Origin of the sequence: Sphingomonas tabacisoli (genome assembly GCF_042678385.1) — a bacterium.
GTDB lineage: Bacteria > Pseudomonadota > Alphaproteobacteria > Sphingomonadales > Sphingomonadaceae > Sphingomonas_B > Sphingomonas_B tabacisoli.
The window spans coordinates 1,709,995-1,765,350 of the sequence record NZ_JBHUDY010000001.1; the positions used below are offsets into that span (position 1 = coordinate 1,709,995).

The 55,356-nt window shown below is 65.5% G+C and carries 58 protein-coding genes and 1 tRNA gene (2 of these 59 cut by a window edge); 18 read left to right on the forward strand and 41 right to left on the reverse strand.

Going from position 1 to position 55,356, the window contains the following annotated elements; translation table 11 throughout:
- The 7 genes in view from tmk to mazG are tightly spaced (at most 36 nt apart) and all read left to right on the forward strand, a layout consistent with a single transcriptional unit that may run on beyond the window.
- Positions 1-78: the end of a dTMP kinase gene (gene tmk, locus ACFSCW_RS08860; protein ID WP_380888482.1), read on the forward strand. 564 nt of this gene lie to the left of the window's left edge; only the last 78 of its 642 coding nucleotides appear in the window; its start codon lies beyond the left edge, outside the window; the stop codon is at positions 76-78.
- Positions 75-1,085 carry a DNA polymerase III subunit delta' gene (locus ACFSCW_RS08865; protein ID WP_380888483.1) on the forward strand — a complete coding sequence of 337 codons (1,011 nt, stop codon included), beginning with the start codon at positions 75-77 and terminating at the stop codon, positions 1,083-1,085. Before tmk ends, ACFSCW_RS08865 begins: the two co-directional genes overlap by 4 nt.
- 17 nt (positions 1,086-1,102) lie before the next feature.
- Positions 1,103-2,632 carry a methionine--tRNA ligase gene (metG, locus tag ACFSCW_RS08870; protein WP_380888484.1) on the forward strand — a complete coding sequence of 510 codons (1,530 nt, stop codon included), beginning with the start codon at positions 1,103-1,105 and terminating at the stop codon, positions 2,630-2,632.
- A gap of 5 nt (positions 2,633-2,637) precedes the next feature.
- Positions 2,638-3,414 carry a TatD family hydrolase gene (locus tag ACFSCW_RS08875; RefSeq protein WP_380888485.1) on the forward strand — a complete coding sequence of 259 codons (777 nt, stop codon included), beginning with the start codon at positions 2,638-2,640 and terminating at the stop codon, positions 3,412-3,414.
- The gene (locus ACFSCW_RS08880) at positions 3,411-4,175 is read left to right on the forward strand and encodes an MBL fold metallo-hydrolase (protein WP_380888486.1); all 765 of its coding nucleotides are present in this window, start codon (positions 3,411-3,413) and stop codon (positions 4,173-4,175) included. Before ACFSCW_RS08875 ends, ACFSCW_RS08880 begins: the two co-directional genes overlap by 4 nt.
- Entirely contained in the window at positions 4,172-4,795 is a 624-nt protein-coding gene (locus ACFSCW_RS08885) for a retropepsin-like aspartic protease family protein (RefSeq protein ID WP_380888487.1), read from the forward strand. Before ACFSCW_RS08880 ends, ACFSCW_RS08885 begins: the two co-directional genes overlap by 4 nt.
- Positions 4,796-4,831: 36 nt before the next feature.
- Positions 4,832-5,584 carry a nucleoside triphosphate pyrophosphohydrolase gene (mazG, locus tag ACFSCW_RS08890; protein WP_380888488.1) on the forward strand — a complete coding sequence of 251 codons (753 nt, stop codon included), beginning with the start codon at positions 4,832-4,834 and terminating at the stop codon, positions 5,582-5,584.
- On the opposite strand, the gene hflX is transcribed toward mazG, so the two are convergent.
- From hflX to dusB, 5 genes are all read right to left on the reverse strand, one after another.
- The gene (gene hflX, locus ACFSCW_RS08895) at positions 5,563-6,852 is read right to left on the reverse strand and encodes a GTPase HflX (RefSeq protein WP_380888489.1); all 1,290 of its coding nucleotides are present in this window, start codon (positions 6,850-6,852) and stop codon (positions 5,563-5,565) included. The two genes, mazG and hflX, sit on opposite strands and share 22 nt — an antisense overlap.
- Positions 6,853-6,892: 40 nt before the next feature.
- A complete protein-coding gene (gene hfq, locus ACFSCW_RS08900; RefSeq protein ID WP_380890069.1) occupies positions 6,893-7,435 on the reverse strand; it encodes an RNA chaperone Hfq in 543 nt (180 codons plus the stop codon).
- Positions 7,436-7,471: 36 nt separating this feature from the next.
- Entirely contained in the window at positions 7,472-8,854 is a 1,383-nt protein-coding gene (gene ntrX, locus ACFSCW_RS08905; RefSeq protein ID WP_380888490.1) for a nitrogen assimilation response regulator NtrX, read from the reverse strand.
- Positions 8,855-8,858: 4 nt separating this feature from the next.
- Positions 8,859-11,111 carry a sensor histidine kinase gene (locus tag ACFSCW_RS08910; RefSeq protein WP_380888491.1) on the reverse strand — a complete coding sequence of 751 codons (2,253 nt, stop codon included), beginning with the start codon at positions 11,109-11,111 and terminating at the stop codon, positions 8,859-8,861.
- Between the two features lie 79 nt (positions 11,112-11,190).
- Positions 11,191-12,189 carry a tRNA dihydrouridine synthase DusB gene (gene dusB / locus ACFSCW_RS08915; protein WP_380888492.1) on the reverse strand — a complete coding sequence of 333 codons (999 nt, stop codon included), beginning with the start codon at positions 12,187-12,189 and terminating at the stop codon, positions 11,191-11,193.
- Between the two features lie 65 nt (positions 12,190-12,254).
- On the opposite strand from dusB, the gene ACFSCW_RS08920 reads away from it, so the two are divergent.
- Genes ACFSCW_RS08920 through ACFSCW_RS08930 form a run of 3 tightly spaced genes read left to right on the forward strand, consistent with a single transcriptional unit; the run spans position 12,255 to position 14,484 of the window.
- A complete protein-coding gene (locus tag ACFSCW_RS08920) occupies positions 12,255-13,403 on the forward strand; it encodes a bifunctional 2-C-methyl-D-erythritol 4-phosphate cytidylyltransferase/2-C-methyl-D-erythritol 2,4-cyclodiphosphate synthase (RefSeq protein ID WP_380888493.1) in 1,149 nt (382 codons plus the stop codon).
- Positions 13,400-13,939, forward strand: coding sequence for a hypothetical protein (locus ACFSCW_RS08925; RefSeq protein ID WP_380888494.1), 540 nt, complete (start codon positions 13,400-13,402; stop codon positions 13,937-13,939). Before ACFSCW_RS08920 ends, ACFSCW_RS08925 begins: the two co-directional genes overlap by 4 nt.
- Positions 13,936-14,484: a CinA family protein gene (locus ACFSCW_RS08930; protein WP_380888495.1), complete on the forward strand. Its 549-nt coding sequence runs from the start codon at positions 13,936-13,938 to the stop codon at positions 14,482-14,484. The genes ACFSCW_RS08925 and ACFSCW_RS08930 overlap by 4 nt, the downstream gene beginning before the upstream one ends.
- Here the strand turns inward: ACFSCW_RS08930 and ACFSCW_RS08935 are convergent.
- Positions 14,421-14,906 (reverse strand): type II toxin-antitoxin system RatA family toxin, encoded by a 486-nt coding sequence (locus ACFSCW_RS08935; RefSeq protein WP_380888496.1) that lies wholly within the window; start codon positions 14,904-14,906, stop codon positions 14,421-14,423. The two genes, ACFSCW_RS08930 and ACFSCW_RS08935, sit on opposite strands and share 64 nt — an antisense overlap.
- Positions 14,906-15,823 carry a lipoyl synthase gene (lipA, locus tag ACFSCW_RS08940; protein ID WP_380888497.1) on the reverse strand — a complete coding sequence of 306 codons (918 nt, stop codon included), beginning with the start codon at positions 15,821-15,823 and terminating at the stop codon, positions 14,906-14,908. The genes ACFSCW_RS08935 and lipA overlap by 1 nt, the downstream gene beginning before the upstream one ends.
- A gap of 65 nt (positions 15,824-15,888) precedes the next feature.
- Here lipA and ACFSCW_RS08945 point away from each other — a divergent pair, with 65 nt between their 5' ends.
- Together ACFSCW_RS08945 and ACFSCW_RS08950 are read left to right on the forward strand one after the other, a co-directional pair.
- Positions 15,889-16,524, forward strand: coding sequence for a carbonic anhydrase (locus tag ACFSCW_RS08945; RefSeq protein WP_380888498.1), 636 nt, complete (start codon positions 15,889-15,891; stop codon positions 16,522-16,524).
- 62 nt (positions 16,525-16,586) lie between these two features.
- Entirely contained in the window at positions 16,587-17,072 is a 486-nt protein-coding gene (locus ACFSCW_RS08950; protein ID WP_380888499.1) for a hypothetical protein, read from the forward strand.
- Positions 17,073-17,110: 38 nt separating this feature from the next.
- On the opposite strand, the gene rpmE is transcribed toward ACFSCW_RS08950, so the two are convergent.
- From rpmE to rpsB, 12 genes are all read right to left on the reverse strand, one after another.
- Positions 17,111-17,344, reverse strand: coding sequence for a 50S ribosomal protein L31 (rpmE, locus tag ACFSCW_RS08955; RefSeq protein ID WP_380888500.1), 234 nt, complete (start codon positions 17,342-17,344; stop codon positions 17,111-17,113).
- A gap of 85 nt (positions 17,345-17,429) precedes the next feature.
- Entirely contained in the window at positions 17,430-17,918 is a 489-nt protein-coding gene (gene fabZ, locus ACFSCW_RS08960) for a 3-hydroxyacyl-ACP dehydratase FabZ (RefSeq protein WP_380888501.1), read from the reverse strand.
- A complete protein-coding gene (locus ACFSCW_RS08965; RefSeq protein WP_380888502.1) occupies positions 17,918-18,568 on the reverse strand; it encodes an OmpH family outer membrane protein in 651 nt (216 codons plus the stop codon). Before ACFSCW_RS08965 ends, fabZ begins: the two co-directional genes overlap by 1 nt.
- Positions 18,568-21,255: an outer membrane protein assembly factor BamA gene (bamA, locus tag ACFSCW_RS08970; RefSeq protein WP_380890070.1), complete on the reverse strand. Its 2,688-nt coding sequence runs from the start codon at positions 21,253-21,255 to the stop codon at positions 18,568-18,570. The genes ACFSCW_RS08965 and bamA overlap by 1 nt, the downstream gene beginning before the upstream one ends.
- 85 nt (positions 21,256-21,340) lie before the next feature.
- Complete coding sequence (rseP, locus tag ACFSCW_RS08975; protein WP_380888503.1) at positions 21,341-22,465, reverse strand: RIP metalloprotease RseP; 1,125 nt, start codon at positions 22,463-22,465, stop codon at positions 21,341-21,343.
- The gene (locus ACFSCW_RS08980) at positions 22,462-23,622 is read right to left on the reverse strand and encodes a 1-deoxy-D-xylulose-5-phosphate reductoisomerase (RefSeq protein WP_380888504.1); all 1,161 of its coding nucleotides are present in this window, start codon (positions 23,620-23,622) and stop codon (positions 22,462-22,464) included. The genes rseP and ACFSCW_RS08980 overlap by 4 nt, the downstream gene beginning before the upstream one ends.
- The gene (locus tag ACFSCW_RS08985) at positions 23,619-24,404 is read right to left on the reverse strand and encodes a phosphatidate cytidylyltransferase (RefSeq protein WP_380888505.1); all 786 of its coding nucleotides are present in this window, start codon (positions 24,402-24,404) and stop codon (positions 23,619-23,621) included. Before ACFSCW_RS08985 ends, ACFSCW_RS08980 begins: the two co-directional genes overlap by 4 nt.
- The gene (locus ACFSCW_RS08990; protein ID WP_380888506.1) at positions 24,401-25,147 is read right to left on the reverse strand and encodes an isoprenyl transferase; all 747 of its coding nucleotides are present in this window, start codon (positions 25,145-25,147) and stop codon (positions 24,401-24,403) included. The genes ACFSCW_RS08985 and ACFSCW_RS08990 overlap by 4 nt, the downstream gene beginning before the upstream one ends.
- Positions 25,144-25,701, reverse strand: coding sequence for a ribosome recycling factor (gene frr, locus ACFSCW_RS08995; RefSeq protein WP_380888507.1), 558 nt, complete (start codon positions 25,699-25,701; stop codon positions 25,144-25,146). The genes ACFSCW_RS08990 and frr overlap by 4 nt, the downstream gene beginning before the upstream one ends.
- Before the next feature lies 1 nt (position 25,702).
- Positions 25,703-26,425, reverse strand: a complete 723-nt coding sequence (gene pyrH / locus ACFSCW_RS09000) for a UMP kinase (protein ID WP_380888508.1) — start codon at positions 26,423-26,425, stop codon at positions 25,703-25,705.
- Between the two features lie 198 nt (positions 26,426-26,623).
- Positions 26,624-27,574 carry a translation elongation factor Ts gene (gene tsf / locus ACFSCW_RS09005; RefSeq protein WP_380888509.1) on the reverse strand — a complete coding sequence of 317 codons (951 nt, stop codon included), beginning with the start codon at positions 27,572-27,574 and terminating at the stop codon, positions 26,624-26,626.
- A 121-nt stretch (positions 27,575-27,695) separates the two neighbouring features.
- On the reverse strand, positions 27,696-28,472 hold the full coding sequence (rpsB, locus tag ACFSCW_RS09010) for a 30S ribosomal protein S2 (protein WP_380888510.1): 777 nt from the start codon (positions 28,470-28,472) through the stop codon (positions 27,696-27,698).
- A gap of 208 nt (positions 28,473-28,680) precedes the next feature.
- Between rpsB and ACFSCW_RS09015 the strand changes: the two genes are divergently transcribed.
- Positions 28,681-28,908, forward strand: coding sequence for a hypothetical protein (locus tag ACFSCW_RS09015; protein WP_380888511.1), 228 nt, complete (start codon positions 28,681-28,683; stop codon positions 28,906-28,908).
- Here ACFSCW_RS09015 and ACFSCW_RS09020 read toward each other — a convergent pair.
- Together ACFSCW_RS09020 and ACFSCW_RS09025 are read right to left on the reverse strand one after the other, a co-directional pair.
- Positions 28,841-29,638, reverse strand: coding sequence for a CDP-alcohol phosphatidyltransferase family protein (locus ACFSCW_RS09020; RefSeq protein ID WP_380888512.1), 798 nt, complete (start codon positions 29,636-29,638; stop codon positions 28,841-28,843). The genes ACFSCW_RS09015 and ACFSCW_RS09020 overlap by 68 nt on opposite strands.
- Positions 29,635-30,363 carry a phosphatidylserine decarboxylase gene (locus ACFSCW_RS09025; protein WP_380888513.1) on the reverse strand — a complete coding sequence of 243 codons (729 nt, stop codon included), beginning with the start codon at positions 30,361-30,363 and terminating at the stop codon, positions 29,635-29,637. Before ACFSCW_RS09025 ends, ACFSCW_RS09020 begins: the two co-directional genes overlap by 4 nt.
- Before the next feature lie 132 nt (positions 30,364-30,495).
- On the opposite strand from ACFSCW_RS09025, the gene ACFSCW_RS09030 reads away from it, so the two are divergent.
- Entirely contained in the window at positions 30,496-31,716 is a 1,221-nt protein-coding gene (locus ACFSCW_RS09030) for an NADP-dependent isocitrate dehydrogenase (RefSeq protein ID WP_380888514.1), read from the forward strand.
- An 86-nt stretch (positions 31,717-31,802) separates the two neighbouring features.
- Complete coding sequence (locus tag ACFSCW_RS09035; RefSeq protein WP_380888515.1) at positions 31,803-32,075, forward strand: hypothetical protein; 273 nt, start codon at positions 31,803-31,805, stop codon at positions 32,073-32,075.
- A gap of 162 nt (positions 32,076-32,237) precedes the next feature.
- Here ACFSCW_RS09035 and glk read toward each other — a convergent pair whose 3' ends face one another.
- Genes glk through ACFSCW_RS09050 form a run of 3 tightly spaced genes read right to left on the reverse strand, consistent with a single transcriptional unit; the run spans position 32,238 to position 37,672 of the window.
- Entirely contained in the window at positions 32,238-33,191 is a 954-nt protein-coding gene (gene glk / locus ACFSCW_RS09040) for a glucokinase (RefSeq protein WP_380888516.1), read from the reverse strand.
- A 4-nt stretch (positions 33,192-33,195) separates the two neighbouring features.
- Positions 33,196-35,901: an adenylate/guanylate cyclase domain-containing protein gene (locus tag ACFSCW_RS09045; protein ID WP_380888517.1), complete on the reverse strand. Its 2,706-nt coding sequence runs from the start codon at positions 35,899-35,901 to the stop codon at positions 33,196-33,198.
- 4 nt (positions 35,902-35,905) lie between these two features.
- Positions 35,906-37,672: an MBL fold metallo-hydrolase gene (locus ACFSCW_RS09050; protein ID WP_380888518.1), complete on the reverse strand. Its 1,767-nt coding sequence runs from the start codon at positions 37,670-37,672 to the stop codon at positions 35,906-35,908.
- Positions 37,673-37,819: 147 nt separating this feature from the next.
- Between ACFSCW_RS09050 and ACFSCW_RS09055 the strand changes: the two genes are divergently transcribed.
- Positions 37,820-38,824 carry an endonuclease/exonuclease/phosphatase family protein gene (locus tag ACFSCW_RS09055; protein ID WP_380888519.1) on the forward strand — a complete coding sequence of 335 codons (1,005 nt, stop codon included), beginning with the start codon at positions 37,820-37,822 and terminating at the stop codon, positions 38,822-38,824.
- Positions 38,825-38,829: 5 nt separating this feature from the next.
- Here the strand turns inward: ACFSCW_RS09055 and ACFSCW_RS09060 are convergent, their stop codons facing one another.
- The 10 genes from ACFSCW_RS09060 to ACFSCW_RS09105 form a co-directional block, all read right to left on the reverse strand.
- Positions 38,830-38,985 carry a hypothetical protein gene (locus ACFSCW_RS09060; protein ID WP_380888520.1) on the reverse strand — a complete coding sequence of 52 codons (156 nt, stop codon included), beginning with the start codon at positions 38,983-38,985 and terminating at the stop codon, positions 38,830-38,832.
- Positions 38,982-40,130: a glycosyltransferase gene (locus ACFSCW_RS09065; RefSeq protein WP_380888521.1), complete on the reverse strand. Its 1,149-nt coding sequence runs from the start codon at positions 40,128-40,130 to the stop codon at positions 38,982-38,984. Before ACFSCW_RS09065 ends, ACFSCW_RS09060 begins: the two co-directional genes overlap by 4 nt.
- Positions 40,127-40,639, reverse strand: a complete 513-nt coding sequence (locus ACFSCW_RS09070; RefSeq protein WP_380888522.1) for a DUF2141 domain-containing protein — start codon at positions 40,637-40,639, stop codon at positions 40,127-40,129. The genes ACFSCW_RS09065 and ACFSCW_RS09070 overlap by 4 nt, the downstream gene beginning before the upstream one ends.
- Complete coding sequence (locus ACFSCW_RS09075) at positions 40,636-41,595, reverse strand: hypothetical protein (RefSeq protein ID WP_380888523.1); 960 nt, start codon at positions 41,593-41,595, stop codon at positions 40,636-40,638. Before ACFSCW_RS09075 ends, ACFSCW_RS09070 begins: the two co-directional genes overlap by 4 nt.
- A gap of 1 nt (position 41,596) precedes the next feature.
- Complete coding sequence (locus ACFSCW_RS09080) at positions 41,597-42,760, reverse strand: glycosyltransferase (RefSeq protein ID WP_380888524.1); 1,164 nt, start codon at positions 42,758-42,760, stop codon at positions 41,597-41,599.
- Between the two features lie 52 nt (positions 42,761-42,812).
- Positions 42,813-43,541 carry a DUF2334 domain-containing protein gene (locus ACFSCW_RS09085; protein WP_380888525.1) on the reverse strand — a complete coding sequence of 243 codons (729 nt, stop codon included), beginning with the start codon at positions 43,539-43,541 and terminating at the stop codon, positions 42,813-42,815.
- Complete coding sequence (locus tag ACFSCW_RS09090) at positions 43,528-45,516, reverse strand: TonB-dependent receptor (protein WP_380888526.1); 1,989 nt, start codon at positions 45,514-45,516, stop codon at positions 43,528-43,530. Before ACFSCW_RS09090 ends, ACFSCW_RS09085 begins: the two co-directional genes overlap by 14 nt.
- Positions 45,517-45,820: 304 nt before the next feature.
- A complete protein-coding gene (locus tag ACFSCW_RS09095; RefSeq protein WP_380888527.1) occupies positions 45,821-46,744 on the reverse strand; it encodes a FecR family protein in 924 nt (307 codons plus the stop codon).
- 45 nt (positions 46,745-46,789) lie between these two features.
- The gene (locus tag ACFSCW_RS09100) at positions 46,790-47,314 is read right to left on the reverse strand and encodes an RNA polymerase sigma factor (RefSeq protein ID WP_380888529.1); all 525 of its coding nucleotides are present in this window, start codon (positions 47,312-47,314) and stop codon (positions 46,790-46,792) included.
- A gap of 13 nt (positions 47,315-47,327) precedes the next feature.
- Positions 47,328-47,403 (reverse strand) — tRNA-Glu (locus ACFSCW_RS09105).
- A 104-nt stretch (positions 47,404-47,507) separates the two neighbouring features.
- On the opposite strand from ACFSCW_RS09105, the gene ACFSCW_RS09110 reads away from it, so the two are divergent.
- A complete protein-coding gene (locus ACFSCW_RS09110; protein ID WP_380888531.1) occupies positions 47,508-48,848 on the forward strand; it encodes a glycoside hydrolase family 43 protein in 1,341 nt (446 codons plus the stop codon).
- Here the strand turns inward: ACFSCW_RS09110 and ACFSCW_RS09115 are convergent.
- From ACFSCW_RS09115 to ACFSCW_RS09135, 5 genes are read right to left on the reverse strand one after another with little or no spacing between them, the layout of a single operon-like run.
- Positions 48,842-49,672 (reverse strand): phytanoyl-CoA dioxygenase family protein, encoded by an 831-nt coding sequence (locus tag ACFSCW_RS09115; RefSeq protein ID WP_380888532.1) that lies wholly within the window; start codon positions 49,670-49,672, stop codon positions 48,842-48,844. The two genes, ACFSCW_RS09110 and ACFSCW_RS09115, sit on opposite strands and share 7 nt — an antisense overlap.
- A gap of 11 nt (positions 49,673-49,683) precedes the next feature.
- Positions 49,684-50,529, reverse strand: coding sequence for an S-formylglutathione hydrolase (gene fghA, locus ACFSCW_RS09120; RefSeq protein ID WP_380890072.1), 846 nt, complete (start codon positions 50,527-50,529; stop codon positions 49,684-49,686).
- Positions 50,526-50,909, reverse strand: coding sequence for a VOC family protein (locus ACFSCW_RS09125; protein WP_380888534.1), 384 nt, complete (start codon positions 50,907-50,909; stop codon positions 50,526-50,528). Before ACFSCW_RS09125 ends, fghA begins: the two co-directional genes overlap by 4 nt.
- 15 nt (positions 50,910-50,924) lie before the next feature.
- A complete protein-coding gene (locus ACFSCW_RS09130; RefSeq protein ID WP_380888535.1) occupies positions 50,925-52,037 on the reverse strand; it encodes an S-(hydroxymethyl)glutathione dehydrogenase/class III alcohol dehydrogenase in 1,113 nt (370 codons plus the stop codon).
- Entirely contained in the window at positions 52,034-52,636 is a 603-nt protein-coding gene (locus ACFSCW_RS09135) for a class I SAM-dependent methyltransferase (RefSeq protein WP_380888537.1), read from the reverse strand. The genes ACFSCW_RS09130 and ACFSCW_RS09135 overlap by 4 nt, the downstream gene beginning before the upstream one ends.
- Before the next feature lie 121 nt (positions 52,637-52,757).
- On the opposite strand from ACFSCW_RS09135, the gene ACFSCW_RS09140 reads away from it, so the two are divergent.
- A complete protein-coding gene (locus ACFSCW_RS09140; RefSeq protein ID WP_380888539.1) occupies positions 52,758-53,150 on the forward strand; it encodes a hypothetical protein in 393 nt (130 codons plus the stop codon).
- Here the strand turns inward: ACFSCW_RS09140 and ACFSCW_RS09145 are convergent.
- Entirely contained in the window at positions 53,147-54,952 is a 1,806-nt protein-coding gene (locus tag ACFSCW_RS09145) for a ShlB/FhaC/HecB family hemolysin secretion/activation protein (RefSeq protein ID WP_380888540.1), read from the reverse strand. The two genes, ACFSCW_RS09140 and ACFSCW_RS09145, sit on opposite strands and share 4 nt — an antisense overlap.
- Positions 54,949-55,356: the final stretch of a two-partner secretion domain-containing protein gene (locus ACFSCW_RS09150; protein WP_380888542.1), read on the reverse strand. It continues 5,166 nt past the right edge of the window; 408 of the gene's 5,574 nt are visible here — the last part of the coding sequence; its start codon lies beyond the right edge, outside the window — the gene reads right to left on this strand; its stop codon occupies positions 54,949-54,951. Before ACFSCW_RS09150 ends, ACFSCW_RS09145 begins: the two co-directional genes overlap by 4 nt.

Genomic DNA, 55,356 nt, shown 5'->3' on the forward strand with positions numbered 1-55,356 from the left:
CGCCTCATCGATGCGAGCGGTGACGAGGAAGCCGTCACCGAACGCCTGCTCGCCGCCCTCTCCGATCTGCTGTCATGACGTCACTTTTGGGCCATGATGCCCAGGCGGCGGCGTTCCTGGGCGCGATGCGCTCGGAGCGACTGCATCATGCCTGGCTGCTGACCGGCCCGCGCGGAATCGGCAAGGCGAGCTTCGCCAAGGCCGCCGCCCTGCGCCTGCTCGCCGAGGCCGCCGGCCCGGCGCCAGGCGGGCAGGGGCTCGACGTCGATCCCGAGCATCGCATGGCCCGGCTGTTCGCCGCCAAGAGCCATCCAGACTTCCGGCTCGTCGAGCGCGTGCCGTGGGATTCGAAGGGCGAGATCGTGCCCGAAGACAAGCGCGACGCGACCACGCAACCGGGGCGCAACATCCGCATCAAGCAGATCCGCGACCTCGATCCGCTGCTGTCGATGGTGCCGTCGATGTCGCCGCGCCGCGCGATCGTGATCGACGCCGCCGACGACATGGAGCGCAGCGCCGCCAACGCGCTGCTCAAAAGCCTGGAGGAGCCGCCCTCGGGCACCGTGTTCTTCCTGGTTAGCCACATGCCGGGCCGCCTGCTGCCGACGATCCGCTCCCGCTGCCGGCTGCTGCGCTTTGCGCCGCTCTCCGACGAGCAGATGCGCGTCGTGCTCCGCCGCGAGATGCCGGATGCGGACGGGCGGGAGATCGACGCGCTGGCCAGGGCAGGAGAGGGCGCCCCCGGCCAGGCGCTGCGCTTCGCCGGGCTCGACATCGGCGCGCTGCAGGAAGCGCTGGAGACGCTGGCGCGCACCGGCGATCCATCGAACGCCACGCGCGCCGCGCTCGCCAAATCGCTCGCGCTCAAGGCCGCTCAGCCGCGCTACGAGGCGTTTCTCGAACGCGCGCCCGCCTTCATCGCTGGCCAGGCGCGCGGCCTCAGGGGAGAAGCGCTCGATCGCGCGCTCGATCTCTGGGCCAAGGCCCGCGACCTTGCCGGCAGCGCGATCGGCCTGTCGCTCGACCAGCAGGCGACGGTCTTCCAGCTCGGCTCTTACGTGGCCGCGCTTGCCGCGAAGGACTGACCCGCTAAAGGCGAGGCATGGCCGAACCTTTCTACATCACCACCGCCATCGCGTATCCGAACGGCCGCCCGCATATCGGCCATGCCTATGAAGCGATCGCGACCGATGCGATCGCCCGCTTCCAGCGGATGATGGGCCGCGACACCTTCTTCCTGACCGGCACCGACGAGCACGGCCTGAAAATGGCCCAGACGGCCCGCGACCGCGGCGTCGAGACGAAAGCCCTTGCCGACGAAATGTCCGGATATTTCCAGGAGATGGATCGCGTTCTGAACATCTCCTATGACCGCTTCATCCGCACGACCGAGCCCGCGCACCACGAAGCCAGCCGGGCGATCTGGCAGGCGATGGAAGCGAATGGCGACCTGTATCTCGGCCGCTACGAAGGCTGGTACTCCGTCCGCGACGAGGCCTTCTACGACGAGAAGGAACTGATCGAAGGGGAAGGGGGCGCAAACCTCTCGCCCCAGGGCACGCCCGTCGAATGGACCGTCGAAGAAACCTGGTTCTTCCGCCTGTCCAAATACCAGCAGCCGTTGCTGGACCATTATGCCTCAAACCCGAACTTCATCCGCCCGGAAAGCCGACGCAACGAGGTGCTGCGTTTCGTCGAAGGCGGGCTCGCCGACCTGTCGGTGTCGCGCACCAGCTTCGATTGGGGCGTCAAGGTGCCCGGCGCCGACGGCCATGTCATGTACGTCTGGGTCGATGCGCTGACCTCGTACATCACCGGCGTCGGCTATCCCGGTGCGATGAATTACTGGCCGGCGACCTTCCACATCATCGGCAAGGACATCACCCGCTTCCACACCGTCTATTGGCCGGCCTTCCTGATGTCGGCAGGCATTGCGTTGCCGAAGCGCGTGTTCGCGCACGGTTTCCTGCTTCACCGCGGCGAAAAGATGTCGAAGTCGACGGGCAACGTCGTCGATCCGATGGAGCTTGCCGAACGCTATGGCGTCGATGCGCTTCGCTATTTTCTGCTCCGCGAAGTCGTGTTCGGGCAGGACGGCAGCTATTCGGACGAGGCGATCGTCACCCGCGCCAACGCCGATCTCGCCAACAGCTTCGGCAATCTCGCCCAGCGCGTGCTGAGCTTTATCGCCAAGAATGTCGGACACGTGCCGGGCGAGGGGCGACCCGAACCTGCCGATGCCGAGCTGCTGACCATTGTCGCCAAGGCAACCCGCGAGGAACTGCCCGAGGCGTTCGAGCGGCTCGCATTGTCCGAAGGCTGCGAAGCCTGGATGCGCGCCGTGTTCGCCTGCAATCAATATGTCGACGCCCAAGCGCCCTGGACGCTCCGCAAGACCGATCCCGAGCGGATGGAAGCCGTGCTTCGCACGCTGGTGCTCGCGATCCGCGACTTGGCCATCGCAATCCGACCGATCATTCCGGCTTCGGCCGACAAATTACTCGACATGCTCGGCGCGAGTGGCCGCGTTTATGCCGAATTAGCGGACCGCAACTGGATCGACTCCGCCCAGCTCCAGCCACCGAGCCCGATCTTCCCGCGTCTTGAACTGCCGGCGGAAGCCGCCAGCTAAGCGACATGCTCACCGACAGCCACTGCCACCTGAATTACAAGGGCCTGGTCGAGGAACAGGCCGCCGTCATCTCGCGGGCGCGGGCGGCGGGGGTGGGCACGATGCTCAACATCTCGACGCGCGAGAGCGAATGGGACGCGATCGTCGCCACTGCCGCGACCGATCCGGACATCTGGGCCTCGATCGGCATCCATCCGCACGAAGCCGACGCGCATCCTGACGTCGACACCGGCAAGCTGGTCACGAAGGCCGCGCACCCAAAAGTGATCGCGATCGGCGAGACCGGCCTGGATTATTACTACGATCATTCGGACCGCGACCGTCAGCGGGCGAGCTTCCGTTCCCACATCGCCGCTGCCCGCGAAACCGCACTGCCGCTGATCGTCCACACCCGCGATGCGGAGCAGGACACCGCGGACATTCTCGCCGACGAAATGGAGAAGGGCACCTATACCGGCGTCATCCACTGCTTCACCGCGAGCGGAGCTTTCGCCGACAAGGCATTGGATTTGGGCCTCTATATCTCCATCTCCGGCATCGTGACGTTCAATAACGCCAAGGACCTGCAAGAGACCGCCGCGCGCATCCCGGAGGACCGGCTGCTGATCGAGACCGACTCGCCGTTCCTCGCGCCCGTCCCGCACCGGGGAAAGACCTGCGAGCCGGCCTTCGTCGCCGACACCGCGCGCTTTCTCGCCGGCCTGCGCGGTACGACCGCGGAAGCGCTGGGCGAGGCGACCACGCGCAATTTCCAGGCGCTCTTCACTAAGGCCGCTGCGTGAAGGTGACGATCCTCGGCTGCGGGACGTCCTCGGGCGTTCCGCGGATCGGGAATGATTGGGGCGCTTGCGATCCCACCGAGCCGCGCAACGCCAGGCGGCGCGTGTCGATTCTGGTTAACACGGCATCAACCACGATCCTGGTCGACACCTCGCCTGATCTGCGCGCGCAATTGCTGGATGCCCGGGTAGGCCAGATCGATGCGGTGATCTGGACGCACGATCATGCCGATCATGTCCACGGCCTCGACGATCTGCGCCAGCTCTTCCACAACGCCGGCGCGCCGATCGCGGGCTATGCCCGGCCGGCGACGATCGCAGTGCTCCGCGGCCGTTTCGCCTATGTGTTCGAAGGGGCGGATGGCTATCCCGCCACAGCCACCCTCGCCGAGCTTCCGGACGCGATCCGAATCGGCGACATCGATGTCCGCGTTGTCGACCAGCCCCACGGTTCGATCACCTCGGCAGGGCTGCGCTTCGAGGCCGAGGGAAAGACAGCGGCTTACGCCACAGACTTCCATGCGATGACGGACGCGATGCGGACCCTATATTCGGGGCTGGGCCTCTGGGTCGTCGACGCGCTCCGGCGGCGGCCGCACCCGACCCATCCGCATCTGGGCGAAGTGCTCGGCTGGGCCGCGGAGTTGGCGCCGAAGCGAACGCTGCTGACGCACATGGATAATTCGATGGACTACAAGAGCTTGCTGGCCGAACTTCCCGCAGGAGTGCAGCCGGCATATGACAACCAGGCGATCCTGCTGTGACGGGTGATCAGACCGCCCAAGTGCTGGGCGCCGTGATGATGCTGACTTTGGTCGGCTCAAGCCTGTTGTCACGCCGCATGCGGCTGGGCGATGTCGCGCGAATGGTTGCCGGCTGGCTGCTGATCTTCGCCGCGGTGCTGGTCGGCTACAGCTATCGGTTCGAGCTGAACGCGGTCGTGCAGCGCGTGGCCGGCGATCTGCTCGGCGAGCGCGGCCAGACGGTTGGCGGCACGCTCAGAGTGCCGATGGCGCCCGACGGCCATTTCTGGGTGCGCGCGCGCATCAATGGGCATGAGCAACGCTTCCTGATCGACAGCGGCGCGACGACCACGGCTTTGTCGAGCGACGCGGCGGAAGCCGCCGAGCTGAACATTGATCGCGGCGGCTTTCCGGTCGTCATCGAGACCGCCAATGGCGCGGTCCGTGCCGATCGTACGAACATCCGCCGGCTGACCCTGGGGCCAATCCTGTCCAAGGATCTGGGCGCGGTGGTGTCGCCGGCGTTCGGCGAGATGAACGTGCTCGGCATGAACTTTCTGTCGTCGCTAAAGGGGTGGCGCGTGGAAGGGCGCACACTGGTGCTCGAACCGCATCACCCTCACGTGAAAGGCGATAGCTGATATTGCTTTACATAATGTATATTATCGGGATTTGATATGGACGCTTCCGTGGCTCCCCTCGCGCTCGATCGTCTCGCCAAAATCATGGCGCGTTTGCGCGATCCTGAGCGCGGCTGCGAATGGGACGTGCAGCAGACTTTCGCAACGATCGCGCCGTACACGATCGAGGAAGCCTATGAGGTCGCCGACGCGATCGAGCGCGACGACCTCGATGCGCTTAAGGACGAGCTCGGCGACTTGGCGCTTCAGGTCGTGTTCCACGCGCGCATGGCCGAGGAACTTGGGCGGTTCGATCTTGCCGACGTGCTGACCGCGATCGCCGACAAGATGGAGCGCCGCCATCCGCACGTCTTCGGCGATCACGAGCATTCGCCCGGCTGGGAGGCGCTGAAGGCCGAGGAACGCACCGCCAAGGACGATCCGAGCGCGCTGGCCGGCGTCGCCCACGCCTTGCCGGCGTTGCTCCGCGCCGAAAAACTGCAGAAGCGTGCCGCGCGGACCGGTTTCGACTGGCCCGACGCCAGCGGCGCCCGCGCCAAGATTCTCGAGGAGCTGGACGAGATCGCCGCCGCGCCGGCCGAGGAGCTGGAGGAGGAAGTCGGCGACCTGCTCTTCGCGGCGGTCAACTTCGCACGTCATCTAAAGATCGATCCGGAAACCGCCCTCCGCCGGGCCAACGCCAAGTTCGAGCGCCGCTTCCGTGCGATGGAAACGATGGACCAGCGCTTCGCCGCGCTCAGCCTCGATGACAAGGAAGCGCTTTGGGTTCAGGCCAAGGAGCGCGCCTGAAACCGGTCCCAGTCGCGGTCGGACAGCCGCACTTCATAAGCGATTCGTTCGTCGCCGATCGTCTCTTCGAGCACTTCGCCATGCTCGTGCAGCCAGGCTGCCGCCGCGCCATTGCCGATCGGCAGCTCGACATGGCGCACCCGATTGGCGCCCGTCAGCCGGTCGGACATGAGCCGCTGGAGCGCCTCCACGCCCTCCCCCGACAAGGCCGAGATCAGCGCGACGTCCTCCCGCCGCGCCGCTTCCGCTTCGACCTGGCCCCGCTGCTCGGCGTCGAGCTGGTCGAGCTTGTTCCACGCCTCGATCCGCGGCGCTTCGGCACCGATTTCTGCAAGCACGCGCTCGACATCGGCGCGCTGCGCGTCGCTGTCCGGGTGCGCGATGTCGCGGACATGGACGATCAGGTCGGCCGAGATCACTTCCTCCAAGGTCGCGCGGAAAGCGGCGACAAGCTGGGTCGGCAGGTCGGACACGAAACCGACGGTGTCGGACAGGATCGCCTTGTCGAGCCCCGGCAGCGCGATCTGCCGCATCGTCGGATCAAGCGTCGCGAACAGCAGGTTTTCGGCCATGACGTCGGCGCCGGTTAGGCGGTTGAACAGCGTCGACTTGCCGGCGTTGGTGTAGCCGACCAGCGCGATCACCGGCCAGGGCGCGCGGCGGCGGCGGTCGCGGTGCAGCGTGCGCGTGCGGCTCACCGTCTCCAGTTCGCGGCGCAGCTTCGCCATGCGGTCGCGGATCAAGCGGCGGTCGGCCTCGATCTGGGTTTCGCCCGGGCCGCCGAGGAACCCGAAACCGCCGCGCTGCCGCTCCAGGTGGGTCCAGCTCCTGACCAGCCGGCCCGCCTGATAATCCAGATGCGCGAGCTCAACTTGCAGCCGGCCTTCCGCCGTCGCCGCGCGCTCGCCGAAGATTTCCAGGATCAGCCCGGTGCGGTCGATCACCTTGGCCTTGGTCGCTTCTTCCAGATTGCGCTGCTGCACAGGGCTGATCGCGCCATCGACGACGACAAGCTGCGCCTCCTGAGCACGAACGGCGGTCGCGATCTCCTCGACTTGGCCGCTGCCGAACAGGGTCGCCGGCTTCGGCGCACGCACGCGGAACGCGAGCCGCTCGACCACGTCGATGCCGATTGCTTCGGCAAGCCCTGCCGCCTCGTCCAGCCGCGCGTCCGTGTCTCGCCCATCCGCGTTCCGCAAATCGGGATAAGCGATCACGGCCCGCGCGCCGCGGGCGAATTCGTCATAGTCGCGCTGAAAACCGGTCATCGGATGGGAGATAGGCGTTCGACGCGGCCGGACAACCGCGTCAATCGCCCTGCGCCTGCTCCTCGGCCAGGTTCAACGGGTGCGACGGCTGCACGGTGGAGATCGCATGTTTGTAGACAAGCTGCGTCTGGCTTTCGCGGCGCAGCAGCAGACAGAACAGGTCGAACGCGGCGACCTCCCCTTGCAGCATGACGCCGTTCACCAGGAACATGGTGACGGGATCCTCGCTGCGACGGACGGCGCTCAGGAACACTTCCTGAAGCAGCACCGGCTTTTTCTGCCCGTCCGCGAACGCCTTTTCGATCGGGCCCAGATCGACTGGCCCCGCCGGCATCACCGTCGAGATCGCATGCTTGTAGACAAGCTGCGAGTTGCCATCCCGGCGCAGCAGCACCGAGAAATTGTCGAACCAGGTGATGATCCCCTGCAGCTTCACGCCCTTGACCAGGAACATGGTCACCGGCGTCTTGGACTTGCGCAGCGAATTCAGGAAAATGTCCTGAAGATTGTTGACCTTATCGGCCATAACAGCACCTCCGCTCTTGCTGGCGGCTTCTCGGCTCCCCCTGTGGAAGCGCTTCAGTCCATAGCTGTAAAGCTTAAGACCGTCGAGTCGACGCTATTCTTCGTCTCGGGAGTCCGCGAGGCCCAGCAGCTTCAGCTTCCGGTGCAACGCTGAACGCTCCATTCCGATGAAGCTCGCAGTGCGCGATATGTTCCCGGAAAAGCGACGAATTTGGACGCGAAGATATTCGCGCTCGAAGGTTTCCCGCGCTTCGCGAAGCGGCGCGCCCATCATTGCCGTCGTGGTCGCGTTCGAAGCGAGCTGCGGCTGATCGCTCAGCACTTCGGCGGGAAGCATATCGATGTCGATTCGCCCGATTCGGTCACCCGGCGCCATGATGATGGTGCGCTCGACGATATTGCGGAGCTGGCGGACGTTGCCCGGCCAGTCATAGGCCTGCAGCGCGGCCATCGCGTCGCCGGCCACTTCCGGGGTCGGCACACGCCGTTCGGAGGCGTAGCGGGCGACGAAATGGTCGACGAGCGATGGAATGTCCTCGCGGCGTTCGGTCAAGGGCGGCAAGTGCACCGGCACCACGTTCAGCCGGTAATATAGATCCTCGCGGAACCGCCCGCCCGAAATCTCGTCCGGCAGATGCCGCGACGTGGCCGAGACCACGCGGACATCGACCTTCACCGTGCGCTGCCCGCCGACCCGCGCGAAGCTCTGGTCGGTCAGCACGCGCAGGATCTTCGCCTGGGTGGTAACGGGCATGTCGGCGATCTCGTCGAGGAACAAGGTCCCGCCATGTGCCTGTTCGAGTAGGCCGGGACGCGCGAGCTCGCCCCCCTCCTCCACACCGAACAATTCCTCCTCGACGCGTTCCGGCGTCATCCGTGCTGCGCTGACCACCACGAACGGCGCTTCGGCGCGCGGGCTCCAGAGGTGCAGCAGCCGCGCTGCGACTTCCTTGCCGACGCCCGCCGGGCCGGTGATCAGCACGCGGCTGCCGGTCGCCGCCACCCGCTTCAGGGTCGCGCGAACCTGATTGATCGCGGACGAGCTCCCGGTCAGCTCGTCGCCGCCGCCGACCTGTGCTTTCAGCGTCGCATTCTCGCGCCGCAACCGCTCGGTCTCGGTCGCCCGGCTGACGAGCAGCAGCAGGCGCTCGGCCTCGAACGGCTTTTCGATAAAATCGGCGGCGCCGCGGCGCACGGCCGCCACCGCCGTGTCCAGATTGCCATGGCCGGAGATGACAAGCACAGGCAGCGACGGGTCGCGCCGCTTGATTTCGTCGAGCGTTTCGAGACCGTCGAGCCGCGAGCCCTGCAGCCACACGTCGAGCAGCACCAGCGACGGCCGCCGGTCGCGGATCGCGTCCAGCGCCGCGTCGCTGTCCGCCGCGGTGCGGGTCGCATAGCCCTCGTCTTCCAGCACGCCGGAGACGAGATCGCGAATATCCTGTTCGTCGTCGACGATAAGTACGTCCAGCGCCACGCCTTCAGCTCCGTGTCAGCGCGATGGGGGCGCGCTCTTCTTCAATGTCCTGTTCGCGGTCGGCGAGCGGCGCCAGCGCCTCGGGATCGAGCGTGATGCAAACGATGGTACCGCCCCCTTCCCTGTCCTTCAGCTCGATCGTGCCGAAATGCTCCTCGACGATCTTCTTGACGATCGCGAGCCCAAGGCCGGTGCCGCGGACGCGGGTCGTCATATAGGGCTCGAACAGCCGCCCACGATCGGGGGGCAGGCCGGCGCCATTATCTTCGATTTCGATCAGCAGGTGCCGATCGTCGGCCTTCGTAATCCGCATTTCGATCTGGCCCTCGACCGGGCCTGATTCGCATTTTCTTTCAATCGCTTCAACGCCGTTCTTGACGAGGTTCGTAAGTGCCTGGCCCAATTGCCGCCGGTCGCACACCAGCGTCGGCGACGGGTCGGGCGCGTCCAGCGTAAAGCGGATGCCGGGATGCGCGACTTCGTGCAGGAAGAGCGACTGGCGCGCTATGTCGACCACGGCTTCGGCACGGAACAACGGTTTCGGCATGCGCGCGAAGGACGAGAATTCGTCGACCATGCGGCGAAGATCGCCGACCTGCCGCACGATCGTCTCAGTCAGCCGGTCGAAGGTCGAGCGGTCGTTGGTGATGTCCTTGCCGTAACGGCGCTGCAGCCGCTCGGCGGCGAGCTGGATCGGGGTGAGCGGGTTCTTGATCTCGTGCGCGATGCGGCGCGCCACGTCGGACCAGGCCGCACGGCGCTGGTCGAGCAATTGCTGGGTGATGTCGTCGAACGTCAGCACCGATCCGCGCTCGTTGACGACGATCTTGACCGCGAGCGTTCGCGGATCGCCGCCGCTGGTGAGCTGCACCACTTCCTCGCGGTCATGGCCGTCGAGGAGAGCGCCGAGTTCGGGCGCAATATCGCCGATCTTATGGCCGACCTCGTTGCCCCCCGCTTTCAGCAGCGCGGCCGCCGAGCTGTTCATCAGGCGGATGCTGCCGTCCGGATCGGCGGAAATCACGCCTGCCGTCACGCCCGACAGCACGGCCTCGGTGAAGGCGCTGCGGCGGTCGAGCTGGTCGTTCGCGGTCACGAGCTGCTGGGTCTGTTCCTCCAGCCGATGAGTCATCCGGTTGAAGGCATTGGCGAGCGTGCCGATTTCGTCGCGCTCTCGTGGTGTCTCGACCCGCGCCGACAAGTCGCCCGCTGTTACCTTGCGCGCGGCATCGACCAGTTCGCCTACCGGCCGCACCAGCCGATCCGCCACGCGCAGGGCGATCCACACCGCGGCCCCGACGATCAGCAGCGAGATCAGCAACAGCGCGGCGTTGAAGCGCAATTGCAGCGACCGCGTCCGCTCCAGCAGTGCATTATAGTCGCGCAGTACCGCCTTCGCGCGGGCGCTCTGGCTGCGCGCCTGCGGGTCGGAGAGGCGGGACGCGTACACGAAGGTGTTCGTGTCCGGCATCAGCTTGGTGACGGCCTCTATCCGGTCAGGGCTGTCTGTGACCACCACCGGCTCACCCCGATTGAGCCGCGAGACGACTTCGGGCGAGACGCGCCGTTCGACCGGCCGCGCGTCCGGGTTCACCATCGCCAAGGTGCGGGCGCTGCCGTCGACGCTGATCGCCACGATCGCCGACTCGCTGAACTTGCGCGAGAGCACCTGCCAGCCATAGCCCTGTGCGAATTCGGGGCTGTCGGAGCGCGCCTGCGCCAGATAGTCGCGCAAGTCGCCGGCCATCGTCACCGTCTCGGCGGCGACTTCCTGCCGCTTCTCCTGATAATAGCCCTGCGCCAGCTCGCCGGCATTCTCGAGCATGCCGCGCGCACGGTCCGAGAACCAGAACTCGACCCCGTATTGGAACAGCAGCGACGCGAAGATCACGACCAGGATAGTCGGGACTGCCGCGATCACCGAGAACAAGGCGACGAGGCGCACGTGCAGCCGCCCTCCTCCGCCGATCGGCGACTGGGCGGCGCGCTTGCGGGCCACCCGCCTGCCCCACAGCACCAGCAGCGCCATGGCCGGTACGAGGTTGGCGATCAGCAGTAGCGCGACCAGGGGGGGCGCGAGCGGCGTATTCCCCGGCTGACTGATCAGCCAGAGGTAAGTGCCGACCGCGATGCCGATCGCGGCAAGCAGCGTCAGCAGCTCGACCGCGGGCATGTAGCGCGAGCGACGGTAGATCACGGACAGAGTCCGGCGCCACCGTGGAGTTCGGATCGGAGAGTCGGCCAGGCCGGCATTCATCGTTGCAGAGATACAACAGTTTAACGACTTGCCAAACATATGTTGCGCCTCCGCAACAGCATTTCGGCGCAATCAGCTCTCAGGCGGCGGCGCGGCTCAGCCAGGGAGTGTAGAATTCGCGCAACATGGTGAGCACGGTCGCGCCATCGGGCTCTTGGTTCACGCGGTTGCGGAACTCGGCCGATCCGGTCAGGCCCTTGGTGTACCAGCCGATATGCTTGCGGGCCATGTTGACCCCGGTCATCTCACCATAATGTGCGAGCATCGCTTCGTAATGCTCGACAATCAGGTGATATTGTTCCTCGATGCTCGGGTCGGGGAGCGCCACGCCGTGCGCGAACCAGTGCATCACCTGGCGGAGCAGCCACGGCTTTCCGTAAGCCCCGCGCCCGATCATCACGCCGTCCGCGCTGGACTGCTCCAGCGCCTTTTCCGCATCGGCGATCGAGCAGATGTCGCCGTTGACGATCACCGGCACCGAAACCGCGTCCTTGACCTTGCGGACAAACGCCCAGTCCGCCTCGCCCTTGTACATCTGGCAGCGGGTGCGGCCGTGGATCGTGATCATCTGCACGCCGAGGTCTTCGGCGATCCGCGCAAGCTCCGGCGCATTGAGGCTCGCATGATCCCAGCCCATCCGCGTCTTCAGCGTGACGGGCACCTTCACCGCCTTGACCGTCGCTTCGATGATCGCGGCGGCAAGCGGGATATCGCGCATCAGCGCGGAGCCGGCGTCGCCGTTCACGACCTTCTTCACCGGACAGCCCATGTTGATGTCGATGATCGCCGCCCCGCGATCCTCGTTGAGCTTCGCCGCCTCGGCCATCTCCCGGGGCGAGCAGCCGGCAAGCTGCATCGACACCGGTTCCTCGACCGGATCCCAGGCCGCTTTCTGCAGCGACTGGCGCGTTTCCCGGATCATCGCCTGGCTCGCGATCATCTCCGTGACGTTCAGCCCCGAGCCGTAGCGCCGCACGATGCGACGGAACGGCAGATCGGTGACGCCAGTCATCGGCGCCAGGATCACTGGCGTCTCGATCCGCACGGGACCGATCTGGATGGGGTTCAAGCGAGCCATGAGAGCGGCCGCACATAGCGTCCAAGCCCCTTTTCGGCAAGGATAAGGGCGGCTAACGGGCGCGAGTGAACAGGGTCGTCGCATTGATTGTCGCCGCCGGCAAAGGCGAACGCGCGGGCGGCGGCGTGCCGAAGCAGTTCCGCGCCATCGCCGGCAAGCCGATCATCGCACACGCCTATGACCGTCTCGCCCAGCATCCGCGTATCGATGGCATCGTGATCGTGGCCGCCGACGAGACGCAGCTTCGCGAGGCGCTTGGCGATCGTCCCTTGCTTGCCGTCGCGCAGGGCGGCGCGACCCGGCGTCTGTCCGTCCGCGCCGGCCTGGACGCGATCGAGGCGCTCGGCGGCGCCGATATCGTGCTCATTCACGACGCCGCCCGGCCTTTGGTGCCGAGCGCGGTGGTCGACCGCCTGCTGGCCGCGCTGGAGCAAGCATCGGGCGCCGTCCCCACCCTCGCCGTTGCCGACACGCTCGTCCGAAAGGACGATGGAACGCTGGCCGATCGCGACGCCCTCGCTCGCGTGCAGACCCCCCAGGCTTTTCGTTTCGCTGACATCATGACGTCACATCGCGCATGGAACGAAGCGGCCGAACCGACCGATGACGCGCAAATGGCGCGTTCGGCCGGCTTCCCGGTGGCGCTGGTCGAAGGAGACCCGATGCTCGACAAGATCACGCGCCCCGAGGATTTCGCACTCGCCGAAGCCCGGCTCGGCCAGCGCCTCTTCCGCACCGGGATGGGCTTCGATGTCCACCGGCTCGCCGAAGGCGAGGAGCTATGGCTGGGCGGCATCCTGATCCCGCATGACAAGGGGCTGGCCGGCCATTCGGACGCGGACGTCGCGCTGCATGCAATCACCGACGCGATCCTGGGCGCGATGGCCGCGGGCGATATCGGCCAGCATTTCCCGCCCAGCGAGCCGCAATGGCGCGGCGCGCCTTCGTCGCGCTTCCTGGAACACGCCGCTTCGCTGGCCGCGGACCAGGGCGCCCGTATCGAGCATGTCGACCTGACGATCATCTGCGAAGCGCCCAAGATCGGCCCACATCGGGACGCCATCCGTGCCTGCATCGCCGCGCTGTTGCGGCTGCCTCTCGGACGGATTAGCGTCAAGGCGACCACGACGGAGCGGCTCGGCTTTACCGGGCGTGGCGAAGGCATCGCTGCGCAGGCGATCGCGACCGTCAGTTTCCGGGGGGACGGACAATGAAATCATTTCGCATCGGCGCCGCGATCGTTGCGCTCATATTGCCGCTTCAGAGCGTCGCTGCCGCCGAGCAAAGTTGCCTGACGCCTCCCGAGGCTCAGGCGCTGATCACCTCGTTCCTTCCCGACCTGATCCTCGCCACGCGCGACGGTTGCCGCGCCAGCTTGCCCGCCGACGCGTTCCTTGTCCGCTCGGGCGAGGCGCTGGCCGCGCGCTACGATGGCGAAGCAGGGCGCGCCTGGACGGCCGCGCGACCGGCGATGGGCAAGCTGATCGGGGAGGATGCCAAGCTTTTCGACAAGCTGGACGATCAGACCACCCGCAAGGTGATCGGCGCCGGCGTCGCCGCCAAGATGGGCGGTTCGGTGAAGGCTAAGGATTGCGAGACGGTCAGCCAGGTCCTCGAGGCACTGGAGCCACTGCCGCCGGCGAACATGTCGCGGTTGCTGGGCATAGTCTTCGAGGCGGTCGGCCGCGCCAAGAAACAGTCTTCGACGGGCTTTACGGTATGCCCGCCGCCTGCTCAGGCCGTACGATGACCGACACACCCCATCCCGTCATCGAATTCCTGCTCCCGCCGGAGCTGGTGGAGAAAGCGCGCGCAGTGATCGAGGCCAATCGCGCCGTAGGCCGTCGCATTGCCGTCACGGAAAGCTGCACCGGCGGGCTGGTCGGCGCGGCGCTGACGGAGATTCCCGGTTCCTCCGACGTGTTCGAGGCCAGCCTCGTCACCTATGGCAATGACGCGAAGGTCAAGCTGGCAGGTGTCGCGCTCGACGTGGTGGAGACGTTCGGCGCCGTTTCCATCGCGACCGCCTGGGCCATGGCGCAGGGCGCGCTCGCCCGCACCGAAGTGGATGTCGCGGTGGCTATCACAGGAATTGCCGGGCCGGAGGGCGGCTCCGAGAAGAAGCCGGTCGGGACGGTCGTGTTCGCGCGCGCCGAACGCGACGCCTCACCGGACAAGATCAAGGCCGAGCGCCGCGAGTTCGGCAATCTCGGCCGCGGGGGCATCCGCCTTCAGGCGGCGCTTTGCGCGCTCGAACTGCTGATGCCCGATGCGGCAATGTCGCGCGCGCCATAGAGCGCGGCCGCGCGTTCCTCAAAAGCGCCGATCATCTTCCTGAGCGCGGTGTCGAACACCTGGCCGGCCAGCGCCTCGAACACGCGGTTCTTGAAAGCGAAGTCGACACAGAAATCGACGAGCGTGCCGTCCTTCCCGTCCGGCCGGAATTTCCAGTCGTTGCTCAGATATTTGAGCGGGCCTTCGAGATAATCGACATGGATATGTTCCGGCCGCTCCTTGTGGACGCGGCTGGTGAAGCGTTCCCTGAGCGCCTTGAATCCGACGATCAAGTCGGCGACCATTTCGGTCGGTGTGTTGGACCGAACCCGCACCGCCGCGACCCAGGGCAGGAATTCGGCATAACGGCCGACATCCGCGACCAGATCGAACATCTGCTCCGGGCTATAGGGCAGTTGCCGGGTTTCGGAATGGCGCGGCATCAGCGGCCGAGCTTGGCCTCGCGTGCCGCGCGCATCTTCGCGAAATCGTCGCCGGCGTGATAGCTGGAGCGCGTCAGCGGCGAGGATGCGACCAGCAGGAAGCCCTTGGCGCGCGCGATCGCTGCATAGGCGTCGAACGCCTTTGGGGTCACGAACTCCTCGACCTTCGCGTGGCGCGGGGTCGGCTGCAGATACTGGCCCATCGTCAGGAAATCGACATCGGCGGAGCGCATGTCGTCCATCACCTGGTGCACTTCCAGCCGCTGCTCGCCCAGGCCCAGCATGATGCCGGACTTGGTGAAGATCGACGGGTCCAGCTTCTTGACGCTCTCCAGTAGCCGCAACGACGCATAGTAGCGCGCGCCGGGGCGGATCGTCGGATACAGCCGCGGCACAGTCTCCAGATTGTGGTTGTAGACGTCGGGCCGCGCCGCGACGATCGCTTCGACGGCCGCTTCATGCTTGTTGCGGAAATCGGGGGTCAGGATCTCGATCGTGGTGTTCGGCGTGGTCCGGCGCAGCGCCTCGATTACTTTCACGAACTGCGACGCGCCGCCGTCGGGCAGATCGTCGCGGTCGACGGACGTGACGACGATATGCTCCAGTCCCAGCTCGGCCGCCGCATCGGCGACGTGCTGCGGCTCCTTCGCATCGACCGCGCGCGGCATGCCGGTCTTCACGTTGCAGAAGGCGCAGGCCCGCGTGCAGGTGTCGCCCAGGATCATCACCGTCGCGTGCTTCTTGGTCCAGCACTCGCCGATGTTCGGGCAGGCCGCTTCCTCGCACACGGTCGCGAGGTTCAGGCGACGCATCAATTGCTTGGTCTCGGCGAACCCGACGCTGGTCGGCGCTTTCACGCGAATCCAGTCGGGCTTGCGCTGGCGCTGCGGTCTGATGATCGGGTCGGCTTCGCTCATGAAGCGCAGATAGCGAGCCTCGCCGCCGCTTGCCACCCCTGCCCTGTCCCCGTAACGCGAGCCGCATGAACAGCGGTTTCGAGGAACTGATCGCCGGCTATCGCCGGTTTCGCGCGACGGGCTGGTCGCAGCAGCGGGAACGCTGGGCCGAGCTGAAGGAAGGCCAGTCGCCGCGGGCGATGGTGATCGCCTGTTCGGACAGCCGGGTTGACCCAAGCATCATCTTCGACGTGTCGCCCGGCGAAATCTTCGTCGTGCGTAACGTGGCGGCGCTCGTGCCGCCGTTCGAGCTTGGCGGCCTGCGCCACGGTGTGTCGGCCGCGCTCGAATTCGCGGTGACGCAGCTCGAAGTGCCGGAAATCATCGTCATGGCGCACGGCGCCTGCGGCGGGGTCAATGCGGCACTCACGCGCCAATTCCGGGATGCCCCTCCGGGCGAGGGCGGCTTTATCGCGCGCTGGATGTCGATGCTCGACGAATCCCGCGATCGCATCGTCGCGGAGCTCGGCGAAGGACCGGAAGCAGTCCGCGCGCTGGAGCTGGAGAGCGTGCGCGTCAGCATCGCCAATCTGCGCACGTTTCCTTGCGTGCCGGTGCGCGAAGCGGCCGGAACGCTGAAGATCCACGGCGCCTATTTCGCGATCGCGGACGGCGTACTGCACGTCCTCGATGAAGCGACGGGACGTTTCTCCGCGGCCTGAATCGGAACGGGTGTGCCTCTCAAGCCGTTAAGGCGGCAGGTTCGTTGAGAGGAGAGAACGAAATGCTCATCCGCCTGATCGCGGGCGCGGCGCTGGTCGCGCTGGCCGCCCCGCTCGCCGCCCAGACCGCTGCCCCCACCAGCCCGCCGACTGCGCCAGGCACGAAAGACGATCCGGGCACGCCGCGCGCGCCGCTGCCGACCGACCGCGGCTATGACAAGCCGCAGACCCGCACGGAGGCGATCAACGCGCCCAATCGCGGCGAAGTGGCGGCTGCGAACAGCATGACCTCGGGCAGCTCGACCGGCGGCACCGCCGCGGTCAGCGCCGATCTTCAGGCGCAATACAATGCCGATATGGCGTCATGGGTCGATGCGATGCGCGGCCGGGACGCGAAGATCGCCGCCAATGCGCGCGAATATGACCGCCAGCAGCGCGCTTATGCCGATGCGATGTATGTGTGGCGGATGCAGGTCCGCGATTGCGAGCGTGGCTATCAGTTCGCCTGCCACCGCCCGACGCCGAATCCCGGCGATTTTTATCGGTAGAGCCTTGAGCCCTCCCCTCGCGGGGAGGGCCGAATGGCTTACTTCTTGGCGCCGAGGCTGAGGCCGCCGAAGCGCTTGTTGAAGCGCGCGACCTGGCCGCCCGCGTCGAGCAGGCGCTGGTTGCCGCCGGTCCAGGCCGGGTGCGCGAGCGGATCGATTTCGAGCGCCAGCGTGTCGCCTTCTTTGCCCCAGGTGGAGCGGGTCTCGTACGTGGTCCCGTCGGTCATCTGCACCTTAATGGTGTGATAATCGGGGTGAATGCCTTTTCTCATCTCAAATCTCCGGAACGGCCGGTTTCCGACCGGCCAAAGGAAGCGGCGCCGCTAGCAGACGCAGCGCCGAGTTACAACACCGCGCTCAGGCTGCCGGCGGGTCCGCGATCATCGCGGTAAAGTTCGCTTCCGCCGCGATCTGTCCGTCGACCAGCGCGCGGCCGGCGAATTTGCAGACCCGCGCCCGCTTCTGGACGAACTCGACTTCGAGGCGGAGCAGCACGCCGGGTTCCACCGGCTTCCTGAACTTCGCCTCTTCGATCGCCATGAAATAGACGAGCTTGCCCGATCCGCTGAGGCCCAGCGACTCGACGGCGAGCACGCCGGCGGCCTGCGCCAGCGCCTCGACGATCAAAACGCCCGGCATGATCGGCCGGCCCGGGAAATGTCCTTGGAAGAAGCCTTCGTTGAACGTCACCGCCTTGATCGCCGCGATCGACCGGTCGGGGATGATCTCCTCGACACGGTCGACGAGCAGCATCGGATAGCGGTGAGGAAGCGCCGCCAGCACGCGCGTAACGTCGAGCGGCCCGACGGCCGCCCGCGCCGCGCTCCCCTCACCCGCGTCCGTCATCAGCGGCCCTGCGGCTGCGGCTTCTGCTGCTGGTTGGCGGCGGGAGCGGCCGGCGCCGCGGCACCCTGCTGACCACCCGGCTGCCAATTGACCGGCGGCGTGATGCTGGCGGCCGGAACGAGCCGGTTGAGCTCCGTCGTCACGTCCGCAGTGATGTCGGCCGCCTGCTGGAACGACAGGGCGGCGTCGGGGCGTAGCACCAGGTTCACGTTCTTCCGCGTCATCGCGGCCTTCAGCGCGTCGTCCAGCTTGGCGACGATCTGCTCTTCCACATAGGCGCGCGCGCGGACCACCGGCTGGCCGATGCGGGCCAGTTCCTGCTGCGCCGCCTGCTGGCGCTGCTGCAGCGTGTTGTACTGGGTTTGAAGCGCCGCCTGGTTGGCGTTCGGCGCCTTCGCGTCGGTCTCCAGCTTGGTCGCGAGCGGCTGCAGCTCGTTGCGCAGCGCCGTCTGGCGCGTGTTCAGCTGGTCCAGCGTCGCCTTGTAAGTCGTCTGCATCTGGGTCATCGCGTTCGTCCAGGCGGTCGAGCGCTGTACGGCGGCGTCCAGATTGGCGACGGCGATGCTGTTCACCTGCGCCGAGGCCGGAACCGCGGCAATGGCGGTCGAAAGCGCCAGGCCGGCGGCGAGCGTCTTGATCATGGTCTTCATCAGAATTGCGTTCCTACGTTGAAAGTTACGAGCTGCGTATCGTCGCCCTTATATTTGACAAGCGCTTTGGCGATATCGATTCGGAAAGGACCGAAAGGCGAGTTCCAGTTGACGCCGAAGCCCACCGACACGCGCGGCTTGGGCGTGTCGCCCAGGAACACTTCGGAGAACGCCGGGATGGTCTGCGCGTAGTTGGTGGTTCCCGTCGGGCACGTGCCCGAGGCGGGTCGAACAGAGAGCGTGGTGCCATCTGCACCAAGGCACTGCTTGTTGCCGCTGGCGTCGAGGATATCGCGCGTCAGCGCCGCGCTGCCCGGCGGCAGCGTAAGAGTTGTCGGGCGCTTGACGCCAAACACCGAACCGATGTCGACGAACACCGACGGCCGCAACCCGAGCTCGCGAGCCCCCGAGCCCAACGGGATCTGCATTTCGATATGGCCGAGATAATAGGCGCGGCCGCCCAATGAGTCGTCCGCCAGCAAGGTCTTGCGGGTCGGATCGAGTATGAAGTTGCCGTTCGCGTCCTTCGCCGGCGTTCCATCGGAGTTATACTTATACGGCAGACGCTGCACGCGCGGGCCGATGCCGCGAATGTCGAAGCCGCGCATTTGCGGCTGGCCCAGATAGAAGCGATCCACCAGACGGACAGGATCGACTTCCGCACCCGATGCGTCGCGCCGCGTGCCTTCGAACGAATGGATATATCCACCCTGCGCGCTGAAGTTGACGACGAAGCCGCGGCCAAGATTCGTGTAGTGATCGGCCGATATAACCGTCTTCAGATATTTGACGCTGCCGCCCAGCCCCGCGAAATCCTGGCTCAGCACCAGCTTGTTGCCCTTGGTCGGGCGCAGGCCGTTGTCGGTCGTGTTGTAGGCGAGCGAATAGCCGAGCGACGAAGTCAGGCGATTGCCGATCGCATCGCACAGATAGCGCCCGGCAAGCAGCGGATCGCACTGGCCGTTCGTGTAATAGGTCAATTTGTCCAGCGAGACATCGTCTTTCGACAGGCCATAGCGAAGCTGGAGTTGGGTATATTCTGTGACAGGCACACCCAGCCGCAATCCCAAGCCGGTCTGCACCTGGCTGTAGGTATTGTTGCGCTGGTTGCCGTTGATGAAATTGAATGAGTTATAATCGCGGCGGAAGACGTTGCCGCCTAGCGCGATGTTCTTGTCGAGGAAATACGGCTCGGTGAAGCCCAGCTCGACCGATTTGGAATAGCGCGAGTAGTTGACCGACGCCGACAGCGACTGGCCGAGCCCGCGGAAATTGGTCTGCTCGATCGAGGCGTTGACCAGGAACCGCTCTAGGCTCGAATAGCCGGCCGAAAGCGAGAGCGATCCGGTCGGCTTTTCTTCCAGATTGGCTTCGAGCACGACCCGGTCGGGCGTCGAGCCCGGCTTCTGGTCGATCTCGAACTTTTCTTGGAAATAGCCGAGCGACTGGATGCGATCCTTCGAGCGCTTCACCTGGAAAGTGTTGAACGGATCGCCTTCCTGCAGGCGGAATTCGCGGCGCACGACCTTGTCCTGGGTGATCGTGTTGCCGTTGATGTTGATCCGCTCGACATAGACGCGCGGCGTTTCGGCAAGGCGGAAAGTCAGGTTCATCACCTTCTTTTCCGGATCGCGGTCGAACTCTGGATCGGCTTCGGCAAAGGCATAGCCGAGCAGCCCCGCGGTCTCGTTAAGCCCGTTGACCGTATCTTCGACCTGCTTCGCGTTGTACCAGTCGCCCTTCTTCATCGGGACGATCGACTTGGCGAAGTCCGGCTTGAAGTCGCGCAGGTCGCTCTCGACCTTCACGTCGCCGAATTTATAGCGCTGCCCTTCCTCGACCACATAGGTGATGATGAAGTCGCGCTTGTCAGGCGTCAGTTCCGCGATTGCAGAGACGACGCGGAAATCCGCATAGCCTTGCGTCAGGTAGAATTGACGCAGCTTCTGCTGGTCATAGGCCAGACGGTCCGGATCGAAGCTTGTGTTGGAGCTGAAGAAGCTGGTCAGGCGCGCCTGCTTGGTCGCCATCTCGTGGCGCAGTCGGCCGTCCTTGAACTTCTCGTTGCCGATGATGTTGATCTGCTCGACGCGCGACTTGGAGCCTTCGACGATCGAATAGACGACGTCGACGCGGTTCTGGTCGAGCGTGACCATCTGCGGATCGACCGTCGCCGCGTAACGGCCCTGACGGCGATACAGCTCGATGATGCGGGCGACGTCGGCGCGGACCTTGGAGCGCGTGAAGATCTGGCGCGGCGCCAGCCGGATCTCCTTGAGGATCTTGTCCTCTTTCAGCCGCTTGTTGCCCTCGAAGATGATCCGGTTGACGACCGGGTTTTCCTTCACCTCGATCGTGACGACCCCGCTCGCCTCGCGCACCGTCACATCGGCGAACAGCTCGGTCGCGAACAGGTCCTTGATCGCCTGGTCGCCCTTTTCCGCGGTATAGAGATCGCCCGGCCGCAGCTTGAGATAGGAGCGGACCGTATCGGGCTCGATGCGCTGCGATCCGACGACATTGATCTGCGTGATCACATCGCCCGTCGGCAGCACCGGCGCCTGCGCCGGTTGGGCGGGCGGGGCCTGATCGGTGACCGGCTGCCGCGTCTGGGCGGCGAGCGGCATGGAGAAAGTGGCGAGCATCGTGCCGGCGAGCAGCACGGGGATCGGCCGGTTGCGGAACATGAACGTAGAAGAGGCCGTCACCAGATACCCACCCCGAAATTCTTGGATTGCGTTAAAAAACCGCTCGCGCCCTGCCTGAACCCGCTCAGCCGATCAACCCGCTTAGCCCGCGCCATAGACCGAACGAGGACAAGTCGTTGAACGTCACGAACAGCATCAGCCCCAAAAGGAGCAGCAGACCGGAGCGGAATGCCCATTCCTGCACCTGAGGTTCGACCGGTTTCCGGCGAACGGCCTCGAGTGCGTAGAACAGCAAATGTCCGCCATCCAGCATGGGGACTGGCAAGAGGTTGATGAATCCGAGATTAATCGAGATCAGCGCGACGAAGAACGCGAACGGTCCGATGCCTCCGGCCGCTACCTCCCCAGACACCTGCGCGATTTTCAGCGGTCCGCCCAACTCCTTGGCCGACCGGCTGCCGGTCAAAATTTCACCAAGGCCGTCGGCCATTGCGGCGACGATTTGCCAGCTCTTTTCCGCTCCCAATGCAACGGCCCTGACAGGGTTCACGGAGTCCGCATGCGCCTGGATGCCCAGCACGCCGATCCGCACCTGTTTGCCGTGCTGATCGAGGTCGACCGCCACGCCTGGCGTGAGGTCTTTGGAGAGCTGATCCTCGCCGCGCCGAAGCTCGACCTGGATTGGCTGACCGGGATGCGCCCGCACATAAGCGGACAGCGCCGCGAAGCTGTCGACCGGCTTTCCGTCGACTCGCTGGATAAGGTCGCCCGCTTGCAGCCCAGCCTTCTCGGCGACGGATCCCGGCATGATCCGGCCCGCCATAGGGGCCGTGCCCGGCTCTCCCTGGACGATAAAGAAGCCGGCGATGATCAGGATCGCGAACACGAAGTTGGTCACAGGGCCCGCCGCCACGATCAGCGCTCGCTGCCACACCGGCTTGGCCTGGAAGGTGCGGTTGCGCTCTTCGGCCGGCAGCAGCATCCAGTCCGGATCGGGCTGGCTGGCGGGGTTCATGTCACCGGCAAAGCGGACATAGCCGCCAAGCGGCAGCCAACCGAACTTCCAGCGGGTGCCGCGCTTGTCGGTGACGCCGAACAGCTCGCGGCCGAAGCCGATCGAGAAGGTCTCAGCCTTCACGCCGAACCAGCGGGCGACGAGATAATGGCCAAGTTCGTGCACGAACACGAGCGGGCCGATGACGGCCAGGAACGCGGCAATGGTCAACAACAGACCGGGAGCGTGGGTCAATCGACGAACACCTTCATCGCCTCAGCGGCTTTGTGCCGAGCCTCGCGGTCGATCGCGATCACGTCCTCGATCACGATGGGCGCCTGCGGGTCATAGCGCTCCATCGTCTCTTCCACAATTGCGGCGATATCGAGGAAGGCGATGCGACGGTCGAGAAATGCGGCGACTGCGACTTCGTTCGCGGCATTCAGCACCGCGGGACGCGCCCCGCTGGCGTCGAGCGCCTCGCGGGCGAGCCGCAACGCCGGGAATCGCTCCGGATCGGGCGCGGCGAAGTCGAGTCGGCCGACCGCGGCAAGATCGAGCGGCGCGACCGGCGTCGCCATTCGGTCGGGCCAGGCGAGCGTATAGGCGATCGGCGTACGCATGTCCGGCGAGCCGAGCTGCGCGAGCATCGAACCGTCGACATATTCGACGAGCGAGTGGATCACCGACTGGCGGTGCAGGATGATCTCGATCCGGTCGCTGTCGACAGGGAACAGCCGCGCCGCCTCGATCAGCTCCAGCCCCTTGTTCATCAGCGTAGCAGAATCGATCGAGATCTTGGCGCCCATCGACCAGACCGGATGCGCGACGGCCTGTTCGACGCTGACATTGGCCATTTCCGCCCGGCTCATGTCACGGAACGGCCCGCCCGACGCGGTCAGGACGATGCGCCGCACCCGCTCGGGCCGGGCGAAGTCGAAACATTGGAAGATCGCGTTATGCTCGGAATCGGCGGGCAGGATCGTCGCACCGTGCCGCGCCGCAGCTTCAAGGATCAGTTCGCCGGCGGAGACAAGCGGCTCCTTGTTGGCGAGCACGACGGTGCCGCCCTGCTCCACCGCCGCCATCACCGGCTCCAACCCGGCACAGCCGACGATGGCCGCCATCGTCCATTCGGCGCCAGCTGATGCGGCCTCCAAAACGGCGGCCGGGCCACCCCCGACGCGCGTGTTCGTATCGGCCAGCGCCTCACGGAGTTCCGGCAAGCGGCTCTCGTCCGCGATGACGGCGAGCTTCGCGTTCGTCCGCCGCGCGATTTCGGTCAGCTTGCGCACGTCCGACTTGGCGGTCAGCGCCAGCACGTCGAACTGGTCCGGCGCGCGCTCGATTAGGTCGAGCGTCGAGGTGCCGATCGAGCCGGTCGCGCCAAGAATGGTGACGGTGCGCTTCAAAGCAGCTTGTCCAACAGAATGAGGGCGGCGACAGCGGGCGCCACCGGAACCAGCCCGTCAAGCCTGTCGAGCACGCCGCCATGGCCGGGCAGGATCGTCCCGCTGTCCTTCACGCCGGCCTGCCGCTTCAGCCAGCTCTCATAGAGATCGCCGATCTGCGCGATCACCGCCAGGATCGGGCTGGCAAAGACAAGCTGGATTTCCAGCCCGGCGAAGCGCCAAAGGATCAGCCCCAGCACGAACGCCGCCACGACGCCCCCGATCAGGCCGGCCCAGGTCTTGTTCGGGCTGACGGTGGGGGCAAGCTTGGGGCCGCCGATCGTCCGCCCTGCGAAATAGGCGCCGATATCGGTCGCCCACACCGTCGCGAGGGTCCAGAGCGTCAGCAGCAGGCCGCCTTCCTGCCCGCGCAGGAACAGCAGCGCCAGCGCCGGGAACGCCACATAGGCGATGCCGAACCCCAGCCGCGGCTTGCGGGTGATGATCGTCACGAAAAACGCGGTGCCGACGATCAGCCCCAGCGCAAAGAAGCTCGGCCCCGATGCCAGCGGCGACATGATCGCCAGCGGCACGCAGCCGGCAAACAGGGTCAGCCGCTGCTGCTGCGGATCGGTCTGGACCAGATTGCCCCATTCGGAGAGCATCACCATAGACGCCACCGACGTCAGCACCCACAGCCAGACGCCCCCGCCCCACAGGGCCGCCAGCGCGACGGCGATCAGCACCAGCCCGCTCAGCGTGCGCACCGCCAGATCGGAACCGCCGCGTTTGGGTCCGGTCATAACCCGCCGAAGCGGCGCTCCCGTCGCGAGAAGTCGCCGAGCGCCTCGAGCAGTTCCGCTTCGCCGAAATCCGGCCACAGCGTATCGACGAACAGCAGCTCGGCATAGGCCGATTGCCAGAGCAGGAAGTTCGACAGCCGCCGCTCGCCCGAGGTGCGGATCAGCAGGTCGACCGGCGGTAGGTCAGAGGTATCCAGCTCGGCCGTGATAGCCTCCGCGTCGATGGCGGCAGGCTCGATCTCCCCTGCCCGCGCCCGCTCGGCGAGCTGACGCGCCACCCGTGCAATCTCGTTCTGCGATCCGTAATTGAGCGCGATCACCAGCGTCAGTCCGCGATTGGCGGCGGTGCGCGCGATCGCATCGTCGATCAGCCGCACGACATCGTCTTGGAAGGCGCGATAGTCGCCGATCACGCGGATGCGTACGCCCGCCTCTGCGATCTCGTTCAGGTCGGCGCGGATGAAGTGCCGCAGCAGCCCCATCAGGTCGGAGACTTCCTCCACCGGCCGGCGCCAATTCTCGGACGAGAAGGCGTAGAGCGTCAGCACTTCCAGCCCGATCTCGCCGGCCTTGCGCACGATCCGCCGCACCGCTTCCACGCCGCGGCGGTGGCCGGCGACGCGCGGCAGGCGGCGGGCCTTCGCCCAGCGGCCATTGCCGTCCATGATGATGGCGACATGCCGCGGCAGATCGCCGGCCCCGCTGTCGGGCGCTTGGTCAGGACTGGCCTTAAGCGGAATCACTTGCCCAGGATTTCTTTCTCTTTGGCGTGCGACGCGGCGTCGATCTCGGCGATCGTCGAGTCGGTCAGCTTCTGCACTTCGGTCTCGTGCCGCTTGCGCTCATCCTCGCTGATCTCGTGCTTCTTCTCGTCGGTCTTCAGCGCGTCCATGCCGTCGCGGCGGACGTTGCGCGCGGCGACCCGTGCCTTTTCCGCATATTGCGAAGCGAGCTTGGCGAGTTCCTTGCGGCGCTCCTCGGTCAGATCGGGAATCGGCAGCCGCAGCGTCTGCCCGTCGACGATCGGGTTGAGCCCAAGCCCCGCCGAGCGGATCGCCTTGTCGACCGGCCCCACGTTGGACTTGTCCCACACCTGCACCGACAGCATGCGCGGTTCGGGCGCCGACACGGTCGCGACCTGGTTCAGCGGCATGTTGGCGCCATAGACCTCGACATGCACCGGATCGAGCAAAGTCACTGTCGCGCGGCCGGTGCGCAGGCCTTGCAGGTCGTGCTTCAGGGCTTCGACGGCGCCATGCATGCGGCGCTCCAGGTCGCTCTTGTTATAGGCTGGCATGTCACTCCCCTTCCATCTGGACGATCGTGGCGGTGCCTTCGCCGCTCAGCACCCGCGACAGATTGCCCTGTTCGCGGATGTTGAACACCACGATCGGAATATTGTTGTCGCGGCACAATGCCACGGCGGACGCGTCCATCACTTTCAGATTGTCAGCGAGAACGCGGTCATAACTGATTGTGTTAAAGCGCTTTGCGGTCGCGACCTTCTTCGGATCGGCATCGTAGACGCCGTCCACGGACGTGCCCTTGAACAGCGCGTCGCACTTCAACTCGGCAGCGCGGAGCGCAGCGCCCGAGTCGGTCGTGAAGAACGGGCTGCCGACGCCCGCCGCGAAAATCACCACACGGCCCTTTTCCAGATGTCGCTCGGCCCGCCGGCGGATAAAAGGTTCGCACACCGAAGCCATAGGAATCGCCGACTGCACGCGGGTGTCGACGCCGATCTGCTCCAGCGCGTTCTGCACGGCGAGCGCGTTCATCACGGTCGCCAGCATGCCCATGTAATCGGCTGTCGCGCGCTCGAAGCCCTTGGCGGCTGCGGCGAGACCCCGAAAGATGTTGCCGCCGCCGACAACGACGCAAATCTCGTAACCCTGCGCCTTCACGTCGGCGATCTCGCGGGCCACACGCGCAGTGACGGCAGGGTCGATGGCGTGCCCCTCGCCCATCAACACTTCGCCGGACAGCTTCAGAAGGATTCGGTTGAAGCGAGGGCGAGTCATGATGGTCCGATCGGGAGAAGCTAAGGCGTCTTAGTGAGGGTAAAGGCGCAAGAAAACCCCTCTCCCGCTTGCGGGAGAGGGCGACTCGCGCCTGTGGGCGCGAGCGGGGAGAGGGTTGCGGGGCTCCGCACACAGCCCCTCTCCCGGCTGAGCCTGGCTCAGCCTGCCCTCTCCCCATTAGGGAGAGGGCAAACAGGATCAAGAGACCGGCTCAGCCTTCTTCACGCCGGCCGTCGCCGCGACTTCGGCAGCGAAGTCGCTCTGCTGCTTCTCGATGCCTTCGCCGAGCTGGAAGCGGACGAAGTCCTTGATCGCGATCGATCCGCCCGCGGCCTTGGCTTCCGCCGCAACCACGTCCTGAACCGGAGTCTTGCCGTCGATCACGAACGCCTGGGTCAGCAGCGCATTTTCCTTGCGGAACTTGTCGACCGGACCCTTGACGATCTTCTCGACCACCTCGGGCGGCTTGCCCGCGATCTTGTCGGCGGCCTTTTCCTTGGCGATCGCCGCTTCGCGCTCGATCACCGCAGGGTCGATGCCTTCGCCGGAGAGCGCAAGCGGGTTCGCGGCGGCGATGTGCATCGCGAGCTGCTTGCCCAGCGCTTCCAGCTTGTCGGCCGGTGCGTCGCCCTCGAGAGCGACGAGCACGCCGATCTTGCCCATGCCCGGCGCCGCGGCGTTGTGGACATAGGAGACGACCGCACCCTGGCCGACGCTGACCGATTTGGCGCGACGCAGGTTCTGGTTCTCGCCGATCGTCGCGATGTTCTCGGTGAGCGCTTCCTGCACGCTCTTGCCCGAGGGCATCGCGGCGGCAAGCAGCGCCTCGACATTGTCGCCGGTGTCCAGCGCAAGCTTGGTCACGTCGCGGACGAATGCCTGGAACTGCTCGTTCTTGGCGACGAAGTCGGTCTCGGAGTTGACCTCGACCGCCACGCCCTTGGTGCCCGAAACGGCAACGCCGACCAGACCCTCGGCGGCGGTGCGGCCCGCCTTCTTGCCGGCCGAAGCGAGGCCCTTGGCGCGCAGCCAGTCGATCGCGGCTTCGATGTCGCCGTTCGTCTCGGCCAGCGCCTTTTTGCAGTCCATCATGCCGGCGCCGGAGCGCTCGCGCAGATCCTTCACCATCGCGGCTGTAATTTCCGCCATGTCTATGCTCCTTTTTGAAACTCTATTCCCCTCCATGACTTCGTGGAGGGGTTAGGGGTGGTTCTTTACAGAAGAAGGACCACCCCCAACCCCTCCAGCAAAGGCTGGAGGGGAGAAGTGATTAAGCCGCCGCGGTTTCGTCGGACGATGCCAGCGCTTCCTCGGCCGGCGGTTCGTCCATCGCGCCGATGTCGCGGCCGCGCGCAGCCTGGCCCTGCTGGCCGCCGCGGGTCGCCGCCTGGGCGATCGCGTCGCAGTAAAGGCGGATGGCGCGCGAAGCGTCGTCATTGCCCGGAACCGGGAAGGCGATGCCGTCCGGCGACACGTTCGAATCGAGGATCGCGACGACCGGAATGCCGAGCGTGTTGGCTTCCTTGATCGCCAGCTCTTCCTTGTTGGCGTCGATCACGAACATCACGTCCGGAATGCCGCCCATGTCGCGGATGCCGCCCAGCGACTGCTCGAGCTTGTCGCGCTCACGAGTGAGCTGCAGCACTTCCTTCTTGGTGAGGCCCGCAGTGTCGCCCGCAAGCTGCTCCTCGAGCGCCTTGAAGCGCTTGATCGAGTTGGAGATCGTCTTCCAGTTGGTGAGCATGCCGCCCAGCCAGCGGTGGTTGACGAAATGCTGGCCCGCACGACGCGCGGCTTCCGCGATCGGCTCCTGCGCCTGGCGCTTGGTGCCGACGAACAGCACCTTGCCACCGGCCGCGACCGACGAGCTGATGAAGTCGAGAGCGCGCGCGAAAAGCGGCACGGTCTGCGACAGATCGAGAATGTGCACGCCGTTCCGCTCGCCGTAGATGTACGGCTTCATCTTGGGATTCCAGCGGTGCGTCTGGTGGCCGAAATGCGCGCCCGCTTCGACAAGCGCGTTCAAAGTGACGGAGGGAGCCGCCATAGGATTTTCTCCTTACCCGGTTATACCTCTGGACGGCAGTGATCCCGGCTCGCGCCGAAACACCGGTATGTGCGCCGTCCATGCGGAATGGGCGGCCACTTAGCGACGAAGCGAATCAAAATCAAGCTTGACAGCAGTAGAACAAATCATGAACGTTGGAACCAACAGAGTCACCGACGGTTGGCGCGGTGACCTCAAGGAGGTTCGAATGGCGCAATTGTTTTCGGGCATTGTCTTCACGCTCATCGCGGCCGGCGCGCTGGCGTTTCTCGTTTCGATGCTACGGAGCGAGTGGGATCGCGTGGCGGCGATCCTGGCCGGCGAAGAGCTTGCCCACGCCCGCTCGATCGCGACGCGGCCCGTGCGTGTCAGAGTGCGGAAGAGCTGGCGGGCTCCGGAACGGCGCCGCGTGCAGCCGCTGCGCGCCGCTGCCTGACCTTCGCATAGGACCGCATGCTGAACGGGATCAGCGCAACATAGATCAGTGCGACGACGGTCAGCGTTTCCCATGGCGCCGTGATTAGCGCGCCGCCGAGCAGCGCCACTCCCGCGATGGCTTCCAGCCTGATGGTGCGGCGCAGGCGCAGCGACGACCAGCTATAGGTCGCCACGTTGGAAATCATCAGCACGGCCGTCAGCGCCATCCAGGGTGCGACGATCCAGACCGCACGCAGCGTGTCCTCGCCCGACCATAGCCAGATATAGATCGGTAGCAGCGCCAGCCCCGCCCCGGCCGGTGCGGGCACGCCGGTCAGAAAGCCGGCGGACTTGTGCGGCTTTTCGGCAGCGTCGATCTGCGCGTTGAAGCGGGCAAGGCGCAGCGCGCAGCAGACTGCGTGCGCAAGTGCAAACAACCATCCGTAACGGGGCAGCGCCTGCAGCGACCAGAGATAGAGGATGATCGACGGCGACACGCCGAACGCAATCACGTCCGACAGCGAATCGAGCTCGGCGCCGAACCGGCTCTCTCCCTTCAGCAACCGCGCGATACGGCCGTCCAGCCCATCGAGCACGCCGGCGACGATGATCGAGGCGAGCGCCCGGTCCCACTCGCCGCCGATCGCAAAGCGCACGCCGGTCAGCCCCATGCACAGCGCCAGCGCGGTCACGGCATTGGGCGCGACGGCGCGCAGCGAAATGCCGCGCCGGGGCCGTTCGGGCGTCATTGCGGCAGGCCGCTCGCGACGTCCTGCTCGCCCAGCCTGGCGAGGATGGTCTCTCCGGCGATCGTCCGCTGGCCAAGCGCGACCCGCGGGCTGGTGCCCATCGGTAGATATACGTCGACGCGGCTGCCGAAGCGAATGAGGCCGATGCGCTGCCCGCGTGCGACCGTGTCGCCCGGCTTCACGAACGGCACGATGCGGCGCGCAACCAGCCCCGCGATCTGCGTGAAGGCGATCTTCACGCCGTCCGCGCTTTCCACGAGGAAATGCTGGCGCTCGTTATCCTCGCTCGCCTTGTCGAGATCGGCGTTCAGGAACTTGCCCGAGATATAGACGACTTGGCGGATCGTGCCGGCGATCGGCGACCGATTGATGTGCACGTCGAACACGCTCATGAAGATCGAGACGCGGGTCGTCGGCTGATCGCCCATTTCCGCGGCCAGCTCCCTGGGTGGGGGCACGTTCTGGATCAGCGTGATCAGCCCGTCGGCCGGCGCGATCACCAGCCCCTCCCCTTGCGGCACCGAACGGATCGGATCGCGGAAGAAGGCCGCGACCCAGATCGTCACGGCCGCCATCGGCCAGGCCAGCGTCTCCCACGCGAACCAGGCGAAGATGAGGGTGATCACGGCCGAAATCAGGACGAACTTGCGCCCGTCGGGGTGAACGGAGGGCCAGCGCCATTTTACGGTGGTGGTCGCGACCGGCGGCTTTTCCAATGATGCCATGCGCGTTCCTTAGGCAGCGTCTCCCGCAGACACAATGATCGAGCCCGCGCATCGCTCCCGCTCCGGTTGACAGGCCGGGCGCTTGCCGTAGGGAGCATCCCCAAAATCGCAGCTCCAGGGAAGACCGCTGAAATGGCCAAGATCAAGGTAAAAACCCCCGTCGTCGAGCTCGACGGCGACGAGATGACCCGGATCATCTGGGCCTGGATCCGCGAGCGGCTCATCCTTCCCTATCTCGATATCGATCTCGAATATTATGACCTCGGCGTCGAGAAGCGCGACGAGACCGAGGACAAGATCACCGTCGAATCCGCGCGCGCGATCAAGAAATACGGCGTCGGCGTGAAGTGCGCGACGATCACGCCCGACGAAGCGCGGGTGAAGGAGTTCAACCTCAAGAAGATGTGGAAGTCGCCGAACGGCACGATCCGCAACATCCTGGGCGGCGTCGTCTTCCGCGAGCCGATCGTGATCAAGAACGTGCCCCGGCTGGTGCCGGGCTGGACCGATCCCATCGTCGTCGGCCGCCATGCCTTCGGCGACCAGTACAAGGCGACCGACTTCCGCGTGCCCGGCCCCGGCAAGCTGCGCATGGTGTTCGAAGGCGACGACGGCACCGTGATCGACGAGGAGGTTTTCCAATTTCCCTCCTCGGGCGTCGCGATGGGCATGTACAATCTGGACGATTCGATCCGCGACTTCGCCCGCGCCTCGCTGAACTACGGCATCCTGCGCGAATGGCCGGTCTATCTCTCGACCAAGAACACGATCCTCAAGGCCTATGACGGGCGCTTCAAGGACATCTTCCAGGACGTCTACGAGAACGAGTTCAAGCCGCAGTTCGAAAAGCTCGGCATCGTCTACGAGCATCGCCTGATCGACGACATGGTCGCCTCGGCACTCAAGTGGAGCGGCAAGTTCGTCTGGGCCTGCAAGAATTACGACGGCGACGTGCAGTCGGACTCGGTGGCGCAGGGCTTCGGCTCGCTGGGCCTGATGACCTCGGTGCTGCTCTCCCCCGACGGCAAGACGGTCGAGGCTGAGGCCGCACACGGCACCGTTACGCGCCACTACCGTATGCACCAGCAGGGCAAGGCTACTTCGACCAACCCGATCGCCTCGATCTTCGCCTGGACCGGCGGCCTCAAATATCGCGGCCGCTTCGACAATACGCCCGACGTCACCCGTTTTGCCGAGACGTTGGAGCGGGTCTGCATCGAGACCGTCGAAAATGGCGCAATGACCAAGGATCTCGCCATCCTGATCGGCCCCGATCAGCCCTGGATGACCACCGAGCAATTCTTCGAGGCGATCCGCGCCAATCTCGAAAAGGCGATGGCCAACTGGAGCTGATTGGAGGAGTATTCGTTCGTGATGCGCGGCGCTGGGAACAGCCCGCGCACCTCGCCGGTTCAGTGCCTTGAGGAAGGGGACGGCGAATGACGGATGAAGACACCGAAAACGGCCTGCTTTTCATCAAGCCCGCGGAAGTCGCGTACGGGCGCGTCGTCATCACGCCCGGCGGAGAACTGCCCTACAAAGTTGTGTTCCGGCTCGGCGAGACCGTGTTGTCCGAGCATCCCGTGCCCACGGTGCGCGAGGGCGAGGCGCTGATCCGCAGCCGGCTCCACGAAATCCAGTTCACTACCCGGCAAGAGCGCCCGCACCCCGACGCGCCGCCCAGGCGTGATCATTTGTCGTCGGTCGAGTGATTCCGGCGCGACAGGTTGAGACAATTTTAACCTTCGCTCGACATAGTTTGGTGACAGCTTGTCGCGATAAGCTGTGTCGACGCAGCGATCTCACCCCCCGCTGTGACATGACTCCCTGAGATAAGGGCCCCGCTTTCCAACCCCTGGAGCGGGGCTCTTTTTTTACGCGCGGTGCTGAGCGGCAAACGCTGCGGCGGCGCCGAGCAGGCCCGGTTGCGGGTGCGTGATGAGCTTGACCGGCAGCGCATCCATGAGGCGCTCGAAACGCCCCTTGTTGCGGAATCGGCGGCCGAAACCCGAGCTGGGCAGCCGATCGGCGAGCCTGAGCCCAAGTCCGCCCGCGATCACGACGCCGGCGGCGCCTTGAGCAAGCGCGAAGTCGCCAGCGGCCGCGCCCAGGATCTCGCAATAGCGGTCGAGCGTCTGGACGGCGCTTTCATCGGTTCCGGATAGCGCGCTCTGCCACAGCGCACGGTCGTCGACCCGAGCGTCATCGCCCGTGATCACGGCATGAATTTCGGTCAGGCCAACGCCGCAGATAACGCGCTCGAGCGACACGCGTCCGAACCGGGTGCGAAGGCGTCCGAGAAGCCTGTCCTCCAGTTCATCGCCGGGCGCGAAACAGACATGCCCGCCTTCCGTCGCAATCACGCGATCGCCTGCCGCTTCGCGCAAGAGCATCGCGACGCCCAACCCCGTGCCCGGCCCGACGATGCTGATGACGCCTTCGCGCGGAAGCGGCACTTCGGGACCGCAGATATACCGCAGGTCAGCATTGCCGCAGACCGAGACGGCATGAGCGACTGCCGCGAAGTCGTTGATCAGGATCGCGCGGTCGACGCCCAGCTCATGGGCCAACTCCGCTGGCCGAAGCACCCATTTGTTGTTGGTGAGCTTGATCGCGTGGCCCGTCACGGGCGCGGCGATTGCGATCGATACGGCCGAGGGCAAGGCACCGCCGGATTGCCGCGCGAACGCCTTCCACGCCTCCGCAAGACCGGAATAGTCGCCGGTCTTGAGCACGGTTTCCGGCCCGAGCGAGACGCCGCTCTGCTCCACCCTCGCCGGTGCAAAACGCGCGTGCGTGCCGCCGATATCGATCGCGATGAGATCCATCAGGCTATTTCGACGTGAGGGACCAGACGCCGTCCCAATCGTCGGGCGGCGGCGCTTTGGCGAACTGTTCGCAACGGCTGACGTAGATGGTAGACGGGCCATCATCGGGGACGATCTTCAAAGCAGCCTTGAATGCTTTGTCGGCCGTGGTCCAGCAACGCGCGCGGTAGGCAGCAATCCCCTGCCCATATTCTCCGATCATATCATCCAGCGCGCCGTTCATTTGTTCTCGGCAATGATCGAGCGACTCGTAAACGGCAACCGGGAAATCCTTACCCTTCACGCGGATCAGATCGATTTCGCGCGTAAGTATCGGCCGGGTAAGCCGTTCCCGTGTGAAGTCGGAGATGAGGATGCTCGTCCCGTAGAACTTGTTCGCGCCTTCAAGCCGGGATGCAAGGTTCACATTGTCGCCGATGACGGTGTATTCCATCCGCTTGGCCGAGCCGATGTTGCCCACGATCACGTCACCAGTGCTGACGCCGATGCCGACCTTTAACGGCTGCCGGTCCTGCTTCGCGCGCTTCGCGTTCAGCTTGGCTAGGCACATCAGCATACGGTTGGCGGCGGCGAGCGCATTGTCGGCATCGGTCGGGCCGACGAACGGCGCGCCGAACAGCGCCATCATCGCGTCGCCTATGTATTTGTCGAGGATGCCGTCATTCTCCAGAATGACGTCCACCATCTCGGTGAAATACTCGTTGAGCATCGCGACCGTCTCGCGCGCGCCAAGGGTTTCCGCGATGGTGGTGAAGCCGCGCACGTCGGAGAACAGCACCGAAACCATCTGGTCACGTCCGCCGAGCACATCTTCGCCAGCCTGGAGCAACTGATCGGCGACTTCCTTCGACATATAGCGTGCCATTGTCGAGCGGACGCGCTTCTCAGCAGTGATGTCCTCCATTACCAGCATCGAGCCGATCCGCGCGTCGTTGGCATCGATCAGCGGCGCGGCAGACAGGTTGACCGACGCCGGCACATCGGTCGCGCGAACCAGCTCTGCATCGACGGCAAGCTGCGTCTCGCCGACGCGCGCCGAGCGGTCGAGCTTCTCGATCACCCAGCGGTTGCTGCCCGCGAACACGTCCGACGCTGCTTTCCCCGCCAGGCTTTCGCGGACGCCCAGAATATCCTGGGCCGCACTGTTGGCAGTGACGATCGTGCCTTCGGCATCCAACGTGATGAAGCCGTTCGACGTGCTTTCTAGAATGCTTTCGTTATAGTTCTTCATGCTGAGCACGTCGTCGAACAGCTTGGCGTTCTCCAGGCTGACCGCGATCTGCGCCGAGAAGGCGCGCAACCGGGCCTCGTCCTTTTCGGAAAAGCAGCCCGCGCCCTTCTTGTTCAGCACCTGGGTGACGCCGATCCGGCCGCCATGCTTGTTGACGATCGGCTGGCAGAGGATGCTCCGCGTCGTGAAACCGGTGCGCAGGTCGACACTCTGGTCGAAGCGCGGATCCGCATAGGGATCGGCGATGTTCTCGGCCTTGCCGCTCGCGAACACCGCGCCCGCGATGCCGCGATTGGAAGGCAAGCGGATCTCGGTGATCGAGTCCCCTTCCGCAAACACCGAATAAAGCTCGTCGGTCTTGGGATCGTGCAGGAAGAGCGTCGAACGCTCCGCGTTCAGCAGCTCGGTGGTTGCGCGCATGATGCGCGCGATCAGTACGTCGAGCTGCAGCTCGCCGGACAGATCGTGGCTGATTTCCAGGATGCGCTGCTCTTCACGCAGAGAGTCAAGCATGTGCTGGAAGCCATGGAAAATATCGGCATATTCGTCAGTCGAAAACACTTCGAGACGGACGTCGTTCAATCGGCCGCTTTCGACGAGCCGCATGCTGTCGATCAGGCGCATGGCCGATCGCGACACTTCCTGCGCGGTCAGCAGCGCCATCATCACCGAGCCCAGGCCGCAGGCGAAGACGATGCCGACCATCCAGGTGTAGAACGGCCACATCATCGTCGACGAGGCGGTGACGCCTACGCTCGCGAACATGCGCTCGACCTTGAACACCATCGAAGCGGCGAAAAAGATCAACGGCAGCGTAGTGACGAAGATGGCGAGGTAGAGCAGCTTGCTCTTCAACCTGACCGCGATCAGCCCCTGCCGATATTCCTGCGGCAGCGTGCCGCCGAGCGCCTGACTCAGCCGCACGATCACCGGCTCCATCGCGCGGCTGACCGCAAAATATTCGAAAATCGCGTGAGTCGGCGAGGCGAAGAACAGCGTCATCGCGCAGAAGGCGAAGATTTGCCATTGCGCGAAGCCTGCGCCGAACAGCCAGGTCGCCGCGCTGGGGATCAGATACACGAGCACCGTCACCAGCGGCCCGTGCAGGAACGTCACCCGCAGGAACGACAGGTAAGGAAGGTTCAACGCGCGGACGAGACCGTTGGCAAGCAACGGTTCGGGCGCGTCTCCGCCCCGCTGAAGCGCGCGCAGCGCCTTCAGCACCGGCTGGGCATGGCGATTGAGCAGCCAGACGTCGGCCAGATTGTAAATCGCGACCGCAATCGGCAGCATCAGCAGGATGACCAGCCATTGATAGCCGGTCATTTCCAGGCCGAGCAGCACCAGCGTCAGCGTGATGACGACCGCGGCCGCACAACCGCCTTGGTAAATCCAGATCAGGCGCCACAGCAGCGCCCGCGCCTCGTCGGGCGCGCCCTCGCGTGTTCGTTTAAAAAGGCCCGGATTAAGCGCGTTCATCGCGTCACGCGGCCTTCCGCTCCGCGCCCCAGAGCTCCGACTCGACTGCCGAGGCGACGTCGCGCAACAGCGCCTTCTCGTCGTCGGACAGGTTCCGCGGACGCACGTCGAGAATACACAGCGTGCCGACCCGCTGACCTTCGGGCGAGTGCAGCACGGAGCCGGCATAGAAGCGGATCCGCGGGCCGTCGGAGACCATCGGGTTGTCGCGGAAACGGTCGTCCTGCAGCGCGTCGGGCACGATCAGCATGTCGTCGTTCGACACGATCGCATGCGCACAAAAGCTCGTCTCACGCGAGCTTTCGCAGACATCGGTGCCGAAACAGGACTTGAACCACTGGCGGTCGGCATCGACCAGGCTGACGAGCGCGATCGGCACTTTGAACAAGGCCGAGGCAATCCGCGTATGGCGGTCGAACCGCTCTTCGGGGGCGGTGTCGAGAATCCCGAGACGTTTCAGCGCCGCCACCCGTTCCGTCTCGTCATCCGGAATGGGCGGACGCGCCCAGTGGCACTCCGCGCGCATCAGCCAGGTGCGGATGCGGGTGCGGGCATATTCGACCGACCAGGGCTCCTCCAGTCGGTCCGAGAAGCAGCCCGTGGGGGCCCCCACGCCACCCAGGATGACGCATGGGACTTGCCCTTCCGTCACCCCGCAGACGTCCTGCAGCTCCGGCCCCATCGCTTCGTCGGCGACCATAATCATGGATGGGTCGAGCGCCGCGGCGTCGGACATGGCGTGCGAGGCATCAAGGCTCAGCAACTCGACTGGCTCGGACGCGACAGCGCGCGCAACCTTGTCGGTGGTCTCCGCATCGCAGCCGATCAGCAGCAGCCGAGCGTTTTCCTGCGCCGGTCCTTTCCTGATCGCGCTTGCCGTGTTCGGCGTCGCCGCGTCGCCCTGTGTCTCCTTGGTGCCGATTTCGAGGATCAGCCCTTCATAGGCCGCAATCACTTGCGGCCCGTCCGGATCGGCGCGATGGGCGATATCGGCGAGGTATTCGTCGATCTGGTCGTCGGTCCGTGCCGGATCGTGATGCGTGAGCGCGATCTGCCGCGCGCGCGCCGCCTTGGCGATCGAGACGGCGTATTCGACCGTGCTGTGGCCCCAGCCCTGCTTCGCCTGATATTCGGGCGCGACATATTGGGCGTCGTGGATGATCAGGTCGACGCCCTCCATGAACTCGGCATGGGCCAGATCCTCACCCTCGATCGTCCCCTCGCCCATCGCGAGCTCCCGCGAATGGGGTTCGTGATCGCAGGAATAGGCGAAGCTTCCGCCGTCCCCCTCGATCCGGAAAGCGAGCGTCAGCGCCGGATGGTTGAGGTAGCGCGTCCGGATCGTCAGATCGTCGATCGTAAAGCTGCCCTCGCCCAGATTATGGTAGCGGACATTCGCGCCGAACGCTTCGGTCGAGACTGGGAAGTAGGTATATTCCATCTGCCCGGCGAGCGTGTCCTTCAGTGATTCGCCAAAGCCCTGCGGCGCGTAAATGTCCCAGGCATGGCCCGGCACGAAGAGCGGTGCGAAGAACGGGATGCCCTGGATATGGTCCCAATGGGTATGGCTGATCAGCACATGCCCGCGTGAAGGCGTGCCCTCTCGCATGATCGCCTGGCCCAGTTCGTGGGCGCCTGTTCCGCAATCGATCACCAGCCGCGTACCGGCCGCCGATCGCACCTCGACGCATGAGGTATTGCCGCCGAACCTGACCGTTTTCGGCCCCGGCTTCGCCAGCGATCCCCGCGTTCCCCAGAATCGTATCTGCAACGCCTGACATCCCCCTGAACTATGTTGGGGATGTGACCCCTTCCGGCCGAGCTTGTCCAGAGACGACGCCCAAGAAATTCGACCGTCGAACTGCGGATCAACATGATCTGCGGCGTCTCAGCAACAATCGATCCCGAGGCATGCCAAATGAAGAGAGCGTTCGCTGCGTCCGCCCTGTTGATGTTGCTCGCCCCCCGTTGGGGCGCTGCTCAACCGCTTCCGGCCGCAGCCGATCCGAACGAGCCGCTGAGCGTGCTGACCTACAACGTGCATGGCCTGCCCTGGCCGATCGTCGAGGAGCGATCCGACGAACTGGCCGCGATCGGTGCGAAGCTCGCCGAGCTGCGCAAACACGGCGCGCAACCCAGTGTCGTGCTGCTCCAGGAAGCGTTCACCGATTCCGCGGCCCAAATCGGGCGCGAGGCCGGCTATCGCTATAGCGCCAACGGCCCCATGCCCGATGAGCACGATCCGGTCGCGATGCAGCCGTCCGATCGTGTTCTCGCCGCCGCCGCGAACCCGCTCAAGGGTGAGACCGAGGGCAAGTGGGAAAGCAGCGGGCTGCGCATCTTTTCCGATTTTCCGATCGTGGCGATCAGCCGCATGGCCTATCCATCGTTCGCCTGCGCGGGGTTCGACTGCCTTGCCAACAAGGGCGTGCTACTGGTCACCTTGTCGGTGCCGGGACGCGGCCTAGTGCAAGTCGCGACCACGCACCTCAACTCGCGGGCGGCTTCCGGCGTGCCGGACGCACGATCGATCGTCGCGTATCGCCGGCAGGTGGACGTACTCGACCATTTCATTCGCCGCCACGCCGATCCGGCTTTGCCGTTGATCGTCGCCGGGGACTTCAATGTCGGAGACGCGCCGGGACGGCGCCCTGCGCTGCTGGAGCGCGCTGAAAGCTGGAAAACCCTTGAGGGCGGCGTTGGCGGCGAAGGGTTGCGGGCTTGTGTTGCCGATGGGCAAGTCGATCATCTGCGCGACGCATCGGAGATCATCCGGCGCTCACGTGATTTCCAGTTCTTTTATTCAGGCAAGCGAGCCACGCTCACGGCCGAGAGTGCCAATATCCCATTCGGGCGAGGACCTAACGGTTCGATGCTGTCAGATCACATCGGCTTCAGCATAACCTACAAGATTGCCGGCTGATCGCCTTAGCCGTTGCGGGTCGCCCAGAGCAGGAAGCGGGCGACCGAAACCAGGCACGACGAATTGGCCCGCACGCGTTTCCGCTGGACGGGCACGGCCTTACTGACTGGCACCGGCTGAGGGTCCACCTTGATGGGAGCAAGGGCGACGGATGCCTTCATGCCGCTGCCTTCACCCGCGCGATCGCTTCGTAGGCGCCAAACAGCTCGGCGAAGTGATCGTCCATCACGCGCGCGGGCTGCAACGGAACCACGGTGCCCCGGCCCAACGACAGGATCGCCTCTGCAGCGTCGCGTGCGGAGCCAGACCGATAGCGGCGGTCCACGGCGCTCGTCGCCTGATCGCCAGCGCCGCCTTCTTCCGGGACGATCAGCGGCAGGCCGGATGCCTTCGCTTCGGCGGCCGCGATGCAATAGGTTTCCGCCTCGCAGCCGTGGATCAGCGCGTCGGCGCTGGCGAGCATCCGGGCGAGGAGTGCCCGATCGCGGATTGCGCCCGCAAGCCGGACATGCGGGTTCTCGCCGATTAGCCGCTGCAGCTTTGGAGCTTCATTGCCCTCGCCGATCAGCACAAGGCCGACAGGCGCCCGGCAACCGGCAGCCATCACTGCCTCGACGACCATCGCCCAACGCTTTTCCGCCGATAGTCGTCCCAGCGCGACCAGCAGCGTCGCGTCCGGCGGCAGGCTGCAGCTCGCCAACATTTGCTCGCGAAGCTCCGCATCGCGAAGCTTCGGCGAGAAGACGCCCGGATCGACGCCCATCGGGATCGTCGTCACTTGCCGAAGGCCGCCGTCCTTCAGGCGCCGCGACAGGCCTGGGCTGGCGCTGACGATCATGTCGTAGTGCTGATCGAGCGTCAGCAGATGCTGCCAATACCAGCCGAAATAGCGATCGATCGTGGGCCGCGCCGCGATGTTTCCGAACCAGCGATAGGCATAGGCGGAAAGCGGATCGGCATGCATGATCAGCGCGCGCGGGGCCGCCCCCTGCCAATCCGCCACATAGCGCGCGCTCCGCCAAGGCGACGACGCCTCGACGAAATCGGGCCGCTCCTCGTCCAGCGCAGCGTGAAGGGCCTTCTGGTCGTCGAAATATCGGTATTTACGATCGAGGGGGAACGTCGGCGCGGCCAGCCAGCGGATGCGCGCGTTCCCGCCGCGGCGTTCGACCGAATCCATTTCGCCGGGCGCGATCACGGTGATGTCGTGGCCCAGGCGCAAGGCCGCTTTCAGCTTGCGTTCCACATAGGTTCGCACGCCCCCGCCTTGCGGCGCATAGAACGCGCTCACATCCACGATCTTCATGATTTCCCCCGTATCGGCCCGAACGACAGCAACCCCTGCCGATAGTTCATTCGGACGTTGATATGCGTCACCCCATAACCCACGCGCGCCGTCGCCTGGCTTGCGTGCGGCTTGCGCCAGCCGAGCTTCGGATCCCCCGGAAAGCCGATGCCGTCGACCGACAGGCCGAATTTCCGGTTACCGTCGCGGTCGTGCAGCACTGAGAGCGCATAAGCCCCCGGTGCCGGCGCCCGGATGCAGACCTCGACCGGCCCGGCCTCCGGCACACGCGTCTCGGCCCGGCGGAAGACCTTGCCGGTGCCGATCAGCAGATTGTCGTCGGCCAGAAAGTCGGTGTCATTGGCCGGATAAAGCTCGACCCGCGCCAGCCCCGCGCGATCCTTTAATCCGGTCAGCGTCACCATGAACGCCGGCCCCGGCTCGTCCGGACGACAACGTCCCTCGGCGATCCCCAGATTGGGCGTCGAGCGCGGCAACGCCGCGGCAGCAAAGGCCAACGATAGGATCACTTGCGCGTCCAGCGCACCATGTCGGCGCCAAGCACTGCAGCGCCGACCGCGACGTGCGCCGCCACGGTCAGCGACGCGATCATTGCCATGAGCGTGGCGATCTCCACGTCATGGCCCATCAGCAGAACGGAGAGCCCGGCGAACACCAGGTCCTTGTTGGGAAGCAGCGGCAAGCGCGAGAGCAGCAGGCGCAGCGCCGACAGGAGCACCCAAAGCTCGAGCGGCTGCCCCGGAAGCACGAAGTGCCACATCAGCGCCGACAGGTAGGTTTTGAGCGCGAGCCGGACGAAGTGAACCGCCGCGACGAACCAGAGATCGCCATTCGACAGGCCGAACAAACGCCGCCGGAACACCATCATGCCGAGCGAGGAAACCAGCACGGCTGCGATCGAAACGGCGAAGGTCGGACCGCTCAGGCCCAGATGCAGCGTGCCGAGTGCCGGATAGGCAGCGGCCAGCATCAGTAGGGTGACAACGTTGCCGACCAGCGCCGACAGGATCGCAACGTCCTTGATCGCGCCGAACGGTGCGCTGGTCAGCCCTGCCCGTGCGCGCGCCCAGGTGTAGAAATAGGCCTCGCCGATATAGCCGAGCACCAGCTCGTTGCCGACGAATTTGCGGGTGAGCGCGATCAGGCCGTCGGCGGGGATTCGCCACAGGCGACGGAAGATCACCCAGTCGGCGACTGGCGCCGTCGCATACCAGAGCGCGAACACGATCCAAAAGGCAGGGCGGCTCGGAATGTCCGCGATCACTTGACGTGCATCGAGCGTGCGGAGCTGCCAAAGAACGGCGATCAGCAATCCGAACGTAATGGCCCGCCCGGCCCACACAGCCGGCCGCGCGGCGACCGAGCGAGCAATGACGTTGGGATCGGGGAGAACGGGAGCTTGCGGGGGCGGAGCAAGCGCTGCGCCGCCGTCGCGTCCGGCGATGTTCAGATCTGAAAGATACACGTCAACCCCGCATGTTGCCTGGCTGAGACGCCGTAAACCCCCCGCCGCCCCAGCTCAAACCCGTCTGAGCCACCAATATTTCAAATAGGGCGACATAGTTGGGGGCGGCGCGCTCGACCGTAAAGCGGTCGACCATTGCCCGCGCTTCATTTGCGCAGGCATGAACAGGCGTCTGCATCGCTTCCGCCAGTCGTTCCAGATCGCGGGGCGGGATCAGACGTCCGAGCCGGCCATCGTCCACAAGCTCCGGCATTGAAGTGCTGCAATCGGTGGCGACCACCGGCACTCCTGCCGCCATCGCTTCGATCACCACCGCAGGAAGGCCCTCATAATCGGACGAGAGCACGAAGATGTCGCTTGTGGCCAGCCACTCTCCGGTCGCTTCGATATGCCCGGGCAGCAGCACACGCTCGCGCAAGCCAAGTTCTGCCACAAGATTTTCGAGCGCGACCCGCTCCGGCCCCTCGCCGAGGATCGCCAGCCGATCTTCGGGTGCTGCAATCTTTGAGAATGCCCGGATCAGCAGCAGGAAATTCTTCTGCGGGACCAGCCGGCCAATCGCCAGATAGCGTTTTCCGTTGCTCGTGCGTGCGCCCCTTGGTGCCGCCAACGCGGCAGCTTCCGCGCGAGACAGAGCGGGGTTGGCGATGACGCTCACTCGATCGCCCGACACTTTCATCATGTCCTTGATCTCGTCCCGCATCGCCGAAGAGAGAGCGACGAAGCGGTCGATCAGCCGGCCCTGCAGCCGGCACCAGATGCGGTACCAGAAACGTGCGAAAGGCCCGAGATCGGGCCGCCGCAAATCGTTGCTGACTTTCAACACGATCGGAGGACAGGAGCGGCCAAGCAACAGCTTCAGCAGAGCGCCGATCACCGCATAGCTGTTACCGGGGCAGAAGATCAGATCGGGGCGCGAGTGCCGGATGCGGCCGGGAAGCTTGGCCAGCATCCATAGGGTCTCGAACGCGGCCGTCGTGATCATGCCCTGCTGGAGCACGTCGAAGTCCAGGCCTTGCGCAAGGTCGGGACGCGGTCGCTCGTCACGACCTAGGACCAGATGGAGCCTGACGCCGGCCGAGCGCCAGGCGCGCGCGAGACGAAGGGCGACGCGCTCGACACCTCCCGGCTCGAAGCTGTGAAGCGGTACAAGGATACGCAGCATGCCGGGCAAAGACGCCGCGGCGGCGCCTTAGCCCCAGCTTGCTTGATTGGAGTTAGAGCAAATCGCGATAGGCCGCAGGTGTGTGCGACCGGGCGAAGCTTCGCAGCGTTCGGTCGATGCTCGCCATCAGGCTGGGAACGCCGGTATCGCCCGGATGCAGCGCAACGCGCACCACCCGTTGTGGCTTCAGTCCGACCCGCGCAAAAGCGGCAAAGGCAAGCGAGCTCGCGATCCGCGATCGGCTTCGGCTGGCCCAGCTGATTACCGGCCCTTTGGCGAAGATCGCGCCATCGGACGGGCGCCAGACCCGTAAATGATCCTCGGCCATCGGCATGTCGAGCGCACGAAGCGCCTCGCGCGCTCCGGCGCCGTATAGCCACGCCGGGGCGACGAAGCCGGCGACGGGTCGCCCGATCGTATCTTCGATCAGCACCCGCCCCTCGCGCATGCGCCGCGTTGCTTCGGCAGCGTCGAGGCTCAGGAACTCGCCCTCGCCCGCTGTCATGTGCCGGCCTTTGAAACCCTTCGGTGCATCGTCGCGGTGCCGCCAGCCATGCACGAACATCTCGATGCCGGCATCGGCCCAGCTTCGAAGCCGCCGCTGGAACGCCGGGTTGTCGGCAATGGGCGCCTGATCCCAATGGTCTGGCACGACCAGCATGGCGAGCTGCGCCGAGCCGGTCGCCTTGAGCGTCGCCTCGATCAGCCGGTCAACCTGCGTCTCGAACCGTGGACTGACGTCATGGATCGAGGTGAGGAGCAGTCGCCTAGAAATGGGCATCGAAGCCGATCCTGATGGTCCGCGGCCGCAGAGGCGTGATCTGAAGCCCCTGATCGACCGTAAACGGGTTGCCGTAGGAAAAACGGTTCGCGCGAGTATCAAAGAGATTATCAACCGAAATCCGCACCCCGCGCGCATCATTGCCGATGCGGGCCTCGGCTGCACCCAACGCATAGCGGCCTTGCGGCAGATTGAGCGGGTCGCTCACGCCAAGGAACGATCGCCCGACATAGCGCACCGACGCTTGGGCGGAGAGGCCAAGGTCGCTTCCGAGCTTTCGATCGTAACGCACCGCCGCCCGCCCGCCCGTCTCTGCGATATTGGGGAAATTGCGTTCGAGTTCAGCGGAACCGCCGGCGGAAAGCTGGTCTAGCTGCGCCCAATTGAGGAACAGGGCAGCGTCGATCGCCAGCGCGCGAATGGGACGCCAGGTGGTTGCTGCCTCGATCCCGTCGACCCGCCCATTACCGATGTTGCTCGTGAACGGCAGTCCGGTCGCGTCGATCAGATCGGCCTGGATACGTTTCCACCTCGTCCGCGAATAGGTGACGGAGCCACTCAGGTTATCGGTGTCCGCATCGCCGGCCCTGACACCGGCTTCGAGCGTCCAGACGCTGTCCGATTTGAACTTTTGGGCGCTGGTCGGGCCGGTGATCGACAACCCGCCGGGGCGAAACCCTTCCTGATAGTGCGCGAACACCAGCCAGCCGGGCGCAGGCTTCCAGCCGAGCGCGGCTTTAGGCAGGAAACGCCAATTTCGCCGCTTCGGCTCCGATTTCTCAGGCACGCGAACGCCCAGCACTCGCCCTTTGGCCTCATCATAATTGCCGCGCGCGCCGAGCGTCAGGCTCACCCTGGACAGCAGCGGCACCGTGATCTCGCCGAACAGGGCGGCCTCGCGCTCCATGTTGCGAACGCCTGTCAGCGGTATGGGGGCGCTCACCGGTCCAAGTTGTCGGCGCACCGTCGTCGTGCTGACGAGCCCCGACAGCCCGAGCAACCAGTGCAGGCGATGCGGATCGCCGCCGGCTAGGCGCGTTTCGTGGCTGAGAAGCGACAATCCCAGATCCTCGATGAAGATCGCCGGCACGCCGAAGCGCGAGGTCGCGTCGAACTGGGTCTCAAGCTCTTGCCGGACAAACCCGGTTGAGGACGTGAGTTGAGCGCCCCAAAGCGGCGCCCGTACCGTGACATAGCCCAGCCGAAAGTCATTATCGAACGGCTGCGAGATTGCCGATCGCCGCGTATAGGGAGGCAGGCCAAGTTCGGCGTATTGGCCATCTTTGCTCTCCAGATTCTGGAACACGCCGCCCGCTTCGAGAGAGATTGCCGCGCCAGGGTCGTAACGGACTGCGAGCCTTGCCCCGTAGCTGACGGTCCGGTTCACATCGGTGCGATTGCGCTGAATATCGTCGATATAGCCGGGATTGATGACGCCATAGCCGACCGCGCGGACCGCCACGTCCGACCCGATGGGCAGGTTCGCCATCGCCGCCGCATCACCGCCGGTATCGCCCCGCGCGCTGCGCTGGATGCCGCCTTCGGCCGCTCCCTCGAACTCACCAAGCTTGGGCCCATTCGGGATCAGCCGGATGATCCCGCCGATCGAAGCGCTGCCGTAGAGCGTGCCCTGCGGTCCTTCCAGCACCTCGACGCTGTTCATGTCGTAAAGGTTGAGGTTGGGATCGGGCGCCGCATAATTCAGCCGGACCTCGCCGAAATATTGCGCCACCGTCGCCGGCGTTGGGCCGTTGAAGCTGCTGTCGGCGATGCCGCGCACGAACAGCTTGTTGCGTCCCGGCCCGAGGTTTGTCGAAGAGAGCGAGGGCGTGCGGCCGATCAGAGCAGCGCTGCTGTCGGCGTCGCCATTGGCGCCGCCGAGACCATTGAGCGAGAGCCGCACGGCAGAGCCCGGATAGTCGGATAGGAGCACGCTTTCCTTGCTCGCCGCCACCACGATGTCACCACCCGGCATCTGAGCGGCCGGGACACGCTGGCGTCTGGGGATTGTTGGCCTTGAAACCGTGGGGGTGGCCCGCGGGCGAAGCCGCCAGACATTCGGTCCGACCGCTACCGCCTCGAGCTGAGTGCGTCCCAACAGCTTCTGAAGCGCCGCTTCCACGCTCATTCGGCCGCGCACCGCCGGGGAGCGCGCGGACGGTATAGCCCCTTCCGTTCCGATCGAGACTCCCGTTTGCGCCGACAGCAATTCCAGACTGCGCCCGAGAAGACCTCGGGGCACATCGATAGCAAAAAGGGTTGCGGCGGACGCCGGGGCGCTAACGGTCGCTGTTGCGATCCACCAGGCGCAAAGCGGTGCCCTGGCTGTGCACGTCCACGTCCATGAGCCGCGCAAGATCGCCAACCAACCCCGATCCATCGCCAATCTTCAACACACCCGAAAAGCGCCGGTCCGCAAGTGCGCGGTCCAACACGACCTCGCGTCTCGCATAGCGGCCCACTTCCGCCGCGACCAGCGCCAGCGGCGCATTGTCATAGACGAGCCGCCCTTTCTTCCAGCTCGCGAACTCCTGGATCGGCGCCATTTCGGCAACGTCGTGCGCCGGATCGTAGAGCAGCTTGTTGCCGCTGGTGAGCCGCACCGGATGGTCGAGCGTGGGCGCGCTGACCGACACTGCGCCCTCTGCGACCGACACCCGCGCCACGCCGGTGCCGGTCACGACCTCGAAACGGGTGCCGATATCCTGGATCGAAAGATCACCAGCCTGCACCGTCAATGTGCGGTCCCGCCGGTGCGGGACATCGAAACTGGCGGTGCCGTCCAACGCGAGTTGCTTGCCGCCGTCGCTCACTTGTAACTTGCTGGCGGAGGCGAGCTGAATGGACGATCCATCCTTCAGCGCGACAGTGCGGCTTTCGCCATAACGCGTGCTGAAGATCTGATCCGGCGCCTCGGCGGGAACCATCAGGATCGCCGCTGCGGCAGCTGCTATTGCAGCGCCCGCGCCACCCCATGCCCACCAGCGCCGCCGCGGCGCACGGATGTCCTCGGCGGGCAGGATGACCGCGAGCGCTTCGCGGTGGGCAGTGATGCGGTCATCGAGCAGCGCGATCGAATCGAACGCTTCACGGTGGGCGGAGTCAGCCTCCAGCCACTGCGTGAAGCCGTCCCAATCGGCATCGTCGCTGTTCAGCGCCTGATGCCAAGCGATCGCTTCGTCGATGATCCTTTCGTCCGTCACCAAATCCCCTCTGTGGCCTTGAGACGCCGCGCTTCCCGCAACGCCTCAGTCTCCCAGCATTTTTCTCAAATGCTTCATCGCAACGGCAATGTGCTTTTCGACTCCGCTTTTGCTGATTCCCAGCCGCGAAGCGACCTCGGCGTGACTGAGTCCGTCGATCTTGTGTAGCCGAAAGGCCCGCCGCGCGCCTTCGGGCAGATTGCCGATGGCGGATGCGAGAAGCGCGGCCTCCTCGCGCTCGATCAAGCCCCGTTCGGCATCGGTCCGGTAGTCCGGCAATTCCATGCCCGGTGCAGTCTCGCCATATTCGGCGCCATGCCACGACCGGTCGCGCTGCGCCCGCCGGTTGCGCTCGCGCACCTGGTCCAGCACCAGATTATGGGCGACACGGAACAGATAGGCGCGGCCGTTCGCGATCGGCCCGGCATCGGTGCGGTGGGCGCGGAGCCACAGTTCCTGAGCGATGTCCTCGGCCTCGGCAGGGTCGCCGGTGCGTGCGGTCAGGAAACGCAGCAGCTCCGCGCGGTGCGCTTCGAACAGAGCGGAAAGTCCGGCAGATGCTTCGGCCATGCGGCGCCGTTGCTGGTGACCCCTACGGGACTCGAACCCGTGTTTTCGCCGTGAGAGGGCGACGTCCTAGACCGCTAGACGAAGGGGCCGTGGCTGAAGAGGTAGCGCACCTATGGTTGACGCTACGCCAAGTCAAGGTCGCCGCCTGGAACCACTGGCGGGAGATCAAAGGGGCCTGCCGCGTTGTCGGCACATGGGGTCCCTCAAGGAATCACTTTCGGTCGAGGTATGCGATAGCGGCGCGCTGGAAATCCGCGTTGCCGATCAGCGGGTCAGCAACGCCTATCGGCTCGACGATCGCCAGCATGCAGCCTGGCTCGACCTTTTCCGCGCGATCGCCTCGGATTTCGGCACGCGGCTGCCGCGCAACCGGGAGCGATTCGATGCTCCGCCCGCCGATGCGCGCATCCAGCCCTTGCTGACCTATAACATCCATCCCCGCATTCGCGACGGCTATGGCGACCCGGCTGTGCTGCGGACCGGCGAGGCATGGCATCTGGTCGCCACCTCGAATGACGCGCCAGACGCCTTTCCGATCCTCCGCTCCCCTGACCTGAAGAAATGGAACCTTACGGGCTTCGTCTTTCCGCGAGGCGAAGCGCCAAGCTGGATGATCACGGCCGAGAACTTGGCCGACTACTGGGCGCCGGAGCTGCACAAGGTTGGGCGCGGCTATCTGCTCTGCTTCACGGCCCGCAACAGCGACCGGGAGCTTTGCATCGGCCTTGCCCGTGCGGATCACCCGGAAGGGCCGTTCGTTGCCGACCCGGAGCCGTTGCTGACCGGCGGCGTCATCGATCCGCACCTGTTCGTGCGGGAGGATGGGAGTGCATTGCTGTTCTGGAAAGAGGACAGCAACGCCGTCTGGCCGCGCCGGCTTGCGGTGCTTTTGCTGGAGGAGCCGGAGCTGATCGAGCACCTGTTCGACAACGAGACGGATCGCCGTACCGCCGCATTGTGCGCTGGGCTGTGGCGTTGGGCGCGGACGGCGACGCCGATGGAGCAGTTCTTTTCGCTCCAGCCGTTGATCGAGGCGGTGGTTGCCCTTTACGTGGAAGTAAGCGCGCGCCTCGACAGCCATCCGGAAGTGATCGCAGCCATGCGAACGCCCGTTTTTGCGCAGGCGCTGAGCCCCGATGGACGGACTTTGGTTGGGGAGCGCACGACCGTGCTGGTGAACGATCTCGCCTGGGAAGGGCATTTGATCGAAGGCAACTACGTCACCCGCCAGAACGGCCGCTATTACCTCTTCTATTCGGGCAACGACTTCTCGACTCCGGACTACGGCATCGGCGTCGCGATCGCAGACGATCCGCTTGGACCGTACGTCAAGATGCCGGAACCGCTGCTCCACTCATCGCGCGACTGGTGGGGGCCCGGCCATCCTTCGGTCGCGCCTGGCCCGGACGGCGTGCCGAGATTGTTCTTTCACGCCTTCCCGGCCGGCACGGGCGGATACAAGGCGTTCCGCGCCTTGCTGAGTGCCCGCCTCGCATTCCACCCGGAGTGGGTTGAGGTGCTGCCGCCTCAATAGGCCGGTTCGAGCAGGCCCTGGATCGTGTGTGCCTGCACGATCGGCTCCAGGCGCTCCACGACGCGATAGGTGAGATGATCGCGCACGCGGGACGGCAAGCTGTCGAGATAGGGCTGCGTCACTTGCAGGTCGTGGTGGTGCGCGTTGGTCGCGTCGGGCGCATCGACGCCCAGGACCAGCACGGGGCGCGGCTCGCCCGAACGATTGGCGGTGCCGCGATGCACCGTCAGCGCCGAGCGCGCCGAGATATCGCCCATCTGCGGCATCTTCTGCTCGGCGCGCTCGATATAGCGCGGCCAGAGCTCACGCGGCGGGAACATGCCCTTGGGGCAGCCTTCGAATTGGTCCCATTGCGTGCCGGGCGCGATCTCGAACGGGCCGTGCTCCGCCCGTGTGTCCACCGCTGTCAGGTTGAAGGCCAGCGAGTTGAGCCGCCTGCCCCTCGTGGTCGCCTCGGGTACGGCAAAGTCGCGGTGCCAGGGTTGGTCGGCCGCACCGGGAAACGGGATGTCGAAGCCGATCTCGACGATCTTGTAATCGGGGCCCAGCACCGCCTCGCACACCGCCACGAACCAGGGATGGGTCGCGATGTCGACGAAGCCGCGGATGTGCTCGGGATGGACCTCGACATAGAAACGCTCCGGCCCGCGCGGCAGCGCGCCGCCGGGCACCTCCTTCACTTCGTCCCAGATCGTCCAGATGTCCTCGGCCATGCGGGCGACCCAGGCGCGGTCGAAAGCGCCCTTCAGGCCGATGATGCCGGGACCGTACAGCCCACCCATGATTTCCGCGACGTCATAGTCGCGCCACGCCGACTCGTTCATGACGGCAAAACTTACGAGGCGCGCAGCCGCTCCGCATGCCATTTGAGATGATCGGCCATGAACGTCGAGATGAAATAGTAGCTGTGATCGTAGCCGGGCTGCATGCGGAGCGTCAGGTCGATGCCGGCAGTATCGCACGCCTCACGCAGCAGTGCGGGTCGCAACTGCTCGGCGAGGAACGTGTCTGCCTCGCCCTGGTCCACCAGCAGTTCGGGTACGCGCGCGCCATCCTCAATCAGCGCAACCGCGTCGTATTCGCGCCATTTCGCGCGGTCCGGCCCAAGATAGCCGCCCAGCGCCTTTTCGCCCCACGGAACCTGGCTTGGCGCCACGATCGGCGCGAAGGCGGACACGCTGCGAAACCGCTCCGGATTCCTCAGCGCGATCGTCAGCGCACCGTGGCCGCCCATCGAATGGCCGGTGATGCCCTGACGGTTCATATCGGCCGGAAATTGCGCGGCGATCAGCGCTGGCAGCTCGGCCTCGATGTAGCTCCGCATTCGGAAATGCGGGGTCCAGGGTGTTTCCGTCGCGTCGACATAGAAGCCGGCGCCCTGCCCCATGTCATAGGCCGGATCGTCCGCAACCCCTTCGCCGCGTGGACTCGTGTCCGGCGCGACGAAGATCAGGCCGAGGTCCGAGCAGGTGGCGCGATACTCGCCCTTCTCGGTCACATTAGCGTGGGTGCAGGTGAGCCCTGATAGATACCAGACCACCGGCAATCTTGCGCCCGGCTCATGATCGGGCACGAAGACGGAGAAGGCCATCTCCGTCCCCGTCGCCGCGCTTTGATGCCTATAGACGCCCTGCAGCCCGCCGTGACTGCGCAAGGACGAGACCGTCTCCACTTCGTTCAGGCCTGCACCCGGTGCAGCGCGCAGAGCTTGTTACCGTCAGGATCGCGAAGATAAGCAAGATAGAGCTTGCCGAACGCATTCTCGCGGATGCCGGGCGGGTCTTCGCATGCCGTGCCACCCGCCTTCACGCCCGCCTCATGCCAGGCATGAACCTGCTCCGGATTGTTCATCGCGAAACCGATGGTGCCGCCGTTCGCATGGCAGGCCGGCTCGCCGTTGATTGGGTTGCTGATCATGAAGACCGAGCCATTGTGCCGATACGCCACACGCCCCTTCTCGTCCTTGAAACCGGGCTTGCCGCCGACGCTGCCAAACAGCGCATCGTAGAAGCTCTTCGACCGATCGGTGTCGTTGGACCCGACCATGACGTGACTGAACATTCCTCTCCTCCCTTTCTAGTAAACCACAACGCTCCTGATGCTTTCCCCCTTATGCATCAGGTCGAAGCCTTTGTTGATCTCGTCGAGCGTGAGGACGTGGGTGATCATCGGGTCGATCGCGATCTTGCCGCTCATGTACCAGTCGACGATCTTGGGCACGTCGGTGCGCCCCTTGGCGCCGCCGAACGCGGTGCCACGCCAGTTGCGGCCGGTGACGAGCTGGAAGGGCCTGGTCGCGATTTCCTTGCCCGCTTCGGCGACCCCGATGATGATCGAGGTGCCCCAGCCGCGGTGGCAGCATTCGAGCGCCGTGCGCATCACTTCGGTGTTGCCGGTCGCGTCGAACGTATAGTCCGCTCCGCCGTCGGTCAGCTCCAGCACTTTCGCGATCGTCTCCTCGCGCGACAGGCCCTTGGAGTTCAGGAAGTCGGTCATGCCGAACTGGCGGCCCCATTCTTCGCGAGCGGGGTTGATGTCGACACCGATGATCTTGCCCGCACCGGCGAGCTTTGCGCCCTGAATGACGTTCAGGCCGATGCCGCCGAGACCGAACACGACGACATTGTCGCCGACCTGGACCTTGGCGGTGTTGACCACCGCGCCTACGCCGGTGGTCACGCCACAGCCGATATAGCAGCTCGTCTTGAAAGGCGCGTCCTCGCGGATCTTAGCGACCGCGATCTCGGGCAGCACCGTGAAGTTCGAGAAGGTGGAACAGCCCATATAGTGGTAGATCGGCTGGCCCTTGTAGCTGAACCGGGTGGTGCCGTCGGGCATCAGCCCCTTGCCCTGCGTCGCGCGGATCGCGGTGCAGAGGTTGGTCTTGCCGCTGAGGCAGCTTTTGCACTGGCGGCATTCGGGCGTGTAGAGCGGGATCACGTGATCGCCGGGCTTCACCGAGGTCACGCCCGCGCCGACCTCGCGCACGATGCCGGCGCCTTCATGGCCGAGGACGCTCGGGAAAATGCCCTCGCTGTCGAAGCCGTCGAGCGTATAGGCGTCGGTGTGGCAAATGCCCGTCGCCATGATCTCGACCAGCACTTCGCCGGCCTTCGGACCTTCGAGGTCCAGCTCGACGATCTCCAGCGGCTTCTTCGCCTCGAAGGCAACCGCGGCGCGCGTCTTCATCCTACTTGCTCCCGCTCCCTGACGGCGGGCGCATCGTCGGCGACCCGCGATTGAAAGATCCATATCCGCGCCGGCGGCAGATTGCGCCACACCCGGTTCGCCAGGGTGACGCGGATGTCGGCCGATCGCGGCAACGGCGCTTTGACGCCATAGCTATACTGTACGAACGGTGCGCCGGGCGGCAGCAGCCGCAGCAGCTCGCGCACCAACGCGACACGCTCGTGCTTGGGGAAATTGAGCAAAGGCAGGCTGGAAATGATCGCGTTGAACGGGCCGAGTTCCTTCATCCGCGCGGAATCGCTCGCATCGCCCTCGACCACATCCAGTCCGGCAAACCGCGCTCGGAGCATACGGGCGAACGTCGGATCGCGCTCGATCGCGACGACCTTCTCAGGACCCATGCCGCGCCGGATCAGCGCCTTGGTGACCGCGCCGGTGCCGGGGCCGAGCTCCAGCACGCGACCCGGCATCGAGAAATCCACTTGCGCCGCCATCGCTTCGGCAAGCGCCGGACTGGACGGCGTGATCGCGCCGATCGCACGCGGATTGCGCGCCATCCGCTGCACGAAGTTCAACCAGTCGTTCACGGGGCCGCTCACCCGCGCCCCATGCAGGCTCAAACGCCCGAGCGCAACGGGCTAAGCAGTGGCGCCGCATGTCCGTCTGACCTCGACCGAGCTGCCCAGTCCGGGTAGAACAGCAGCCGGGGGAGAAGGACCGATGGGGCGGATTTTACTGATCGTCGCCGGGGCGGTGGCGTTGACGATGGGCGGCATCGCCGCCGCGCAGACCGTGCTGGTGGCGCGCGCGGTGGGGCCGAACGAATGGCGGCTGGAAGGCGGCAGCGCGACCGGGACGCTGCGCAACATCCGGCTGCTCGCCGGCCAGAAGATCATCCTGATCGATCAGCGCGGCACACGCGAGATCAACGGGCCAGGCGAGTTGGTACTGCTATCAAAGCCAAAGGGGCCGGCCGAACCGGTGGTATCGCTGATGTACCGGCAGATGCGCGACAACCGTGGCACCCGGACCGGCGGTGGCGTCCGCGGCGCAGGCACTCAGCCGGAAGCAGGGGAATGGGAACCGCTGACTGCCCGCGATCCCGCGTCCTAGCGATAGCCGAACAGGACGAGCGGATGCACCGTGACGAGAAACTGGAAGCCGCGATCCTGCAAGTCGCGGCGGCCCACGATCGGCGCATCCTTTAGCGACTTGGCGTAGGTGATGCGCGCGGAGAACGCTTCCGACGGTATCCAGGCCAGCGAAGCACCGGCGCCCGCGATCCAGCGCGGCGACGGATCGGCGGGGCCGATATTGTCGACATAGGCGCCGTCCACGAATGCGGACGCGACGAAGGCGCCAAGGTCGATGCCCGATGCGTCGGCGTTGCGGCCGGACAGGCTGAACGGCTGCGCCAGCTCGATCGATCCGACCACGCCGCGGTCCGCGAGGATCAGGTTCTCGCGATAGCCGCGCACGCTCGCCGACCCGCCGACCGAGAAGCGCTCCGCGGTATAAAGGATATCGTCGGTCCATTGACCGGAGAGCCGCGCGCGGAGTTCCAGCCGGCTCGCCGACAGGCGGCGGGCATAGTTGAGCTGCGCCGTGATCAGCTTGAAGTTCTGCGGCGGCTGGAGCAGCCCGGGAACGTCGGTCCGCGTGCCGTCCAGCCCCAGCGTGCCCGCCAGCGATACGGTCAGCGCCTGGGTGGGGCTGCGATCGACGAAATCGACCAGCCCCCTGAGCGCGCTGTATTCGGCGCGCCCGCGAACCGATCCCGGGGTGAAGGAAAACGGCTCGCCGAACAGGAACGTCGTCGTCCGCCGATGGACGAAATTCAGGCCGACGCTCAACGCCCGTGCCGAGCGCCACCCGCCGCCTTCGACCGGCAGCAGCGGGCGCCGCAGCAGGGTGTAGCCAAGCCCCGCTTCGACGAAGCGGTCGCGCGCTGAAATGTCGAGCGCGAGCAATTGCGGATCGATCACCGCCGCGTCGTTGTAGCCGCCGCGCACGTTCAGCCGCAGGTCGTAATCGAACAGCGGCGTCGAATAGCTGGCCGTCGCATCGGTCGCGCCGCTGGTTCGGCCGACCTCGAACGCCACCACGTCGGTGCTGGCCAGCAGGTTGCGCATGCTGCCGCCGATCGCGGCTCGCTCGCCGCCGACGGAGGGCGACCGGTTGTTGGCGACGGTCACGTACAGGTCGTAGCGCGGCGCCGGATCGACGGTCAGCACGAGCTGCGCCTCGCCCGCCGTCTCCAGCGCTTTCAGATCGGCCCGCACGGTTCGGATCGCCGGATCGTCGGAGAGCAGCCGGAAATCGCGCTCCACGGCGATCGCATCGACGGGCCCTTGCTGCGCCGCTGCGGCCCGCGATGCGATGAAGCTGCTCGACAGGCCGCGTCGGCCGCCCTGCCCCCATTCGACCTTCACCGGCGGCTTGGTGCCGTCGGCCGAACCGAGCCGGCCATAGACGAGCTTCAGCTTCAGCGTCCCGCCATCGGTCAGCGGCGGCTGCTCCTCCACGACGACGCCGGTGTTCACATAGCCGTCGCGGATCAGCGCGGCGTTGATCAACTGGACTATGTCGATCAGCGTCGCAACCGCGACGGGTTTGCCGATCAGGCCATTGCGCGCGAACTGGTTGCGGACGAAGGCAGCGTCGAAGGCTTCACCTTCGGCAAACTGAAGCTGCACCGTTTGTCCGGGAGCGGCGACCGCCGCGTGCCGGGCGTGCGGCATGCCCTTGTCCGACGCCGGTGCATTGATCGCAGTCACCGCAACGTCGCCGAGCGTCACCGTGGCGGTGCTTTCGGCCTCCAGGGGTTGGGCAGGCGCCTGCTGCGCAACCGACGGGAAGGCGGTGCCCGCCAGGAGCAGCGAGAGCATGGCCGCCAGCGGCCGCGGCCGGCTCAATGGCATCCTCCCGTTGCGCCTGCCCCTTCGATCCCGCGCGTGCCCGTCAAGCTGAAAGGCCCGAGCGCTTGCACGGCGAGCTGGCTCGTATCCTTGGCGCTGCGGACGCTGGTGCATTGGCCGCGCAGCACTTTCGACGCGTCGATGATGTTGAGCTCGCGCACCGTTGTGCCGCTGCTGACGTCCTGCACCGTGCTGTCCACCACCAGCGATCCGTCCACCGACAGCCGGTTGATGCGGTCCGCCGATCGGATGAAGAAGTCGGATTGTATCTGCACGTTCGCCCCGCCCTGCTGGCCGAGCGCAAGGATGTCCCCGCCGTCCGACACGATCGCGAACGGGGCGGCGATGGTGATCCGGCCGCCCGTGCCTGGTCCGGACGAAGTGGTGATCACGCCCGATTG

Bases quoted from the DNA above. Each gene is read 5' to 3' on its own strand.
- ACFSCW_RS08865 (WP_380888483.1), top strand. From the start codon at position 75: ATGACGTCACTTTTGGGCCATGATGCCCAGGCGGCGGCGTTCCTGGGC.
- metG (WP_380888484.1), top strand. From the start codon at position 1,103: ATGGCCGAACCTTTCTACATCACCACCGCCATCGCGTATCCGAACGGC.
- ACFSCW_RS08875 (WP_380888485.1), top strand. From the start codon at position 2,638: ATGCTCACCGACAGCCACTGCCACCTGAATTACAAGGGCCTGGTCGAG.
- mazG (WP_380888488.1), top strand. From the start codon at position 4,832: ATGGACGCTTCCGTGGCTCCCCTCGCGCTCGATCGTCTCGCCAAAATC.
- hflX (WP_380888489.1), bottom strand. From the start codon at position 6,852: ATGACCGGTTTTCAGCGCGACTATGACGAATTCGCCCGCGGCGCGCGG.
- ACFSCW_RS08910 (WP_380888491.1), bottom strand. From the start codon at position 11,111: ATGAATGCCGGCCTGGCCGACTCTCCGATCCGAACTCCACGGTGGCGC.
- dusB (WP_380888492.1), bottom strand. From the start codon at position 12,189: ATGGCTCGCTTGAACCCCATCCAGATCGGTCCCGTGCGGATCGAGACG.
- ACFSCW_RS08925 (WP_380888494.1), top strand. From the start codon at position 13,400: ATGAAATCATTTCGCATCGGCGCCGCGATCGTTGCGCTCATATTGCCG.
- ACFSCW_RS08930 (WP_380888495.1), top strand. From the start codon at position 13,936: ATGACCGACACACCCCATCCCGTCATCGAATTCCTGCTCCCGCCGGAG.
- ACFSCW_RS08935 (WP_380888496.1), bottom strand. From the start codon at position 14,906: ATGCCGCGCCATTCCGAAACCCGGCAACTGCCCTATAGCCCGGAGCAG.
- lipA (WP_380888497.1), bottom strand. From the start codon at position 15,823: ATGAGCGAAGCCGACCCGATCATCAGACCGCAGCGCCAGCGCAAGCCC.
- ACFSCW_RS08945 (WP_380888498.1), top strand. From the start codon at position 15,889: ATGAACAGCGGTTTCGAGGAACTGATCGCCGGCTATCGCCGGTTTCGC.
- ACFSCW_RS08950 (WP_380888499.1), top strand. From the start codon at position 16,587: ATGCTCATCCGCCTGATCGCGGGCGCGGCGCTGGTCGCGCTGGCCGCC.
- rpmE (WP_380888500.1), bottom strand. From the start codon at position 17,344: ATGAGAAAAGGCATTCACCCCGATTATCACACCATTAAGGTGCAGATG.
- fabZ (WP_380888501.1), bottom strand. From the start codon at position 17,918: ATGACGGACGCGGGTGAGGGGAGCGCGGCGCGGGCGGCCGTCGGGCCG.
- ACFSCW_RS08965 (WP_380888502.1), bottom strand. From the start codon at position 18,568: ATGAAGACCATGATCAAGACGCTCGCCGCCGGCCTGGCGCTTTCGACC.
- bamA (WP_380890070.1), bottom strand. From the start codon at position 21,255: ATGTTCCGCAACCGGCCGATCCCCGTGCTGCTCGCCGGCACGATGCTC.
- ACFSCW_RS08985 (WP_380888505.1), bottom strand. From the start codon at position 24,404: ATGACCGGACCCAAACGCGGCGGTTCCGATCTGGCGGTGCGCACGCTG.
- frr (WP_380888507.1), bottom strand. From the start codon at position 25,701: ATGCCAGCCTATAACAAGAGCGACCTGGAGCGCCGCATGCATGGCGCC.
- pyrH (WP_380888508.1), bottom strand. From the start codon at position 26,425: ATGACTCGCCCTCGCTTCAACCGAATCCTTCTGAAGCTGTCCGGCGAA.
- tsf (WP_380888509.1), bottom strand. From the start codon at position 27,574: ATGGCGGAAATTACAGCCGCGATGGTGAAGGATCTGCGCGAGCGCTCC.
- rpsB (WP_380888510.1), bottom strand. From the start codon at position 28,472: ATGGCGGCTCCCTCCGTCACTTTGAACGCGCTTGTCGAAGCGGGCGCG.
- ACFSCW_RS09015 (WP_380888511.1), top strand. From the start codon at position 28,681: ATGGCGCAATTGTTTTCGGGCATTGTCTTCACGCTCATCGCGGCCGGC.
- ACFSCW_RS09020 (WP_380888512.1), bottom strand. From the start codon at position 29,638: ATGACGCCCGAACGGCCCCGGCGCGGCATTTCGCTGCGCGCCGTCGCG.
- ACFSCW_RS09025 (WP_380888513.1), bottom strand. From the start codon at position 30,363: ATGGCATCATTGGAAAAGCCGCCGGTCGCGACCACCACCGTAAAATGG.
- ACFSCW_RS09030 (WP_380888514.1), top strand. From the start codon at position 30,496: ATGGCCAAGATCAAGGTAAAAACCCCCGTCGTCGAGCTCGACGGCGAC.
- ACFSCW_RS09035 (WP_380888515.1), top strand. From the start codon at position 31,803: ATGACGGATGAAGACACCGAAAACGGCCTGCTTTTCATCAAGCCCGCG.
- glk (WP_380888516.1), bottom strand. From the start codon at position 33,191: ATGGATCTCATCGCGATCGATATCGGCGGCACGCACGCGCGTTTTGCA.
- ACFSCW_RS09045 (WP_380888517.1), bottom strand. From the start codon at position 35,901: ATGAACGCGCTTAATCCGGGCCTTTTTAAACGAACACGCGAGGGCGCG.
- ACFSCW_RS09055 (WP_380888519.1), top strand. From the start codon at position 37,820: ATGAAGAGAGCGTTCGCTGCGTCCGCCCTGTTGATGTTGCTCGCCCCC.
- ACFSCW_RS09060 (WP_380888520.1), bottom strand. From the start codon at position 38,985: ATGAAGGCATCCGTCGCCCTTGCTCCCATCAAGGTGGACCCTCAGCCG.
- ACFSCW_RS09065 (WP_380888521.1), bottom strand. From the start codon at position 40,130: ATGAAGATCGTGGATGTGAGCGCGTTCTATGCGCCGCAAGGCGGGGGC.
- ACFSCW_RS09080 (WP_380888524.1), bottom strand. From the start codon at position 42,760: ATGCTGCGTATCCTTGTACCGCTTCACAGCTTCGAGCCGGGAGGTGTC.
- ACFSCW_RS09085 (WP_380888525.1), bottom strand. From the start codon at position 43,541: ATGCCCATTTCTAGGCGACTGCTCCTCACCTCGATCCATGACGTCAGT.
- ACFSCW_RS09090 (WP_380888526.1), bottom strand. From the start codon at position 45,516: ATGCCGGGTGGTGACATCGTGGTGGCGGCGAGCAAGGAAAGCGTGCTC.
- ACFSCW_RS09100 (WP_380888529.1), bottom strand. From the start codon at position 47,314: ATGGCCGAAGCATCTGCCGGACTTTCCGCTCTGTTCGAAGCGCACCGC.
- ACFSCW_RS09110 (WP_380888531.1), top strand. From the start codon at position 47,508: ATGGGGTCCCTCAAGGAATCACTTTCGGTCGAGGTATGCGATAGCGGC.
- ACFSCW_RS09115 (WP_380888532.1), bottom strand. From the start codon at position 49,672: ATGAACGAGTCGGCGTGGCGCGACTATGACGTCGCGGAAATCATGGGT.
- ACFSCW_RS09125 (WP_380888534.1), bottom strand. From the start codon at position 50,909: ATGTTCAGTCACGTCATGGTCGGGTCCAACGACACCGATCGGTCGAAG.
- ACFSCW_RS09130 (WP_380888535.1), bottom strand. From the start codon at position 52,037: ATGAAGACGCGCGCCGCGGTTGCCTTCGAGGCGAAGAAGCCGCTGGAG.
- ACFSCW_RS09140 (WP_380888539.1), top strand. From the start codon at position 52,758: ATGGGGCGGATTTTACTGATCGTCGCCGGGGCGGTGGCGTTGACGATG.